The following is a 56,035-nucleotide window of genomic DNA, read 5'->3' as shown; positions in this document are numbered from 1 at the left end:
TGGTGGCGCAGCGGGCGCCACCTGCGCCGATCAGCCCTCCCCGACACTCCACTTCCATAGGAGCCGGCTTGCCGGCGAAGAGGCCCTGCGGCCCTGCGCCAGAGGTGGTGCCGCCTTCGCTGGCAAGCCAGCACCCAATCAGCGCCTACAAGGAGGCGATGGGCTGGGCGTCGCGGGCCACTACCACCTTGCCCGGCAGGCCGCCCTGCTCCACGCGCTCATGGGCCCGGCGCAGGCTGTCGGCGTTGAACGGGCTGAAGACTTCATTCAGGGTGCAGCGGATCAATCCCTGGTCCAGCAGTTGCGCCAGCCGGTTGAGGATGTGGTGCTGCTCGATCATGTCCGGGGTCTTAAACAGGGCGCGGGTGAACACCATCTCCCAGTGCAGGGATACGCTCTTGGCCTTGAGTGGCACCGCATCGAAGAAGTCGTGATCGTCGATCAGCGCGATATGGCCATGGGGCACGATGATCCGGGCCAGGTCGGCATAGTGCCGCTGGGTATGGGTCAGGGCGGCAATATGGGTCACGGGTGGCAGGTCCAGGGCCGCCAGTTGCTCCACCAGCGAACGGGAATGGTCCAGCACCTGATGGGCCCCCAGGTCCAGGCACCACTGGCGGCTGTCCGGCCGCGAAGCCGTGGCGATGACGGTCATCGCGGTCAGCCGGCGCGCCAGCTGGATCAGCACCGACCCCACGCCACCGGCACCGCCGACAATCAGCAGCGTGCCCTGTTCAGCGAGGTCACCGGGCACCCGGCCCAGGCGCTCGAAGAGCAATTGCCAGGCGGTCAGCGAGGTCAGCGGCATGGCGGCCGCCTGGGCGAAGGACAGGCTGGCCGGCTTGTGCCCCACCAGGCGCTCGTCCACCCGGTGCAGCTCGGCATTGGCGCCATCGCGGGTGAAGGTGCCGGCATAGAACACCGCGTCCCCAGGGGCGAACAGGGTCACCGCGCTACCCACCGCGCGGACCACGCCACTGGCGTCCCAGCCCAGGGTCCGCACCTCGTCGGGCACCGCCACCTGGCCGGCGCGGACCTTGGTATCCAGGGGGTTGACCGACACTGCCTCGACCGCCACCAGCAGGTCGTGGGGTTCCAGTGGCGGCGGGTCCAGTTGCACCTCGCAGAACGCGTGGGGGTCAGACAGGTGCGAGCCTTTGAGGTAGGCGATGGCCTTCATTGCAGAGCTTCCTTGGCGATTGAAAGCGCACACTTAAATCCCTCATGCCCTGCCCGCACAAGTAGGGTACTTTTGCGTACCAGCTACGCAAAAGGGTCGTCAGGCAATGAAAAACAAACACTATCAGGACATTCCAGGCTGCCCGGTGGAGGTCACCCTGGACCTGATCGACGGCCGCTGGAAAGGCGTGGTCCTGCACCAGTTGCTGGCCAACGAGTTCCTGCGTTTCAACGAACTGCAACGGCGCCTGCCGGGGATCTCCCAACGTCTTTTGACCAAGCAGTTGCGGGACCTGGAAGCCGCCGGCCTGGTGTCGCGCACGGTGTACGCCGAGGTGCCGCCGCGGGTGGAATACCGCCTGACCGACGAGGGGCAATCGCTGCAGCCGGTGATCGAGGCGCTGTCGGCCTGGGGCCGCGGGCGCATCAGCCGGCAACAGCAGGAAAGCACCCTCACCTGATCCCTCACCAGAGCCCCCCCCATGCCCACCCACCCGGATGCTCCAGCAAGGTTCAGGGTCTACCAGGGCTCGACCCTGCTCGGTTGGTCGGCCCTGGAGTCGGCCGACCCGCCCATGGGTGTGGCCTTCGGCCAATTCATCGTCGCCCCGGCCTATGCCGGCCTCCAGCAGCAGGTTCGCGCACTGGCAGGAGCGAGCCAGAGCGGGCTGCACCTGGTAGTACACCACCTCGACCAACCCGTGCCTGCCCTGGGCGTGAGCATTCAGGACTACTCCGCCGAATGTGGCGCCGATGCCATCGAGATTACCGTGCTGGGCATCGCCTACCCCCTCTACGAACAGCTGTTCCCGCAAGCCGTGGCCGCCTACCAGCAGGCCATGGGCTAACCCGCGCACAGCCGGCGAACATCCGCACGTTTTACCCCTACTTGTTCACAATTCGTTAAGACTTGCCTACGTATACTTTCGGGCTTGCCCGCGGCCTTCCGGCTGCGCCCCTCGATCTGTCGGCGCACAACTCATGTCACGACCCGCTCCGCTACTGTTTCTGCTGGCCTGCCTGCTGTTCTTCTTCGCCCTGGGCAACCACCAGTTGCAAGGTTCCACCGAAGCCCGGGTGGCCGGGATCGCCATGGAAATGCACCTGGACGATGACTGGGTCACACCGCGCCTGTTCGGCACGCCATTCCTGGAAAAACCGCCGCTGAGCCTGTGGCTCGATGCCGGGGCCATCCGCGCCTTCGGCGGCACGCCCCTGGCGGTGCGCCTGGCCTCGGCCTTCGCCGGGCTGTTCAGCGTGATGCTGCTGTACGCCATGCTGCGCCGCTTTGGCCGGCCGGCAGCCCTGGCGGCCATGGCCGGGCTGATGCTGGCGACCATGGCCAGTTACTGGAGCAACGTGCGCGGCGTGGGCGAGGATGCCCTGCTCAGCCTCGGGGTAACCCTGGCCCTGCTGGCGTTTTTCCAGGCCCATCGACGCCAGGCCGCGCAGCAGCCGGCGCTGCTCTCCTGGCTGGCATTCGCCGGCGGGATCGCCATCGCCACCCTGAGCAAGGGCGTGCTCGGCCTGGCCATGCCCGGGGTGGTGATCTTCGCCTACCTGCTGGCCGACAGCCTGATCGACAAGCGCTTCACCTTCAGCCACTGGCTGCGCCCGGGCCTGCTGACCCTGCTGGGGCTGGTGCCGCTGATGATCTGGCTGTACATGCTCTACCAGCGCGGCGGCCTGCAGGCCCTGGGGGAAGTGCTGTGGACCAACAGCGTCGGGCGCTTCGACGGCTCCTTCGAGGAGGCCGGGCACTACGAGCCCTTCTATTACTACCTGGCCAAGCTGCCCCAGGCCTTCCTGCCGTGGAACATCCTGGTTTACCTGGGCCTGTGGCATTTCCGTAAAACCCTGGTGCAGAACCGCTACCTGCTGTTTTTCAGCCTCTGGTTGCTGGCGCAGTTCGCCCTGCTGTGCCTGGCTTCGAGCAAGCGCACGGTGTACCTGATGTCCCTGACCCCGGCCGCGGCGGTGCTGGCAGCGGAATATGGCGCAGTGCTCTACCAGCGCCTGGCCCGGCGGGCCCCGGGCACGGGTTTCTGGAGTGCCGTGGGGCGCCAGCGCAGAGGGTGGCTGATAGCGCTCATGGCCCTGGTGATCGGCGGCTATCTGGCCAACGCCCAATGGGCCGCGCCCAGGGCCGACCGCGAACTGTCGTTCGTTCCAGTTACCGACCGGATCATGGCGTTGCAGGGTAGCGGGCACCAGCTGGCGCTGTACCAGGCCAACGAGCGCATCGCCGGCGCCAGCGTGTTCTACACCCAGAGCCTGCTCAAGGACCTGCAGAACGAGGCGCAACTGCTGGCCTTCTTGCGCGAGTCGCCGCAGCACATGGCGGTACTGGGTGGCGCCGAGGCGCCCAAGCCGCCGCTGCAGATCCAGCAGACCCTCATGGTGGGCCGCCAGGCCTACTACTTCGTCAACCTGGCGCCGGCCGGCTGAACGCAAAAAAACGGCATCTGAATCAGGTGCCGTTTGCCCATCCCCGCCGCCCATGCCCCTTGAACCCTTTCCCGCTGATACCCGCCCGCCGCCCTTGAAACCATGACTCCTGCCCAACGACGGGCTTTCCCCGAAAAGGAGTCAGACATGAGCATCACCGTTATCAGTAGCCCCCTGAGCCGGGCCGTTGCCCAGAAGGCCGAGTTGCGCCAGCAACTGGCGGCGCAAAACATCCTTGGGGTGGAAAACATCAACGACAACGCCATCGAGAACACCGTGGCCAAGGAACTGATCGCCAAGAGCAGCAAGAAAGGCCTGCGTCGGGACTACCTCGACGCCCGCTGAGCCTTGCCCCCGGCGATACCCTTGTTGCCGGGATCTTCCCTATGTTCGTGTCAGGCCCTTGCGGCCTGGAAAAGGAGATACTCCCATGTTGATTCTGCGTTCACTGATCCTCGGCCTGAGCCTGTTGGCCAGCGCTGCCCACGCCCTGGAAACCACCAATCTCCCACCCGCCACCCTCAAGGCCTACGCCGCCACCCTGAGCACCGCCGCCGGCAACAGCCAGTGGCAGCAGTTGTGGAAACGCTCTCGGGACCAGGGCGCGTTCAGCCAACAGGGTGAACAACCGCGCTTCACCATCACCCAGGACAAACTGCCGGACATGGCTCGCAGCACCTTGATCAATGCCAGCAGCGTAACCCCGCAGAACACCACCCAGGCGCTGTACCGCTATGAGTTTTCCAACCCCATCGGCCAGGCCAAGGGCATTTCCCTCAAGGCCATGTGCCTGTTGGTGGACTGGCGCTCGCTGCCCAGCGGCACACAACCCGACGACACCAGCCTCATGGGCAACGCCAGCCTGCTGCAAACCTACCCCTGCCCTTGAAACCGGCAAGCCGCCCAGGCCTTGAGCCTGGGCGGCGAGCACTTACGAGGTTAGCTGCGAGCCCAGCAGATCAGCCTCCTTGCGCCGGCGAGTGCCGTAGCTGTCGCCAAAGTTGCGCAGGTTGGCCAGGGCACTCTTCCAGTCGCGGGCCACCACCTGGGCCCAGAAGTTCGGTGTGCGACTGGCCAGGTTGCCGTACTGAAAGGCCACCGAGGCGATAACGGTCTGCATCGGTGCCGGCAGTTGGGCAAAGTCCACTCCGCTGGCCTGGGTGTAGTTCGCTGCCAGAAGATCGACGAAGGGCGCCTTGAATGCCTCGTCCACCAAAAGCGCCTCGTCACTGCTGATGTTCAAGGGCTGGCCGTCGAGAAACGCCTTGGCCTTGAGCCCCTTCAGCCCCAGGTAGGGGGTCAGTCGCCGGATCAGGTCCGCCGGCAGATTGAGCGCCTGCAGGTCCTCTACGTTCCGTTGCCCCAGATCGAAGCCTGTGCCCACCGTGACGCCACTCTTGCTCTTGTCCGGATCGGGCACATAACCGCGGGTAATGGCAGCTCCCTCCAGAGCGGCGATAAAGCTGAAATCAATCGCGTAGCGTGACATGGATTTTTCCTCATCCAGTTTAGGAAAATCCAGTGCACCACCAGCGACCGATACAACATCAGAATGTAATAGTTCCCCTTAATAGGGGGGAAATTTCCCACTGAACAGAGGACGAGACACCTCCTTAGGATCAAACCAGCCTTATCCATAATTCCAAGGAGGTACCAAATGGACGTGAAAGACCTCGTACTCATCGATGTTCGCCAGCTCCCTCACTCGCTCCAGGCCCTCATCGACTGCATCGGACTGGAAAATGCCTACCGCCTGACCCGTGAATACGGCGGCCGCCCCAAGTACATCCCCAAGCACGCCGAACGTACCTCCCTGGCTTTGATCCTGCCGCCCGACGCCCTCAACGCGCTGATCGAGCGTTTCGCCGGCCTGGCCCTGGAGATCCCCAAGGCCGACCACTTCTGCCGGCAGATCCGCAACCAGCACATTCAACTGGAAAGCCTGGGCGGTATTTCCCGCAGTGTGCTGGCGGACAAGTACGGCCTGAGCCTGCGGCAGATCGGCAACATCCGCCGCCTGGATGCCAACACTCACCGGTAATCGATTCCTGCTGAATCGGCCTTCACGGCTTTCTTAACCTGCAAGGGCGCATTTCGCGCAACAAAGAACAAGGAGCTAGACCATGGCAGATATCGATAAGGGCCTGATTGGCGGCGTGATCGCCGCCCTGCCCCTGGACAAGATGATCACCGGTCCACTGATGGCGATGATTCAGGCGCAGGTCGCCGCGAGCAAAGCCTATGCGGACTTCCTGATGGGCGTGTGCATTCAGAACGGCCAGGCGGTTTCGGTGCAGTTCGACTATGACGAAACCCTGGTGGATGAGCAGGGGGTGTACAAGGGCACCGTGAAGAAGTCGATGCGCATCCCGTTGCTGGCGGCTATCAGTCACCCCAACATCACCATCGAGGAAGGCTCCATCGAGTTCGAGCTGACCATCAGCCAGATGGCCGAGGACACCAGCAGCACCGAAGCCTCCGGCAGTTTCGAGGCGAAGATGGGCTGGGGCCCGTTCAGCGTTTCGGTCAAGGGCGCGGCGAGCCACAAATCGACCCAGACCCGCAAGACCGACACCCGCGCCCGCTACGCCATCAGCACCAAGATCGTCCGCCAGGACCCACCGGAAGCCCTGATGCGGGTCATCGACTTCCTCACCGACGCAGCCACCAAGCCTGTGCGGCTGCCTAGCACTCAACCGACCGACACCGACAAGCTGCCGACCGCCAACGCGCTGAAAATGCCCGATGCCGCGGACGAGAAGAAAACCGGCACCGGCGGTTGATCCACATCGCGCCTTCGCCCCAGTAACCCGCCCCGCCTTCATGGCGGGGCACTTCAGCCACCGAACAAGGAGCGTGATCCATGGCGTTTTTTTCCCGCAGCAAGGAGCCCATGTCCGCCAGCGACCTGAGCCATATCACCCGCGGCATGCATCAGGCAGCAGCCGCCACCCACAACCTGATCGCCCAGCAGTACATCAAGTTGTTCGACCAGTTCTTCGACTACAACGTCGACGACCTGGGCACGCCGATGAAGGCCAAGATGGTCGAGGTGGCGCTCAACGAAGACCACATCATCAATGTGCCGCTGATTGCCCTGGTCTCGCCCAAGGGCCTGGCCCTGCACAAGATGACTGTCGACCTGTCGGTGCGCATGCAGGCCACCGAGCTGCAGAAGGCCAGCCACGATCTGGAGAACGGCGAGCTGCAGAGCGAGAAGTTTTTCGTCACCTTCGGCAGCGGCAAGCGTGACGGCCAGGAACGCGACCCGGACGAGGTACAGATCAGCATGGAGTTTCGCGACTGCCAGCCGCCGGAAGCGATCCAGCGCCTGATCGAGGAGTTCACCAACCTGATCAGCCCGCAGCGCATCAACGACGGCCCGGCAGCCACCCCGCCAGCGGCTGGCACGCCACCGGCCGAGCCGGACCTGCTGGCACCTTGAGCCGCTTCCTATGCCCCTGAAGGCCAGCTACACGGAGCGGCCGCCTGAGGTCAGGGCTTGAGGTTCACCGAGCGCCAGTCACTGGCCTCGATCAGGCCGAGCATCTTCGGCGCGCCATTGAGGGTATCGGTGGAGACGAACAGGGAAGCGCCGTACCCCAGGGTCGGGGTCGCCCGTTTCAGGTCCTGCTCCATCTGCGCCATGCATTCGCTGTGGGTCACCAGCACCAGGTTGCGCCCGGCGACCTTGTGCGCCATGACATCGCGCAACATGGTGTTCTTGCAGTTGAACAGCCAGCCATCGCCACTGCTGACCTTGCTGAACATGTAGCTCGCGGTCTGCGCGGTGCGCGTCAACGGGCTGTTGTAGATATCGGTACGCTCCAGGCCCAGGTGCTCGAACTGCGCGCCGAGCCCCACCGCCACCTCGCGGGCCCGGTCGGTAATGCCATCGGCCGGGCCCAGGCACGCGGCATTGGAGCGGTCGCAGCGCTCCATGTGGCGCACCAGCACAATCATTTCGCCCTTGTCCCAGGCGGCCGTCAGGGCCTGGAGCCCGGCCCCGTTGCCGTGGCTCAGGTCGGGCACCGAGGCCGGCCGGAGCAGGAACAGCCCCAGGGGAATCACCAGGCAGGCGCCCAGCAGCAGCGCCAGCAGGTTCTTGTAACGGACCAGGACGCGCCCCAGGAAGGGCCGCTTGCTCGCCGGCAACACCAGTCTTGTAGTCAATTCCCAGCCGCCCTTACGAGAATGTTCCGATGTGTTGAGCAGCGCACAGCAAGGCTACGAAAGCCTGATGACAATTGAACGCTGGCCGATGCCCGTGGCATCGACCGCCCAGACTCTAGGGCGCCGGGCGTGGGACCCGAGTGAAATCAATGTGAAAAAAAGCTCAACGGACCGGCGGCACATCCCGCAAAATAGCCGTCCATCGCCTAAAACATTGTCTTGGGACAATGCCGACGAAATCGTTTCAGCTATGGCACATCCCGCCGATACACCCCCTACAAAACACCTTGCTGGTCACCAACAACAACAATCTTCCAGCCAACTCAAGATCAAGAAGAGCTACGTTCCTGGAGGAATTCAATGAGTAGTTGGTTTGCCAACATCAGCGTCAACCTTAAGCTGGGCCTGGGTTTCGGCCTGGTCCTGGCCCTGACCACCGTCCTTGCACTGACCGGCTGGACCAGCCTGGGCAGCCTGATCGACCGCAGCAACTGGATGAGCGACATCACCCAGCTCAACAGCGGCCTGACCAAGCTGCGGGTCACCCGCCTGCAGTACATGCTGGCCAACGGCGACGAAACCGCCGCCCAAGGCGTGCAGAACACCCTGGACGATTTCAGCGCCCAGCAGAAAAAACTCCTGGCCTCGTTCCAGAGCCCGGAAAACATCAAGCTCCTGCAAGGCCTGGGCGCAACCATCAGTGCCTATCAGGACTCGCTGAACAAGATGCGCAACGCCTACCGCAGCGGCGACGCCGCACGCCTGGCGATGAACCAGAACGCCGAACGCGCCAATGACCTGATCAACGGGATCAACTCCTGGGTCAAGCAGTTGCCCCTGAGCGACGAGCGCTTTACGCAGTTCCAGGCCATCACCCAGGCCAAGGAAGCCTTCCAGCTGGCGCGCTATGAAGTGCGCGGCTACGTCACCACCAACAACCCGGACACCGAACAGAAAGCCGTCACCCAGCTCAACGCTGCGATTGCCGAAATGGATCAGCTCAAGTCCCATTTCAGCAGCACCCAGCGCGATGCCCTACAACAGCTCGAAACCGCCCTGAGCGGCTACCGCAGCTCGCTGCAGGCCTTCAAGGTCGCCTTCACCAACGCCGTAGAGGCGCGCAAGGAAATGACCGACCAGGGCGCCGACATCGTCAGCCGCAGTGACGCCCTGTACCAGATCCAGCTGGACCGCCGCGACATCGAGAGCGCCCAGGCCCGCAGCCTGCAGTTGATCAGCACCCTGCTGGCGCTGCTGGTCGGTGTACTGGCCGCCGTGATCATCACCCGGCAGATCACCCGCCCGCTGCAGGAAACCCTGGCCGTGGTCGAGCGCATCGCCTCCGGCGACCTGACCGAGAACCTGCGGGTCACCCGCCGCGACGAACTGGGCGTGCTGCAACAAGGCATCGTGCGCATGGGCGTGACCCTGCGCGAGCTGATCAGCGGCATCCGCGACGGCGTGACCCAGATCGCCAGCGCCGCCGAAGAACTGTCCGCGGTGACCGAAGAAACCAGCGCCGGGGTCAACAGCCAGAAAGTCGAGACCGACCAGGTGGCCACCGCCATGCACGAGATGACCGCCACCGTGCAGGAAGTCGCGCGCAATGCCGAAGAAGCCTCCCAGGCCGCGGCCGCCGCCGACGGCGAAGCCCGCCAGGGCGACAAGGTGGTGGCCCAGGCCATCGAGCAGATCGAGCGCCTGGCCAGCGAAGTGGTGCGCTCCACCGACGCCATGACCGTGCTGCAACAGGAAAGCGACAAGATCGGCAGCGTCATGGACGTGATCAAGGCCGTGGCCGAGCAGACCAACCTGCTGGCACTGAACGCCGCCATCGAAGCCGCCCGCGCCGGTGAAGCCGGCCGTGGTTTCGCCGTGGTCGCCGACGAAGTGCGGGCCCTGGCCCAGCGCACCCAGAAGTCCACCGAAGAGATCGAGGAACTGGTGGCCGGCCTGCAGAACGGCACCCAGCAAGTGGCTACCGTGATGAACAACAGCCGCAGCCTGACCGACAGCAGTGTCGAACTGACCCGCAAGGCCGGCGCCTCGCTGGAAAGCATCACCCGCACCGTGTCCAACATCCAGTCGATGAACCAGCAGATCGCCGCCGCTGCCGAGCAACAGAGCGCCGTGGCCGAAGAGATCAGCCGCAGCATCATCAACGTGCGCGACGTGTCCGAACAGACCGCCGCCGCCAGCGATGAAACCGCAGCCGCAAGCGTTGAACTGGCGCGCCTGGGCGGCCAGTTGCAGATGATGGTCAGCCACTTCCGCGTCTGATTTGCGCAGGCCCCTTCGCCGGCAAGCCGGCTCCTACACCCTCCGTAGGAGCTGGCTTGTCGGCGAAAGGCGCCAATCCCCGGACCCGAGCATTTACACCCATCAGGGTTTGCCCTACCTTTCCCGGTCTTCGTCCTGCTGTCCTAGGGATTAGTCACCAGGAACCCGTTCATGCCCAGCCTCGGTTTTACTTCGGTCCCGCCCCTGCTGAAATACCTGCTCTATGCGGAGCAATTGGGTATTGCCACCGAGCCGGCGCTGGCGGCGGCCGGGCTTAGCGCCGCGCAGTTGAACGACACCAGCCTGCGCCTGCCGATGGAGGTGCATGAGCGGTTGCTGGACTACTTCTGCCAGCACTCCGGCGATCCGCTGTTCGGGCTCAATTCGGCGCGCTTCGTCAAACCCAGCTCGTGGAATGTGCTGGGCTACATCACCATGAACTGCGCGACCCTCGGCGAAGCCATGGGCCGCATCATGCCGTTCGAAAAACTGGTGGGGGACATGGGCACCAGCCGCGCCGAAGTCGCTGGCAACCAGGTGCGGCTGATCTGGAGTTGCCGCCATCAGCGCCCGGACATCCGCCGGCACCTGGTGGAAAACGTCCTGGCGTCCTGGCTGTTGTATGCGCGCTGGATCGCCGATTCGCAGTTGTCGCCCAGCGCGGTGTGGTTCGAACACGCCCTGCCGGAACCCGTCGAGGCGGCGCAGTACGAGGCGTTGTTCGGCTGCCCGGTGCTGTTCCAGCAACCCTGCTCGGCGCTGGTGGCGCCGCTGGAGTACCTGCAGATGCCCCTGCGCCAGGCCGACGCGCGCCTGCTCAAGACCCTGGAAGAACATGCCCAGGCGATGATGGCTTCCCTGGGCGATGCGCCCCTGGCCTTGCAGGTGCACAACGTGCTGCGCCAGTTGCTCAAGGACGGCCTGCCGCGCAAGGAGCAGGTGGCGCAGCACCTGCACCTGTCGGTACGCACCCTGCAGCGCCAACTGCAACAGGCTGGCACTTCATACCAGCAGATTCTCGACGACCTGCGCCAGGAGCTGGCCGAGCACTATCTGCGCCACAGCGAGCTGTCGATCCAGGGCATCTCCGATTGCCTGGGGTTCACCGAACCGCGCTCGTTCCACCGCAGTTTCAAGACCCGCACCGGGCTGACCCCGGGGCAGTTCCGCCTGAGCGCGCAGAGCTCCGGCAAGGCCTGAAACCCGTTACACGCTGATGGCGTTGGTGAACACCAGGCGATTGCCGAACGGGTCGCTGATGGTCATGTCCTGGCTGCCCCAGGGCATGGCCTGGATCTGCGGATGGGAGAAGCGGTAGTGCTTGGCCAGCAACTGCTGCTGGAAGGTTTCCAGTTCATCGGTCTCGATCCGCAGGGCCGCACCCGGCGAGCAGTCGCCATGGTGCTCGGTAAGGTGCAGCACGCACTCGCCCCGCGAGACCTGCATATACAGCGGAAAATCGGCTTCGAAGCGGTGTTCCCAATCCAGGGAGAAACCCAGGAAATCGAGGTAAAACTCCCGGGCCTTGGCTTCATCGAAGATCCGCAGGATGGGGGTGGTTTTGCCAAAGCTCATTGCGCGACTCCCTGACTGAAATGAGCCGACTATACAGACGGCGATTATCAGCAGTTCGGCGCCGCTCGGGGATTCTTTAATAGCACAGCGCCATCATTGTGATGGAGGTCAACAAATCAGCCAGCGGATGCAAATCCCGGGCGCAGGTCACCTTCCCGGGGCAGGAAGCGCCCCTGGCGTTCACCGTTGGCCCGGCCCTGGGCAAAACTGCACACGCCATTGACCCAGACCCCATCGATGCCTTGCGCGGCGCGCTGCGGCTCCTTGAAATCCGCCACGTCGCGCACCCGCGCCGGGTCGAACAGCACCAGGTCGGCCCAGTGCCCTTCGCGGATCTCGCCACGCTGGTGCAGGCCGAAGCGCGCCGCGGACAGCCCGGTCATCTTGTGCACCGCAGTGTGCAGCGGGAACAGGCCCAGGTCGCGGCTGAAGTGCCCCAGTACCCGGGGGAAGGCGCCCCACAACCTTGGATGGGGGAAAGGATCTTCCGGCAGGCCATCGGAGCCGATCATCGACAGCGGATGGGCGAGGATGCGCCGCACATCGTTTTCATCCATGCCGTAGTACACCGCCCCCGCCGGTTGCAGGCGCTCGGCGGCGGCCAGCAGGCTGACGCCCCAGTCGGCGGCGATCTCGCTCAAGTCGCGACCGCCCTGCTCGGGGTGCGGTGTGGACCAGGTGATGGTGATGCGGTAGGCATCGGTGACCTGCTTGAGGTCCAGGGTCGAGGAGCTGGCGGCGTAGGGATAGCAGTCGCAGCCCACCGGGTGTTCCCGGGCGGCGTTTTCCAGGGCCGCCAGCAGTTGCGGGCTGCGCCCCCAGTTGCCGGCGCCGGCGCACTTGAGGTGCGAGACGATCACCGGTGCCCGGGCCGCGCGACCAATCAGAAAAGCTTCGTCCATGGCCTCCAGCACCGGCTCGAACTCGCTGCGCAAATGGGTGGTGTACACCGCGCCGAACGCCGTCAATTCCTGGGCCAGTTGCAGCACTTCATCGGTCTCGGCGCAAAACGCGCTGGCGTAGGCCAGCCCGCTGGACAGGCCGAGGGCGCCGTCCTCCAGGCTTTCGCGCAGTTGCCCGCGCATGGCGCTGATTTCATCGGCCGTGGCCGTGCGAAACAGGTCCGGCAGATGGTTGCTGCGCAGCGCGGTGTGCCCAACCAGCGCCGCCACGTTGATCGCCGGGCGCGCGGCATCCACCGCCGCGCGGTAGTCACAAAAACGCGGGTAGACGAACATCGAGCGCTCGCCCAGCAGGTTCATCGGGTCCGGCGGGTCGCCCTTGAGGGTCACCGGCGCGGCGCTGATCCCGCAGTTGCCGACGATCACCGTGGTCACCCCCTGGCTGAGCTTGGGCAGCATCTGCGGCTGGCGGATCACCACCGTGTCGTCATGGGTGTGCACATCGATGAAACCCGGGGCCAGCACCCGCCCGGCGGCGTCGATCTCTTGCTCGGCGCTGGCCGCGGACAGATCGCCGATGCGCGCGATGCGCCCGTCGAGGATGGCCAGGTCGGCGGGGTAACCGGGACGGTCGCTGCCGTCGATGATCAGGGCGTTGCGGATCAGCGTGTGGTAGCGCATGTCAGTCTCCCAGGGGCAGGCAATCGTCGCCGCCACGGTAATGGTCCAGGGCCAGCTTGATCCGTCGCAGGCGTTCCTGGTTGTCATCGGGCAGGGCCAGGGCCAGCTCGGTGGCCAGCACATCAATGGCCAACAGCATGCCGTAGCGGGCCGCGGTGGGTTTGTAGATGAACGAGGTCTCGGCGCTGTGCAGCGGCAGCAGCACATCCGCCAATTGCGCCAGGGGCGAGTCGGGCAAGGTAATGGCCAGGATCCCGGCGCCGTAGGTACGGGCCAGGGCCACCGCCTCCAGCAGCTCGGGGGTGATGCCGGTCAGCGAACAGGCGATCACCGCGTGCTGCGGCCCCAGGGCGGCGGCGGTGACGCGCATCATCACCGGGTCGTGGCAGGCGGCAATGGGATAGCCCAGGCGTACCAGGCGCACTTGCAACTCGCTGCTGCACAGGGTCGAGCAGCCGCCCATGCCGAAGGCGTGGATCATCCGCGCGCGCCCCAGCAGGCGCACCGCATCGGCGAATTGGGCCTCCTCGAAACCGGCCAGATGCTGGTGCAGCGCAGCTTCGATATCGCCAACGATCTGCCGGTAGAACCCGGACTGTTCCGGGGTGCCGGCAGGGTCCAGGAAGCGGCTGCCCACCCCACTGGCCTGGGCCAGCTGCAGGCGCAACTGGCGCAAGTCGCGGCAGCCGACGCTGCGGGCAAAGCGCGACAGGGTGGCGGCGCTGACTTCAGCGCGGCGGGCCAGTTCGTCGAGGCTGGCAGAGGCGGCAAAGCCCACATCGTCGAGCATCAGCCGGGCGATCCGCCCTTCCCCGGCGCTGAGAAAATCCAGGCGCGAGCGGATCTGGTAAAGGATGTCCATCTACAAAAACTCCGCGAGGACCAGGGTCAGGCCGAAGGCGATAACCGAGATCAGGGTCTCCAGCACGGTCCAGGTCTTGAAGGTCTGGATGACGGTCATATTGAAGTATTCCTTCACCAGCCAGAAGCCGCCGTCGTTGACGTGGGAAAGAATCACCGAGCCGGCGCCGGTGGCGATCACCAGCAGTTCCGGGTGCGGGTAGCCCAGGCCGACGGCCACCGGCGCCACCACCCCGGAAGCGGTGGTCAGGGCCACGGTGGCCGAACCGGTGGCGACCCGCATCAGCACCGCGAACAGCCAGCCCATCCACAGCGGCGAGAGCTGGAACTCATGGGCCAGGCCGACGATCTGCTCGGTCACCCCGGAGTCGATGAGAATGCGGTTGAGGCCGCCGCCGGCCCCCACCAACAGGGTGATGCTGGCGGTGGGCGCCAGGCATTCGTTGGTGAACTTGAGGATCGATTCGCGGTTCATGCCCTGGGCCAGCCCCAGGGTCCAGAAACTCACCAGGGTGGCCACCAGCAGGGCGATCACCGAGTTGCCGATAAACAGCAGGAACTGGTTGAGGCCGGTGCCGGGCTCGGCCAGCAGGTTGGCCCAGCCGCCGAGAAGCATCAGCACCACCGGCAGCAGGATGGTGGCCAAGGTCAGGCGGAAACTCGGCAGGCGCAGGCGCGGCTCGCGGGCGATGAACTGGCGTTCCAGGGGGTTCTGCGCCGGCAGGTGGATGTGCGGCACGATGAACCGCGCGTACAGCGGCCCGGCGATGATCGCCGTGGGCACACCGATCAGCAGCGCATACACCAGGGTCTGCCCCACCGACGCCTGATAGGCCTGCACCGCCAGCATCGCTCCCGGGTGCGGCGGCACCAGGGCGTGCACCACCGAGAGCCCGGCGACCATCGGCAAGCCCACCATCAGCAGCGACACCCCGACCCGCCGCGCCACGGTGAAGGCAATTGGCACCAGCAGTACGAAGCCCACTTCGAAGAACAGCGGCAGCCCCACCAGAAAGGCGATGCAGACCATGGCCCAGTGGGCGTTGCGTTCGCCGAAGCGGTCGATCAGGGTGCGCGCCACCTGCTCGGCACCACCGGATTCGGCCATCAGCTTGCCGAGCATGGTGCCCAGTGCCACCACCAGGGCGATATGCCCCAGGGTCTTGCCAACCCCGGCCTCGTAGGCACTCACCACTCCGGAAGGCGGCATGCCGGCCATCAGCGCCAGGCCCACCGACACCAGGGTGATGACGATAAAGGGGTTGAGTCGGTAGCGGGCGATCAACACGATCAGCGCAATGATGGCGACTGCGGCGTAGCCCAGCAGCCAAGAACCCGTAGCGGGAGCCATGGCGTCCTCCTTGAAAACAGCGTCACTTTCGAATGGTTGTGAAATTCATTAATCACTTAGGAAAGTGAACTTCAAACCGAGTGAAACTTATTTTCGTAAAGAGGCAGGCTTTGTCGCGAACAGCTAAGTGAAAGGCCGGCTTATGAAAATCGGCAGTGGGTATTTTCATCCACTGCCGCGGTGGCCGATCTCAGTCGTGATGCTCTCGGGCACGCTTGAGCAGCTTCTTGCAGCGCTCGGACAGGTGCAGCACCCGCAACTGCTTGCCGGCCTTGGCATAACGCTCGCGCAGGGTTTTCAGCGCGGCGATGGCCGAGTAGTCGACAAAACTCAGGTGGCGACAGTCGACAGTCACGTGCCGAGGATCGCCCGCCGGATCGAACTGGTTGAGAAACGGCGTGGTGGAGGCGAAGAACAGGGTGCCATGCAGTTGGTAGTGCTTGCTGCCGTCGGCTTCCAGGTGGCTGTCGGCGTACAGCTCGCGGGCCTGCTGCCAAGCGAAATTGAGGGCGGCAATGACGATGCCGCAGAACACCGCCATGGCCAGGTCGGTGAACACGGTGATCACGGTCACCGCGAGGATCACCAGCACATCGTTGAGCGGCACCTTGTTGATCACCCGCAGGGACGCCCAGGCGAAGGTCTGCTGCGATACCACGAACATCACCCCCACCAGCGCCGCCAGAGGGATGCGCTCGATCAGCGGTGAGAGAAACAGCACGAACAGCAGGATCAGAGCGCCCGCCACCACGCCCGACAAACGCCCGCGGCCACCGGAGCTGAGGTTGATCACGGTCTGGCCGATCATCGCGCAGCCACCCATGCCGCCGAACATTCCCGAGACCACATTGGCCGCGCCCAGGGCCACGCATTCACGGTCCGGGTAGCCGCGGCTTTCGGTGATTTCGTCGGTGAGGTTGAGGGTCAGCAGGGTTTCCAGCAGGCCGACCATGGCCATCAGGAACGCATAGGGCGCGATGATGCCCAGGGTTTCAAGGTTCCACGGCACCTGGGGCAGCGCCAGGCTCGGCAGGCCGCCGGCGATGTGGGCCATGTCCCCCAGGGTGCGGGTCGGCAGGCCCAGCAGGTAGACCAGCGCGCCGACCCCGAGGATCGCCACCAGGGCCGGTGGCACCGCCCGGGTCAGGCGCGGCAGCAGATAGACGATGGCCATGGTCAATGCCACCAGCCCGGCCATCAGGTACAGCGGCTGGCCGCTGAGCCAGTGTTCGCCGCTCTTGAAATGTTCCAGCTGGGCCAGGGCGATGACGATCGCCAGGCCGTTGACGAAGCCCAGCATCACCGGGTGCGGCACCATGCGCACCAGCTTGCCCAGGCGCAGCAGGCCGAAGGCGACCATCACCAGCCCGCCCAGCAGCACCGTGGCCAACAGGTACTGCACACCGTGCTGCACGACGAGAGCAACGATCACCACCGCCATGGAGCCGGCCGCGCCGGAGACCATGCCCGGCCGGCCGCCGAACAGCGCGGTCAGGGTGCAGATGAAGAACGCGCCATACAGGCCCATCAACGGGTTGAGGTGGGCCACCAGGGCGAAGGCGATGCATTCGGGCAGCAAGGCAAAGGAGGTGGTGAGTCCGGCCAGGACATCGGCACGCAGACGTTTTGCTTTCATGATTGACCTGATAGACGGACCGGCAGGCGCGGCCCTGGGAAGTGCGGAAAGAAGGCGGGGAATGTTACGGAATTGAGCCGCCTCCGACCAGCCGGCCGTCGGCGCCTGCACAACGAAGGTAGGAGCTGGCTTGCCAGCGAAGAGGCCGCTCGACCTGGCGCCAGGCTTGCGGGCCCTTTCGCCGGCAAGCGGAACGCCGCCCGGCCAGCTCCTACAGGGGTTCAGCGGTTATTTGACGACCTTGCCGACACCGCGGCCACGTGGGTCGGAAGCGGTTTCAAGCGCGTTGCCATTGACCCGGATGGCCTGAATATCGCCCATCTCCCAGCCCTGGTCTTCCAGGGTGTAGCCCATGGCCTTGAGCTCATCGGCCACCTTGCCGGTGAGCGGCGCATAGGCGTCGTAGTAGATCGTGTCCTTGGGCAGCAGTTGGTGATGCACGCGCTGCGCGGCCACGGCCTTTTCCAGGGGCAGGTGGTAGTCATAGAGGTTGTTCAGCACCTGGAAGATCGAGGTGAAGATCCGCGAACCACCGGGTGTGCCCAGCACCAGGGTGACCTTGCCGTCGCGGGTCACCAGGCTCGGGCTCATGGAGGACAGCATGCGCTTGCCCGGGGCGATGGCGTTGGCATCGCCACCCACCACGCCAAAGGCGTTGGCTACGCCTGGCTTGGCGCTGAAGTCGTCCATTTCGTCGTTGAGCAAAAAGCCCGCGCCCTTGACCACCACGCCGCTGCCATAGTCCCAGTTCAGGGTGTAGGTGTTGCTCACCGCGTTGCCCTGGGCATCGACAATGGAGAAGTGGGTGGTCTGGTGCGGCTCAAGCCCGGGGCGCACTTTCTCGGTAGCCGAGATGGCGTTGGGGTTGATCTCGGCGGCGCGTTTTTTCAGATACGCCGGGTCGGTCAGTTGCTTGACCGGAACATCGGAAAACGCCGGGTCGCCCAGGTAGTCGGCGCGGTCGGCGAACACCCGCTTTTCGATTTCCGCCAGCAGGTGAATGTATTTGGCCGAATTGAGCTCCACACCCTTGAAGTCCGCCGCGCGCTCTTCCTTGATGCTGATCAGCTGCGCCAGGGCCACCCCGCCAGAGCTGGGCGGCGGCGCGGTGTACAGGATGTTGCCACGGAAGGTCACCTGCAGCGGCTGGCGCCACTGGACCTTGTAGTCCTGCAGGTCCTGCTTGGTGATCAGGCCCTTGTCGGCCTGCATCTGCGCCACCAGCAAGTCGGCGGTCTTGCCGCTGTAGAACTCCTTGGCGCCCTGGTCGGCGATGCGCTCCAGGGTCGCGGCCAGCTCCGGCTGGCGGAAGGTCTCGCCCGGTTTCATGCTGCCGAAGTAGTCGCCGAAGTTGGTGGTGCCGTTGAACAGCTTCAACGCATCCTCGCGGTACTGGTACTGCTTGTCGGCCACCTTGAAGCCGTTCTTCGCATAACCCACGGCCGGGGTGATCAGCTCGCTCCACGGCAGCTTGCCGAACTTCTGGTGCGCCTCCCACAGGCCCATCACCGTACCCGGCACCCCGGCGGCGCGGGCGCCCACCAGGCTCAGGTTCTCGATCACCTCGCCCTTTTCATTCAGGTACATGTTCCGGGTCGCGGCCTTGGGCGCGGTTTCCCGGTAGTCGAGGAAGTACGGCTTGCCGTCGATGTACATCGTCATGAACCCGCCGCCACCGATGTTGCCGGCCTCGGGGTAGGTCACGGCCAGGGCGAAGGCCGTGGCCACCGCGGCATCCACCGCGTTGCCGCCCTTCTTGAGGATTTGCGCCGCGACATCGGCGCCGTACTGGTTGGGCGCGGCCACCGCGCCGCCTTCCAGGGTCACGGCGAAGGCCGAGCTGCTGGCGGCGATGGCGGCCGTCAGGGCCAGGGTCTTGAACAACAGAATGCGCATAGGTCCTTCCTTTTCTTGTTATTGAACGGCAAGAACCTTAGGCCCGAGACGGGGGGTTGAGCAATCGCCAATCGTGGCACGAACGTCCCAAGCCTCAGCCATGGATAACCGTAGAAGCTGGCTTGCCAGCGAATGCAACTTCAAGAGTTGCGCAAAACCCGGGGGCCCCTTCGCCGGCAAGCCGGCTCCTACGGGGGATAGGCGGGGAATGGGGGGAGCCTTCAGCCCTGGAACTCGGGGTTGGCGTAATCGGCCAGTTTGCCCTGGATGAAATCCAGGAAGCACTGGATGCGCAGGGCCAGTTGCGAGTTGCGGTAGTACACGGCGTTGATCGGCTGGCGATAGCCGCTGTTGAACGAGGCCAGCACCGGTTGCAGGCGCCCGGCGCGGATGTCGTCGATGGTCATGAAGTGCGACAGGCAGGCAATGCCCTGCCCTTCCAGCGCCAGGTGGCGCAGGGTCTCGCCACTGGAGGCGCTGATGCCCGGCTGGATCTGCCAGCGATCGCCATGCACATGGCGCAGCGGCCAGTGGTTGAGGGTCTCGGTCTGGGTGAAGCCCAGCAGGGTGTGCCCGGCCAGTTCGGCCACGCTCTGCGGCGTACCGTGGCGGGCCAGGTAGTCAGGGCTGGCGAGGATGTGCAGCGGGCTGCAGCCCAGGGAGCGGGCATGCAGGGTGGAATCCGCCAGCACGCCGATGCGGATGGCGATGTCGGTGCTCTGTTCCAGCAGGTCGATGATCAGGTCGTTGCTGTTGAGCTCCAGCTGGATATCCGGGTACAGGCTGCGGAACTCAGCCACATAGGGAACGATGGCGTGCAGCATGAAGGGCGATGCGGCGTTGATCCGCAGGCGCCCGGACGGATTGCGCTGGCGCGAGGACAGGCGCTCTTCGAGCTCGTCCATCTGATCGAGGATCAGCTTGGCCTGTTCGAAGAAGTAGCGCCCTTCCTCGGTCAGGTCCATGCGTCGCGTGGTGCGGTTGATCAGCGTGGTATCGAGCTTGGCCTCCAGCCGCGACAAGCTGCGGCTGACCGCCGAAGGGGTCTGGGCCAACTGCTCGGCGGCGGCGGAAATCGAGCCGCACTCGATGACACAGACGAAGACTTGCAACTCGTCGGATCGGGCTTTCACATGAGTCCTCTGGCGGCAGCGGGGCGAGATCGCCCCTGAATTTCAAGGCACTCAATAGTAGCCGGATTCAGCCCGGCAGATTGAACACTGCCTTGAGGTGTTCCTCGTAACGCTGCACATCGCCTTCGATGTTCGGGCGTTTCATCACGTCCACGCAGAGGAAAGTCGGCAGGGCGCTCATGCCCAGGAACTGGTTGGCCTTGTGGAACGGGAAGTAGACCGCGTCCACGCCCTTGGCCTCGAAGAAGTCGGTGGGATCGTCGAAGGCTTGCTGCGGGGCGTTCCAGGTCAGCGAAAGCATGTACTGCTTGCCCTGGATCAGGCCGCCGCTACCGTACTTCTGCGAAGCATCGGAGCGGGTCCGGCCGTCGCTGGCGTAGAGGCTGCCGTGGCCTTCGGTGAAGACTTCGTCGATGTACTTCTTGACGATCCACGGCGCGCCCATCCACCAGCCGGGCATCTGATAGACGATCACGTCAGCCCAGAGAAACTTCGCCACTTCTTCTTGGATGTCGTAGCCCTCGTCGATATGGGTGACCTTGACCTCCAGGCCGCCACGATCCAGTACCGCCAGGGCGGTGTCGTGCAGGGTGGCGTTGTAGCGGCCATCGGAGTGGGCGAATTGCTTGGCGCCATTGAGCAGCAGTACTTTTTTCATGATCCAGCCTCATCGGGAACAACCCGTTGCGCATCGGTAGCGGCGGGCTGTGAAGATTGAAAACGATGGCGGCAGGTTAATCAGGCCAGGGCCGGAGAATAAGCCCGGGTTGTTCAAAATACATTTGACTCAAACGCACGAATCAATGGTTGATTGTTGCCTTAGAATTTTTGCCGACCTCCCCATCAGCAAGAGTGCTCCTTATGCCCACACCCCAGGCCTTCATCCTTCACGCCAAGACCCGCCCGGAACGGGCTGATGCCTTCGAGGCGTTCTTTCTCGGCCATGTAGCCGCCAGCCGCGCTGAAGCCGGCTGCATCGAATACCACATGCTGCGGGACCGACAGGACCCGAGCCTGTTCATTTTCTATGAGGTCTGGGCTTCCCAGGAGGCGCTGGATAGCCACTCCAGCCTGCCGCACATGCAGCAGTTTCTCGACGCGCGCATGGACTACCTGGAGCAGGACTTCCAGATCCGCGCCATCGACATGCTCAGCCCGGCCGCGGCTGGCCGCTGAGCAAAAGCTAGCCGCTGATCAGCAAGTGCCCGCCCAAGAGGCCCATGCCGACAAAGAACACCCGCTTGAACAACTGGGCGCTGATGCGCTGGCGCAACCACTGCCCCAGCCACATGCCCAGCAGCGCCGGGGCCAGGGTCAGCAGCGAGGCCCCCAGCTCGGCGCCGCCCAGGGCGCCGCGCCACAGCAGGCCGCCGGCCAGGGCCAGGGTCGAGACGGTGAACGACAGGCCCAGGGCCTGCACCAGCTGATCCTTGTTCAGCCCCAGGGCTTGCAGGTAGGGCACCGCCGGAATCACGAACACCCCGGTGGCCGAGGTGATGACCCCGGTGACCAGCCCGCACAGCGGCCCCAGCCAGCGCTCCTGGGCCGCCGACACTCGCAGGGTCGGCAACAGCAAGCCGCTCAGGGCATATAGCAGTAGCGCCGCCCCCAAGCCCCGCACCACCCAATGCCCGGCGTCGATTCCCAGCCACAGGGAGCCGGCGGCGGTGCCGGCAAAGATCGCCAGCAGCATCGGCCACAGGCGCTTGAGCAAGGCCGGCAGATGCCCGCCCAAGGCCAGTTGCCAGAGATTGGTCAGGGTCGCCGGGATAATCAGCAGGGCCGCAGCCTGCGCCGGTGCCATAGCCAACCCCAAGAGGCCCATGGCAACGGTGGGCAGGCCAAGACCGATCACCCCCTTGACCATGCCGGCCAGCACAAAAGTGCCGATCACCAACAGGGAAAGGGCCATTCCGAGATTCTGATAAAACGCGAGCGAGCTATTCATGGGCCTATCCTGCGCCCTGCTCGCCCTGCTGAAAATCTGCCATATACTGAGCCAGCCTCTTGCCCGGCAATAGGCATATACAAAAACCTATTGCCCGTACCGCCCTAGGAGCTGGCTTGCCAGCGAAAGCGATTTCGAGATTTGCGCAAAACCCAGCGGCCTCTTCGCCGGCAAGCCGGCTCCTGCAAAAATGACGCTCCCCGAGAGATGCCCCATGCACTTCGACCTGATCGACCTGCGCCTGTACCTGAACATTCTGGAGGCCGGCAACATCACCGCCGGTGCCGCTCGCAGCCACTTGTCGCTGGCCGCCGCCAGCGCTCGAATCCGCGCCATGGAGGCCTCGCTGGGCATCGAGTTTCTCGAACGCGGGCGTCGTGGCATCCGCCCGACAGCCGCCGGCAAGGCCCTGGCCCAGCATGCACGAACGCTGCTGCTGTACGCCGAGCACCTGCAGCAGGACCTTGGCGAATACGCCAGGGGGGTCAAGGGCCAGGTGCGCCTGCTGTGCAACACCACCGCACTCAGCGAGTACCTGCCAGAGCTGCTGGCAGACTTCCTGCACAGCCAGCCCCATGTCGATATCGAGCTGCAGGAGCTGCCCAGCCAGCGCATCACCCACGCCCTGCGCCAGGGCGCGGCGGACCTGGGGATCGTCTCCGATGCGGTGGACACTCAGGGCCTGATGACCCGGGCCTTTCGCGACGACCCCCTGGTGCTGGTGATGCCCCCGGACCACCCCTTGGGTGCCCTGGCGGCCCCCAGCTTCAGCGACAGCCTGGCCCACGACTATGTCGGCCTGGCCAGCCACAGCGCCCTGGCGGTGTACCTGGAGGAACAGGCCCTGCACCTGGGCCGGCGCATGCAGTTGCGCATCCGCGCCGAAGGCTTCGACGCCGTGCTGCGCATGGTGGCCCGCGGCGCCGGGCTGGCCCTGGTGCCCCTGGCGGCCCTGCAACGCAACCTGCACCTGGCTCTGCAAAGCCGCCCCTTGAACGAGGCCTGGGCACGCCGCCGCTTGCTGCTGTGCGCCCGCGACTTCAACGCCCTGCCCCTGTATGCCCAGGGCTTGTGCCGTGCGCTGCTGGAGCCTTGACTCTCCCCTTAGGGGCAGACTTTAGCCTTGGGGTTTATTCCTCAAGGACCACGGCAATGAGCAAACGCATCCTGGTGATTCTCGGCCACCCTTCGCGCCACAGCCTGTGCGCGGCATTGAGCGAGCGCTACGTGAAAGCGGCGCAGGAAGCCGGCCATGAAGTGCGCCAGCTCAAGCTCGGCGACCTGCATTTCGACCCGGTGCTGCGCGAAGGTTATCGCCAGATCCAGCCCCTGGAAGAAGACCTGCAGCAGGCCCAGGCCGACATCCTCTGGGCCGAGCACCTGACCTGGGTCTTCCCCATCTGGTGGGGCGGCATTCCGGCACTGATGAAGGGCTTTCTCGATCGCGTGCTGCTGCCGGGCTTCGCCTTCAAGTACCGCCCCGGCAAAGCCTTTCCGGAGCAGCTGCTAAAGGGCCGCAGCGCCCACCTGCTGGTGACCATGGATACACCGCCCTGGTACTTCCGCTGGTTCTACCGCATGCCCGGCTTGCAGCAGATGCGCCGCACCACCCTGGCCTTCTGCGGCATCAAGCCCTTGCGCACCCTGACCTTCGGCCCGGTGCTGGACGCCAGCCAGGAACGCCGGGCCGACTGGCTGCTGCAAGTGGAGCAGCTTGCCAGGCAGTGAAAGCGCCGGATAATGCGCAACGCCGTCCACCGCCCGACGACCCGGTACTGGAAAAGGAGCCTTCATGTACATCGGCCAAGCCGCGCAACTGTCCGGAACCACGGTCAAGAGCATCCGTCATTACGAGGCCATCGGCCTCTTGCCCGAAGCGCCACGCCAGGGTCGCTACCGCCTGTATGACGCGCAGAGCGTCGAGCAACTGATATTCATCAAGTGCGCCCAGCAGTTGGGCTTCAAGCTCAAGGAACTGCAGCAGGTGTTCGCCACCCACCAGGGGCAGGCCTTCCCCTGGGACCGGGCCCAGGCGGCCCTGGCGCAGAAAAAGCGCGAGCTGCAACAGCAGATCGAGGATTTGCAGCAGTTGCAGGGCCGGCTCGAGCTGTTCGAGACCAGCCTGCAACAGGCGCGAGAGGAATGCCCCCTGGGCAGCCGCTAGGACCGCCCGGGCGGCCTTGCTTCAGACCTCCGACAAGCCGGCGACCACCCGCGGCTTACGAAAGCACAGGTAATAGACCAGGGTCAGCAACAGCAGGAACGGCACCCCGAACACCAGGGTCATCTTGAACGCCTCGGTGAAGAAGGTGGTGATCATCACCGCCCCCATCAGCACCAGCCCCAGCAGGGTGCTGTAGGGAAACAGGCGCATGCGGAACGACAACTGCTGCTCGCCGTGGCGCTGGTGATAGCGGCGGAAGCAGTAGTGGGTGAGGAAGATCATGAACCAGGTGAAGATCGCGCCGAACATCGAGATCGCCATCATCAGGGTGAACGAACTCTCGGGGTACAGCACGTTGACCAGGGTCGCCAGGGCGATGCCGGAGCTGGACAGCAGCAGGGCATTGAGCGGAATCCCGTTCTTGCTCAGGGCCCCCATGGACTTGGGCGCATAGCCGGCGCGGGACAGGCTGAACATCATCCGTGTGGTGATGTAGAGCTGGCTGTTCATCGCCGATAGCGCGGCGATCAGGATCACGAAATTCATCACCCCGGTGGCCCCGGGAATACCGATGGTCTGCATCACCGTGACGAACGGGCTCTGGGCCTTGCCGGCCTGGGCCCAGGGCACGATGGCCAGCATCAGCGCCAGGGTCAGCAGATAGAACACCACCAGGCGCACGATAGTGGCGCGAAAGGCCTGTTTCACCGCGCGTTGCGGGTCCTTGGCCTCCCCCGCCGCCACCGCGATCATCTCCACGCTCAGGTAGCTGAAGATCGACACGATCACGGCAATCCACATGCCTTCGAAACCGTTGGGAAAGAAGCCGCCGTGAGCACTGTAGTTGTGCAGCCCGTAGTCGGGGTTGCCAGAGCCGAACACCACGTACACCGCCAGGATGATGAAGCCGACGATGGCGGCGATCTTGATGGTGGAAAACCAGTATTCGAAGTTGCCGAAGGTCTTCACGCTGATGCCGTTGAGCACGATCAGCACGCTGGAGAAGGAGATGATCCACACCCACTCCGGAACGTTGGCGAACCAGTACTTCATGTACATGGCGATGGCCGTGACTTCGGCCCCCACCGCCAGCACGATGGCCGCCCAGTAGGCATAGCGCACCAGGAAGCCGGCCAGCGGGCTGACGTAGAACTCGGCGTAGGCACCGAAGGAGCCGGAGGTGGAATGGGCCACGGTCATTTCCGCCAGGCAGCCCATCAGGATCAGGGTGATCAACGCGCCGATGGCGTAGCTCAGCAGCACGCTGGGGCCGGCATAACCGATGGCGTAGGCGCTGCCCATGAAGAGCCCGGTGCCAATGGCCCCGCCGATGGCGATCATGCTCATCTGGCCGGCGGTCAACTGCCGCCTGAGGCCGTGCTCGCGATTGGATATCGCTTCGAAACCCTTGTTGGAGGTGGTCACTTTGAGTGCCTCTTTATTGTTGTGTGCACGTATAAATCGTTGTGACGGCCCGTCCTTGTGCCGCTGGCCTGGTCGCCGCACAGGGCGGCAACCAGGGGGTGAAACACGTCTCAGGTCACGCTGTGGCGCACCTGGAATTGCGCCTGGGCCCAGGTTTTCTGGTCGAGGATTTCACCGAGGATCTGCACCGCGTCCCACACCTCGCTGAAGCGGGTGTACAGCGGAGTGAAGCCGAAACGCATGATCCGCGGCTCGCGGTAATCGCCGATCACGCCCCGGGCGATCAGGGCCTGGATCACCGCGTAGCCTTCGGGGTGCTCGAAGCTCACGTGGCTGCCACGCTTGGCATGCTCACGCGGGGTCACCAGCTTCAGCTCGTGACCGGCGCAGCGCTGCTCCACCAGTTCGATGAACAGGTCGGTCAGCGCCAGGGACTTGCGCCGCAGGCTCTGCATGTCGGTCCGTTCGAAGACTTCCAGGCCGCATTCGACCATGGCCAGAGAGGTAATCGGCTGGGTGCCGCACAGGTAGCGGGCAATGCCGCTGGAAGGCTCGTAGCGGGTAGCCATGTCGAACTGCCGGGCATGGCCGAACCAGCCGGACAGCGGCTGGGTAACCAGGTCGCAGAGCGCCGGAGCGACCCAGGCGAAGGCCTGGGAGCCGGGGCCGCCATTGAGGTACTTGTAGGTGCAGCCGATGGCGTAGTCGGCGCCGCTGCGGCCCAGGTCCACCGGCACCGCACCGGCCGAGTGGGCCAGGTCCCAGATGCTCAGGGCGCCCGCCTCGTGGATCAGCCCGGTGGTCGCCTGCATGTCGTGCATGTAGCCGGTCTTGTAGTTGACGTGGGTCAGCAGCACCACCGCGGTGTCCTGGCCGATGGCCGCCGGCAGTTGTTCCGGGCTGTCCACCAGGCGCAGGGAGTACCCCTGCTGCAGCAGCTGCGTCAGGCCTTCGACTATGTACAGGTCGGTAGGAAAGTTGCTGCTTTCGGAGACGATCACCCGCCGCAGGGGCGCACGTCCGGCCTGGACCTGCAGGGCGGCGCTGAGGACCTTGAACAGGTTGATGGAAGTGGTATCGGTGATGACCACCTCACCAGCACCCGCACCGATCAGCGGCGCCAGCCGATCCCCCAGGCGCTGGGACAGGTCACGCCAGCCGGCCGTGTTCCAGCTGCGGATCAGGCCCTCGCCCCACTCTTGCTCGATCACCTGCCGGGCCCGCTCGGCAGCCGCCACGGGGCGGGCACCAAGGGAGTTGCCATCGAGGTAGATCACCCCTTCGGGCAGGCTGAACTGTTGGCGCAGCGGCGCCAGGGGGTCCTGTTCATCGAGACGCAGGCAGTGGTTTTTATCGATCATTGGCAGTCCTGTCTTGGTCAATGTCATGCCCACCGGAAGGGGCCGGGCACGGGGTCCTGGAAACCCGAAAACTTGAGAAATAATGGACGAAGGCCGGGAGAATTTTCGTGCAAAGTGCAGCGCGCTGTCGTACTAATCTCGAATAAAATTCTAATCCTCCAATAAAAAACGCGGATTTATGCCAACCATGACCCTCGACTCCACGGACCTGCGCATCCTCTACTTCCTGCAACAGGACGGGCGTATCAGCAATCAGGAACTGGCGGAGAAAGTCGCCCTCTCGCCCTCGGCCTGCCTGCGCCGCCTGCGCCTGCTGGAAACGGAGGGGATCATCAGCGGCTATCGCGCCCAGCTCAATGCCGAGCGCCTGGGCATCGAGCTGGAGGCGATCGTCCACGTGTCCCTGCGCCAGGACGTGGAAGGCTGGCACGAGACCTTTATCGGCAAGGTCCAGCAGTGGCCGGAAGTGGTGGCCGCCTACGTGATCACCGGCGCCAGCAACTACGTGCTGCGCATCCAGGCGCGCAACCTCAAGCACTTCTCGGATTTCATCGTCAACCATCTGAACCGGGCCTCGGGCGTGACCGACATCCGCTCGGAAATCGTCCTGCAGAAGATCAAGGAACAGAACAGCCTGCTGGACCTGGTGCAGCGCAAGTAAGCCGTCCTAGAACCCGGCCGGTCGCCGCGCGGGGTGACGCTGGGCAGTGACGCTCGGGGTTTCGTCGAACAGCTTGCGGTACTCGGCGGAGAACCGCCCCAGGTGGGTGAAGCCCCAGCCCAGGGCAATCTCCGAGATGTTGCGCGCCGAGCCGTGCTCGAGAATTTCCTGGCGCACGCCATTGAGCCGGTGGCGCTTGAGGTAGGCCATGGGCGACAGGGCGAAGTACTTGCGAAAGGCCTCGAACAGCTTGAAGCGCGAGACGCCGGCGGCGGCCTCCAGGTCTTCCAGGTGCACGGTCTCGCGGGCATGTTCATGCAAGTGCTGGCGGGCCCGTACCAGATAGTGGGGCAGCTTGACCCCGAGCATCGCCCGCAACTCGCTGGAGTAGTTGTTGGGCTGGGCCAGGATCAGGCCCTTGATCAATGAGCTTTCGATTTCCCGGGTGAAGGCCAGCTGTTCATAGAGCTCGTTGCCCTGGGCCAGTTCGCCGATGAAATGCTGCGCCATGCGCCACCAGGCCGCGGCGGCACCGTGCAGCGCATCCATGCCGGGCTCAAAACGCAGCGGCTCCAGCACCGGGCGCTGCAACAGGCCCTCCAGGGCCTCGCTCATGGCCGGCCGGGAAATCACCACCTGCAGCTTGCGACAGTCTCCGGAGATGGCCAGCACCTGGCTTTCGTTGGGGGCGATGATCACCCCCTGGCCGCGGTCCGAGCGCAAGAGGCGCCCGTCCTTGCTCAGTTCCTGCTCGCCGCACAGCGGCAGGCTCAGGCTGTAGCTGCTGAAGCGCTCGGTGTCCTGGATATCCACCACCACATCGGTGCCGTATTCGATGATGCCCAGGGTCGTGGAACGGGACCTGAGCACGTTGGCACTGTGGTGGAAACGAATGCGTTCGGGGTTGGCGGTTTCCAGGCGGTGAGGCCCACAGATTCCCGCCATCCAGTTCCTGGCCCCTTCAAGGTCAAAGCGATCGATACGAATCTCGCGAAACTGCCCATCAGCCTTGCTATTCATCACGGCGCACCCACGGCAATTTTTATTCAGCGCGCTCTGACGGCGCGTCTTGTATGACAGGGCAAGTTTTGCGCCAGCCGACGGCGCTGCCAACCCAGTGGATAGCAATCGTCGACTAAGTGGATAACCGGGCCCCATCACTCTCATTGGCTGCGCTCACAGTAGCCGATCAGCGCACCAACAGGCAGCCATCCATCGCTTGCCTGCACGATGCTGGGTAGATGCTACCCAGGGGCCCGCTGCTCCATGCCTTGCCGGGAACGGGCAATTTTGTGGATGACCTTGGCCGACTAAGCGGATAGCCGCAGGCCCCCTCCCCTCTCTCTAATGACTGCACCCGATTGGCCTGAATAAAAAAGGTACCGACTCATGAGTGGTGCAAGAAACGTCGAGCAGTGGCAAGACTTCATCGGCAGCTGCCTGGATTTTCGTCCCGCGGACGGGGTGTTCCGTATCGCCCGGGACATGTTCACCGAACCCGAGCTGTTCGACCTGGAGATGGAGCTGATCTTCGAGAAGAACTGGATCTACGCCTGTCACGAAAGCGAGCTGCCCAACAACCACGACTTCATCACGATGCGCGCCGGGCGCCAGCCGATGATCATCACCCGCGACGGCGAGGGCCGGCTCAATGCCCTGGTCAACGCCTGTCAGCACCGCGGCACCACCCTGACCCGGGTTGGCAAGGGCAACCAGTCCACCTTCACCTGCCCCTTCCATGCCTGGTGCTACAAGAGCGACGGGCGCCTGGTGAAGGTCAAGGCGCCAGGGGAATACGACGAGGGCTTCGACAAGGCCACCCGCGGCCTGAAGAAGGCCCGCATCGAGAGCTACAAGGGCTTCGTCTTCATCAGCCTGGACGTGGCCGCCGACAATTCCCTGGAAGACTTCCTCGGCGACGCCAGGATCTTCTTCGACATGATGGTCGCCCAGTCCCCCGACGGTGAGCTGGAGGTGCTGCCGGGCAAGTCCGCCTACACCTACGACGGCAACTGGAAGCTGCAGAACGAGAACGGCCTGGACGGTTATCACGTCAGCACCGTGCACTACAACTACGTGGCCACGGTGCAGCACCGCCAGCAGGTCAACGCCGACAGCGGCGCCGGCAGCAGCGCCACCCTGGACTACAGCAAGCTCGGCGCCGGCGACGCCAGCACCGACGATGGCTGGTTCGCCTTCGAGAACGGCCACAGCGTGCTGTTCAGCGAAATGCCCAACCCGGCGGTGCGCTCCGGCTACGCCAGCATCATGCCGCGCCTGGTGGCCGAGCACGGCCAGGCCAAGGCCGAGTGGATGATGCACCGCCTGCGCAACCTGAACATCTACCCCAGCCTGTTCTTCCTCGACCAGATCAGTTCCCAGTTGCGGATCATCCGCCCCATTGCCTGGAACAAGACCGAGATCATCAGCCAGTGCATCGGGGTCAAGGGCGAGAGCGACGCCGACCGGGAAAACCGCATCCGCCAGTTCGAGGATTTCTTCAACGTCTCGGGCATGGGCACGCCGGACGACCTGGTGGAGTTCCGCGAGGCCCAGCGCGGCTTCCAGGGGCGCCTGGAGCGCTGGAGCGACATCTCCCGCGGGCGCCAGCATTGGGTCAGCGGGCCCACCGCCAACAGCGAGAACCTGGGCATCCAGCCGGCCATGACCGGCACCGAGATCACCCATGAGGGGCTGTACGTCAACCAGCACCGCAACTGGCAGAAATTCCTCCTCGACGGCCTGCAGCGCCGGCCCCTGAAACTGCGTGAGGTGTGATCATGAATGCGCAACTGCAGTACCAGATCGAGCAATTCTTCTACCGCAAGTCCGAGCTTTGCGATGCCCAGGACTGGGACGCCTACCTGCAACTGTTTGCCGTGGACAGCGAGTTCCACCTGCCCCAGTGGGACTCGGAACACGTCTACACCCGGGACCCGAAACGCGAGATGTCGCTGATCTACTACGCCAACCGTTCGGGGCTGGAGGACCGGGTGTTCCGCCTGCGCACCGGCAAGGCGGCCTCGACCATCCCTATGCCGCGCACCCTGCACATGGTCAGCAACCTGCGCATTGCCGAGGGCGACAACGGCCTGCTGCGGGTACGCCTGAACTGGCACACGCTGTTCTATCGCCTGGCCACTTCCGAGGAGTTCTACGGCCACGCCACCTACGACCTCAAGCCCCAGGGCGACAGTTGGCTGATCCAGCGCAAGCACGTGCTGCTGCTCAACGACACGATCAACTCGGTGCTCGATTTCTATCACCTCTGACCCACGGAAGTTCTCCCATGACGCACAAGGTCGCGTTCAGCTTTGCCGACGGCAAGACCCTGTTCTTCCCGGTCAAGGCCAATGAAATCCTGCTCGACGCCGCCCTGCGCAACGGCATCAAGATCCCCCTGGACTGCCGCGAAGGGGTGTGCGGCACCTGCCAGGGCCGTTGCGAGTCCGGCCAGTACAGCCAGGACTATGTGGACGAGGAAGCGCTCTCGCCCCAGGACCTGGAGCAACGCAAGATGCTCACCTGCCAGACCCGGGTGCAGTCCGACGCAGCGTTCTATTTCGATTTCGACTCCAGCCTGTGCCACAGCGCCGACCCGGTGCAGTTGCAGGGCTCGGTGATCGACGTGCGCCAGGTGTCCGAAAGCACCGCCATCCTCCACCTGGACCTGGGCGGCCATCAGGCGCCACTGGATTTCCTCCCGGGCCAGTACGCCCGCCTGAGCATCCCCGGTACCGGCACTAGCCGGGCCTACTCCTTCGCCAACCGGCCGGCGGCGGACAACCAGTTGCAGTTCCTGATCCGCCTGCTGCCCGACGGGGTGATGAGCAATTACATCCGCGAGCGCTGCCTGGTGGGCGACACCCTCCAGCTGGAGGCGCCGCTGGGGGCCTTCTACCTGCGCCAGATCAGCCGTCCGCTGATCCTGGTGGCCGGTGGCACCGGGCTCTCGGCCCTGCTGGCGATGCTCGAACAGATCGTCGAGCAGGGCTGCCAGCAGCCGGTGCACCTGTACTACGGCGTGCGCCACAGCCGCGACCTGTGCGAGCTGGAGCGGATCCAGGCCCATGGCGAACGCCTGGCGGACTTTCGCTTCACCCCGGTGATCAGCGACGCCGACCCGGATTGGCCGGGCAAGCGCGGCTACATCAGCAAACACTTTGACAGCAGCGAACTGCGGGACCAGGACACCGACATGTATGTGTGCGGGCCGCCGCCAATGGTCGATTCGATCCGGATCTGGCTGCAAGAACAGCAACTTAACCGCGTTCAGCTGTATTACGAGCGGTTCACCGAGAGTAATATCTGATCCCGTCAGCATTCGCCGTGATCGACCCCGATCGATCCTGATAACAACTAGAAGAGAGCGCACATTAGTGGATCAAACCTTGAAGCAGGGTGAACTCAAGCGTGGCTTGAAGAACCGCCATATTCAGCTGATCGCCCTGGGCGGGGCGATCGGCACCGGACTGTTCCTCGGCTCGGCCGGGGTTCTCAAATCCGCCGGACCTTCGATGATCCTGGGCTACGCGATTGCCGGGTTCATTGCCTTCCTGATCATGCGCCAACTGGGGGAAATGATTGTCGAGGAGCCGGTGGCCGGTTCCTTCAGCCACTTCGCGCACAAGTACTGGGGCGGCTATTTCGGCTTTCTCGCGGGCTGGAACTACTGGGTGCTGTATGTCCTGGTGGGCATGGCCGAGCTCACTGCGGTGGGCAAGTACGTGCAGTTCTGGTGGCCGGAGATCCCCACTTGGGTCAGCGCCGCGGTGTTCTTCGTGCTGGTCAACCTGATCAACATGATGAACGTGAAGTTCTTCGGCGAGGCCGAGTTCTGGTTCGCCATTATCAAGGTAGTGGCCATCGTCGGCATGATCGTCCTCGGCTGCTACATGCTGTTCAGCGGCAGCGGCGGCAGCCAGGCCTCGGTGAGCAACCTGTGGTCACACGGCGGCTTCTTCCCCAACGGCGGCACCGGCCTGCTGATGGCCATGGCCTTCATCATGTTCTCCTTCGGCGGCCTGGAACTGGTGGGCATCACTGCCGCCGAAGCCGCCGAACCGCGCAAGGTCATTCCCAAGGCCATCAACCAGGTGGTCTACCGGGTGCTGATCTTCTACGTCGGCGCCCTGGCGGTGCTGCTGTCGCTGTACCCGTGGGACGAACTGCTGGTGAGCCTCAACGCTGGCGGCGACGCCTACAGCAGCAGCCCGTTCGTGAAGATCTTCTCGCTGATCGGCAGTGATGCCGCAGCGCAGATCCTCAACTTCGTGGTCCTGACTGCGGCGCTGTCGGTGTACAACAGCGGCGTGTACTGCAACAGCCGCATGCTCTATGGCCTGGCCGAACAGGGTGACGCACCCAAGGCGCTGATGAAGCTCAACAAGCAGGGCGTGCCGATCCTGGCCCTGGGCATTTCCGCGCTGATCACCCTGCTCTGCGTGCTGGTCAACTACCTGGCGCCCCATGAAGCGCTGGAGTTGCTGTTCGCCCTGGTGGTGGCCGCATTGATGATCAACTGGGCGCTGATCAGCCTGACCCACCTGCGCTTTCGCAAGGCCATGGCCGAGCAGGGCGTGGTGCCTTCGTTCAAGGCCTTCTGGTCGCCGCTGAGCAACTACCTGTGCCTGGCCTTCATGGTGATGATCGTCGGCGTGATGTGGATGATCCCCGGCATCCGTGCCTCGGTGTACGCGATCCCGGTGTGGGTCTTGGTGATCTGGGGCTTCTACCTCCTGAGCCGGGCGAAGAAAGCTTCGCAACCCGCCCTGCGCTAAGCCCACAGGTTCACGCCACACCCCCGAGCCCGGCCTTATCCAAGGCCGGGCTTTTTTGTCGGCGCCGCCAAAGTGGTCTGCCAGCAAACAAGAATGTGGCTCGAAACGATAGTCCATCCGTTACCTAGAATCGGGCCTCTCCCGGCGTTTGGGCCAGGGAGCCTGTTCCTTGACGGAGAGTGGCTTATGAACAGAACCGCGACAGGCCTTAGACCGGCCGATATCTTCTCTCCCACCGTGGCAGCACTGATCTCAGTGCTGGTGAACTATGGCGGGACCTTCATCCTGGTGTTCCAGGCCGCTGAACTGGCCCGGCTGACACCCGCCCAGACCACCTCCTGGGTCTGGGCCGTGTCCCTGGGCGTGGGCCTGAGCGGCATATGGCTGAGCCTGCGCTACAGGGCGCCGATCATTACCGCCTGGTCTACCCCCGGGGCGGCCTTCTTGGCCACGGTGATGCCCTTCACGCCCTATGCCGAGGTGATCGGCGCCTACCTGGTTTGCGCCCTGGGGTTCATCGTCCTGGGCGGGTCCGGGGCTTTCGACAAGCTGGTGCGCCTGATTCCCAAGGGCATCGCGGCTGGCTTGCTGGCAGGCATCCTGCTGCAGTTCGGGATCAACGCCTTTGGCGGCGCGAGTGCCGATCCACTGCTGGTGATCGTGCTGGTACTGTCCTATGCGGTGCTGCGGCGCTTCACTTCACGCTTTGCCGTGGTGGGCATCCTGTTCATCGGCCTGGCGTTGCTGATCGTCCAGGAGCGGGTCGACTTCGCCAGCGTGCACCTGAGCTTCGCCGCTCCCCTGTTCACTGCGCCACAGTTCTCCGTGTCGGCCTTGCTCGGCGTGGCCCTGCCACTGTTCGTCATCACCCTGACCGGCCAGTACATGCCGGGCATGCTGGTGTTGCGCAATGACGGCTTCCAGACCAGCGCCAACCCGCTGCTCACGGTCACCGGTTTGGGCTCGCTGATCATGGCGCCGTTCGGCGCTCACGCATTCAACGTGGCGGCGATCACCGCGGCGATCTGTACCGGCGAGGATGCCCACCCGGACCCGGGCAAACGCTATATCGCCGGTATCGCCTGCGGCGTTTTCTACATCCTGGTGGGGACCTTCGGGGTCACCCTGGCGACCCTGTTCATGGTCTTGCCCAAGGCCTTTATCACCACCCTGGCCGGCCTGGCATTGCTGGGGGCAATCGGCGGCAGCCTGGCCAACGCCATGGCCGATACGGCCACTCGGGAAACCGCGCTGATCACCTTCCTTGCCACTGCCGCCAACGTCACTCTGCTGGGGATCGGTGGTGCCTTCTGGGGGCTGGTTGCCGGGCTGACCGTGCACCTGTTGATCCTGGGCCCGCGCAGCGCCCTGGCACTGGAACGCGCCAAGCCCTGACCGCCGGCGCTGGAAAAAGGCCGCTGGCTAGGCCTTTCCCAGGGCCTGGGCCAGACGCGCCATCGCCGCCTCGATCTCATGGGCGCTCAGGGACGCATAGCCCAATAGCCAGCCCTGCTGCTTCTGCTCGCCCGCATAAAGCCGGCTGAGCCCCGGCAACTGGATGCCAGCCCTGGCCGCGCGTTGCTGGGTCAGCTCCTCGCTCCAGCCGGGCTCCAGAAGACACGGGACCTGCAACCCGCCGGGTGGCGGCAAGGCCCTGGCAATGCCCGGCAAATGCCGGCCTATGGCCTCGAGCATGGCCTGCCGGCGCCCGGCGTAGAGCTTGCGCATGGCCCGTACATGGGCGTTGTAGTGCCCCTCCTCCATGAACCGCGCCAGGGTCAGCTGGAGGATCTGCGGCGTGTGCCCGTCCATGATGCTGCGGGCACTGCTGAAGGCCCCCACCAGTTCGGCGGGCAGGATCATGTAGCCCATGCGCAAGCCCGGATAGAGAGTCTTGCTGAAGGTGCCGATGTACAGGGTGCGCCGAAACGGGTCCAGGCCCTGGACGCAGGCGGTGGGCAGGCCCTCGTAGTGGAACTCGCTGTCGTAGTCGTCCTCGATGATCCATCGGTCGTGCTCGGCGGCCCAGCGGGTCAGCTCCAGGCGGCGCTCCAGGGACAGGGTGGCACCCGTGGGGTACTGGTGCGAGGGCGTCACATAGACACAGCGGGCGCCGCTGCGGTCGGCTCGCAACAGGTCGGTGCGGATGCCCTGGCCATCCACATCAATGGGCACGATCCGCGCCTCGGCCGCCTCGAAGGCCTTGCGCGCGCCGAAGTAGCCTGGGTTCTCCATCAGGATCGGCTTGCCGGCGTCCACCAGCAGTTGCGCGCACAGGAACAGCGCCTGGCGAGTGCTGCTCAGCACCAGGATCTGCTCGGGCTGCACCTTGGCCCCGCGTTCCAGGTTGAGGTAGGCGGCAATCGCCTTGCGCAGGGGCAGCGCGCCCTGGGGATCGCCATGCAGCAGCACGCTGGCACGGTAATCCTTCAATGCCTGGCGTTGCAGGCGCTCCCAGACCTCCAGCGGGAAGCTGCGGGTTTCCGGCAAACCGGTAGCGAAGGCCGTGACCGCCTGCTGATCGCTGACCCCACCCCGCGCCAACAGTGCCGCGCCGCGCCGGCTCAGGCCCGCTCCCGGTTCCGGGCTGTGGGCCGGCAACCCCTGCTGGAGCTGGCGCCGGCGGGACGGGCCACGCAATTGGGCACCGATGGTTTCGCAGACATAGCTCCCCGAGCCTTTGCGCCGCAGGACAAAACCGTCGCGCTGCAACTGCACATAGGCGTTTTCCACGGTGTCGCGCGATACCGCCAGCGACTTGGCCAGGGCCCGGGTCGCCGGCAGCTTCACGCCGGGGCCCAGGGCGCCGTCGAGGATCAGCCCGCGCAAGGCGCGCTGGATGCGCTGGTGCAGGTCCAGAGGGCGGAACTCAGGATCGCTGAGCCGCATCTTGAGGGTTTCAAGCTCGAAGGTCCGGGACATGTGGTCTGCCTTAGAGAGTAAAAATGGTGCACCGAAGGCGGCCACCTTATCCCCAGAGCGCAACTGCCGCTAGCGCCCGCTGCTCTCTAACGACCTCTGTAGCCGCTGCCGCAGGCTGCGATAAGGTCCGGAGGACCTTCCAGACCTCAAGAACGCGTCTGCTGCGCTGCCGATCGCAGTCTGCGGCAGCGGCCGCACCAGGGTCTCAGGGAGTCAGACGCCGGCAGGCACATGAAAACGCCCCGGCAGGCGGGGCGTTTTCGGGTCAGAGCGAGGAGCGCACTCGCCACAGTTCGGGAAACAGCACGGTGTCGAGCATCTTGCGCAGGTAGCCCACGCCCTCGGTACCACCGGTACCGGGCTGGAAGCCGATGATGCGCTCCACCGTAGTCACATGGCGAAAGCGCCACTGGCGGAAGGAGTCTTCCAGGTCGATGAACTTCTCCGCCAACTGGTACAGGTCCCAATAGGCCGAAGGGTTGGCGTAGACCTCGCGCCAGGCCGCTTCCACCGACGGGTCATGCTGAGTCGTGGTGGTGCTGTCCAGTGCCAGGCGCGCAGGGTCGATGCTCAAGCCGCTGCGGGCCATCAGGGCAATCGCCTCGTCATACATGGACGGGGTGGCAATCGACGCTTCCAGCGATTGCAACAGTTCGGGACGATGGGCATGGGGCCGCAGCAGGGCCGCGCTCTTGTTGCCGAGGATGAATTCGATCTCCCGATACTGGAACGACTGGAAGCCCGAGGACTGGCCCAGGTAAGGCCGGATCGACTTGTACTCGGACGGCGTCATGGTGGCCAGCACCGCCCAGGCGTGCACCAGTTGATCGAAAATCCGCGAAACCCGCGCCAGCATCTTGAACGCCGGCGGCAACTGGCCCTGGCGCACATGCTCGCGGGCCGCCTTGAGCTCGTGCAGCATCAGCTTCATCCATAGCTCCGAGGTCTGGTGCTGGATGATGAAGAGCATCTCGTTGTGGTCCGGCGACAGGGGATGCTGGGCGCTGAGGATGCGCCCCAGGTCCAGGTAGTCGCCGTAGCTCATGGAGTCGGAAAAATTCAGCTCGGCGTTATGCCACTCAGCCGGCGGATTGCTTGAAAAGGGACATTGGCTCATCGCGTGGGCTCCTCGCCTCAGGCAGCGGTTGCCCATCGCTGGCTGCGCAGCCCGGATCGGGATGCACAACGGCGCGAAGGGCCAGCTGTGTATTTATTGTAGGAATGAATCGGCCAGGGGGCGCAGGATCGCCCGCACCGGACTGGCGTCCAGGTGAGCGAAGCGCAGTGGCAGGGCAATCAGTTCGTAGTCGCCTTCGGCAACCTCATCGAGAACCACGCCTTCGAGGATCGCCATGCCATGGCGGGCCACGGTGTTGTGGGCGTCCATGGTCTTGGACTGCTGGGGGTCGAGGGACGGGGTGTCGATGCCGATCAGGCGCACGCCGAGGCTGGCCAGCAGCTCGACAGTGGCTGGAGCAACGGCAGTAAAGTCCGGGTCCCAGGCACTCAGCGGAGCCTGTGGATAAGTACGCAGCAACACTCGCGCAGGCAAGTTTTCGAGGCGCCCGAGCAACGCCTCGGGCTGCACCAGAGCACCGCTGTCCAGGCAGTGCAGGACCCGGCACGGGCCCATGTAGACATCCAGCGATACTTCACCGATGGGCAGGCCGTCCGGCCGGTAATGCAGGGGCGCATCGACATGGGCACCGGTGTGGGGCGACAGGGTCACCCGCCCGACATTCACCGGGCACTCGGGGCCGAACTGCCAGACGCGCTCCTCCTGGAACGGCGTATCTCCCGGCCAGGTCGGGGTTGCGGTACTCAACGGCGGGCTGATATCCCACCAGCGTGGTGTATTTTCCATTCGTGCGGCTCTTAGGTCACTCCGAGCTGAATGATACGAGCGAAACCGGTAAAGATTCTTGCGAAATAACTCGGGCAGTCGCGGATATTTCGCAATTACTGCTAACAAAGCCCTGTTTGCCGAATGAATCTTGCAACCGCCACGCCTCTTCCCGGCCCTGCGCCCAGCCACCTCGACTCGGGGCCGGCGCTGCGCTTCTGGATACCCCGAGGTCGAGTACAGACAACCCCCTGCCCGCCAGGCGCTATAGGGTGCGGCTTCAGTTCTCTGCCTGCTAGGAGCACAGCATGTCCCAACCCATCACCGTTCTTCGCGACACTCATCCGCTGCCGGTGCTCGACGCCTGCAAGTGGGAAAAACTCCAGGGCGATCCGCACACCGTCAACCTCAACGCCTACACCAGCGAGGATGGCAGCAAGATCATGGGCACCTGGATCTGCACCCCGGGCAAATGGCGGGTGGCCTATGAAAAGTGGGAGTACTGCCATTTCCAGGAAGGCTATTGCGTGATCACCCCGGACGGCCGCGACCCCATCCACCTGCGCGCCGGCGATATCTTCGTGGTGGAGCCCGGGATGAAAGGCACCTGGGAAGTGGTGGAAACCGTGCGCAAGTACTTCGTCTTCGCCTGAGCCCTCCCTCGATACCGGGAGCCCGCGCCAGCCGGGCTCCCCTGGCCGTGTTGCGATTCAAGCCAGCGCCTTTTGCCAAATGTCTATATAATCACTGCCAAATGGCAAAAGGCAGGAGCAGCACTCATGGTCGCGCTGACAGGCACCGGCCTCGTTCCCAAGCGGCGAGGCAAACTGGTATTGAAAGAGCAGTCCTCGGACATCCTTCTGGGTGGCCGGGCACGCTTTGACGATCGTATCTCGATCTATCGCCTGACCGAGGAGGGCATCCCGCTGACGGCGATCATCAAGTTCGTCTCCTCGGTGCCCATGCTCAAGGACGAACAGATCCTGGCCAAGATCATCGGCCTTTCCGAACGCACCCTGCACCGGCGCCTGAAAACCCCGGACGAGCCGCTGAACCCGGAACAGAGCGCCCGTGCGGTGCGCTTCGCCCAGGTGCTGGCCAAGGCCGAGGACATCTTCGGCAGCAGTGAAGAGGCCCAGGAGTGGATGGCCAAGCCGGTGATGGGCCTGGACGGCCACAAACCGGTGGACCTGCTGACCAACCCCATCGGTTTCGAACTGGTGGACGAGTTCCTCACCCGCCTGGAATACGGGGTCTATCAGTGATCAGTGTGCCGGGCAGCAGCACCCTTCACTTCTGGCGGCTGGACGCCGCCCGGCACGCCGACAGCTGGGACAGCGGCATTGGCGCCGAGCTGTGTGGCGGCCGCTGGAACTCCAAGGGCGTGAAGGCGGTGTACGCCAGCGCCGACCCGGCCACGGCGATTCTGGAAGTGGCGGTGCACAAGGGTTTTGCCGCCCTGGACAGCGTGCCCCATGTACTCACCGGCGCCCTGATCCAGGACCCGACCGCCATCTACCGGGTCGATGAAAACCGTATTCCCAACCCCAACTGGCTGGTGCCGGGGATTCCCAGCGCCGGCCAGCAGAAGTTCGCCGATCAGTTGCTGGCGGACCACCCTTTCGTGCTGGTGCCCTCGTCGGTTTCCCGGCACAGCTGGAATATCCTGATCAATCCGCTGCTGGCCAAGGGGCTGTACCAGGTGGTGATCCAGGAACGCTTCGGCCTCGACACCCGCCTCAACCCTCCCTCCGGCACCGTTGCCAGCCGGCCGAACTGAGCCGGGCAAAAAAAAGCGGGAACCTGCCCGACGCAGGTTCCCGCAAATGCCCCGGCTGAAGGGGCTGCATTCAATGACGCGTGGAGCCGCTGCTGAGCCCGCGAAGCTGCGAAAAGGACCGAAGGGCCTTGCCTGGCGATACCCAGACAAACCTCTGCCGGGTTTGAGACCGCTGCGTCTCCTGCGGAGCCGTTCGCAGCCTGCGGCAGCGGCTACATCGCCCCTTGTAGCCGCTGCTGAGCCGCAGGGCCTTGTTTGACGATACCCAGAGAGACCACTGGCGGCGTTGAGATTGCCGCACAAACCCGCCAGCGCCCCCTCCCTACAAGCGACGCCTTACTGCGGCTTGCGGTAGCTGTTGACGATGGCCGAGAAGTCCTTGCCACCTTCCCCACGCTGGCTCATGGCCTGGTACAGCTGCTGTGCCACGGCACCGAGCACCACCGGCTGGTGGGCCTGGCGCGCGGCTTCGGTGGCCAGCCCCAGGTCCTTGAGCATCAGCTCGGCACCAAAGCCTCCGGTGTAGCCGCGGGACGCCGGGGCGGTCTCAATCACGCCCGGCCACGGGTTGTAGGTGTCGGAACTCCAGCACCGGCCGGTGGAGCTGTTGATGATCCCCGCCAGCACTTGGGTGTCGATGCCCAGGGCATCCCCCAGGGCCATGGCTTCGCTGACGCCGATCATCGAGATCCCCAGCAGCAGGTTGTTGCAGATCTTGGCGATCTGCCCGGTGCCCACTTCACCGCAGTGCACGATGTTGCGGCCCATCTGCGCCAGCACCGGTTGCAGGGTGGCGAACAGTTCGGCGCTGGCGCCGACCATGAAGGTCAGGGTCCCGGCCTGGGCACCGCCGGTGCCACCGGATACCGGAGCATCGGCCATGGCCACGCCCTGCTTGGCGGCGGCTGCGGCCACTTCACGGGCGGTCTGTGGGTCGATGGTGCTGCAATCCACCGCCGGAACCCCGCGGCCAATACCCGCCAGCACCCCATCCTCGCCCAGCCAGACGCTGCGCACATGGGCCGCAGCGGGGAGCATGGTGATCACCAGTTCGGCGCCTTCGGCGGCGGCCTTGGGCGAAGCACTGATACGCCCGCCCAGTTGCGCCAGCTCGGCCAGCACGCTCTGGTTGAGATCGAACAGGTTCAACTGATGGCCAGCCTTGATCAGGTTGCGGGCCATGGGCGCGCCCATGTTGCCCAGGCCGATAAATGCAATGTTCATGTCAGGCTCCTCAACGCAGGCTGATGGTGGTGTTCACACCGTCATTGACGCTGTCATCGTCGAACCAGCGGCTGGTGACGGTCTTGGTCTGAGTGTAGAACTGCACCACTTGCTTGCCGTAGGGGCCCAGGTCGCCAAGCTTGGAACCGCGGGAGCCGGTAAAGCTGAAGAATGGAACCGGCACCGGAATCGGGATGTTGATGCCCACCTGGCCGACGTCGATTTCGCTCTGGAACTTGCGCGCCGCCGCACCGCTCTGGGTGAACAGGCCGGTGCCGTTGCCGAAGGGGTTGGCGTTGACCAGGGCGATGGCCTGGTCCAGGGTATCCACCTCCAGCACCACCAGCACCGGGCCGAAGATTTCCTGGGTGTAGATCTGCATGTCGGTGGTCACCCCGGAGAACAGGGTCGGGCCGATGAAGTTGCCCTGCTCGTAGCCCGGAACCTTGATGTCGCGGCCATCGAGCTCCAGCTTGGCGCCTTCTTTCACGCCGCTTTCGATCAGCTCCAGAATCCGCGCCTTGGCACGCTTGGAGACCACCGGGCCGACATCGGTGCCCGGCTCGCTGCCGGCGTTGACCTTGAGTTTCTGCGCCAGGGCCTTGAGATCCGGCAACCATTGTTTCGCCGCCCCCACCAGCACCACCACCGAGGTGGCCATGCAACGCTGACCGGCAGCGCCGAAGCCGGCGCCCACCAGGGCATTGAGGGTCTGTTCGCGGTTGGCGTCGGGCAGCACCACGGCGTGGTTCTTCGCGCCCATCATCGATTGCACGCGCTTGCCGTGCTTGCCCGCCAGGTCATAGACGTGGGTGCCGACCGCAGTCGAACCGACGAAGGATACCGCCTTGATGTCCTTGTGGGTGCACAGCGCATCCACCACGTCCTTGCCGCCGTGCACTACGTTGAGCACACCGGCCGGCACCCCGGCCTCCACCGCCAGCTCCACCAGCAGCATGGTGGACAGCGGGTCCTGCTCGGAAGGCTTGAGGACGAAAGTGTTGCCGCAGGCGATGGCCATCGGGAACATCCACAGCGGAATCATTGCCGGGAAATTGAACGGGGTGATCCCGGCGCACACGCCGATCGGCTGGCGCAGGGTGTAAGTGTCCACGCCGCCAGCGACGTTTTCGGCGAATTCGCCCATCTGCAGAGTGCCGATGGAGCAGGCATGCTCCACCACTTCCAGGCCGCGGAAGATGTCACCCTCGGCGTCGGCGATGGTCTTGCCCTGCTCGGCGCTGAGGACCACGGCAATGCGTTTGGAGTGCTCGCGGATCAGGGCCTGGAGCTTGAGCATGATGCGCATCCGCGCGCCGATCGGGGTCAGTTTCCAGGTCTGGAAGGCGCGCTGGGCCGCAGCGATCGCGGCGTCGACTTCAGCGGCAGTGGCAAAGGGCACCTTGGCCAGCACTTCCTGGGTCGCCGGGTTGACGATGTCGTGCCATTCCTGGCTCTGGGACTGGACCCATTCACCGTCGATCAGCAGTTTGACCTGTTGCAGGGTGGTGCCGTCGGGCTTGAGGGATGCGTTCATGGGGTCTCCTGACTTCTTGAGTTCTTATGCAGGGAAACCAAGGCGGGCAAGCGCCTTGAAAGAGGGGCTGTCGCGAGTTGGTATCGGACGGTTTTTGGAGTATAGATGTGCAAACTTCTAATAAGAACGCACATAAAATCCGGTCCATCATGCAAAAAAACATCACCTCGCTAAGCACCCTGAACTGGGACGACCTGAAGTTTTTCCTCGAAGTGGCGCGCACTCGCAAGGCCAGCAGCGCGGCCAAGCGCCTGGCGGTGGACTACACCACGGTGTCGCGGCGCATCGGGTCCCTGGAAACCGCCCTGGGCACCTTGCTGTTCGAAAAATCCCGCACCAACGGCTTTGTCCTCACCGCCGAGGGCCAGCGCCTGCTGGGTTATGCGGAGTCCATCGAAAGCACCCTGCACATGGCGTGCGAGCAGGTCTCGGGCTCCGGAGTGGCGTTGTCCGGCCATGTGCGCATGGGCTGCACCGAGGGCTTCGGCACCTTCTTCATCACCCCGCAACTCAGCCACTTCCTCGACGCCTACCCGGCAATCTCGGTGGATATCCTGCCGCTGCCGCACTTCATCAGCCTGTCCAAGCGCGAGGCGGATATCGTCATCGCCCTGGAACGCCCGGAGCACGGACCCTATGTGTGCTGCAAGCTGTGCGACTACCGCCTGCAGCTGTACGCCACCCAGGAATACCTCGATCGCCACCCGCCGATCCGCCGCCCCGGCGACCTGAGCAAGCATCAATTCATCAGCTATGTGGATGACCTGGCCTTCAGTTCCGAGCTGCTGTACCTGGCCAATGTGGTGCCCGGGGCCAGCGCCAACCTGCGCAGCACCAGCGTGATTGCCCAGTACGTGGCAGCGCAGCAGGGCCGCTCGCTGGCGATCCTGCCGTGCTTCCTGGCGGCCCAGGACCCGCGCCTGCTGCCAGTGCTGCCCAAGGAAATCAACCTGACCCGGCAATTCTGGATGTACTGCCGGGAGGATCTCAGGAAGTTGAAGCGCATCACCCTGTTATGGGATTACATCCGCGAGGTGACCGAGCAGAATCGGCCGCTGCTCATGGGCGAGAGTCGCAGCATGCGCTTCGCCGCCCCCTGACCCTTAGCGGCCGCAAGGCTGCAGCCGCAACCCGGCAGGTCGTCGATCAGTCGGCGATCACCACGATCGACACCCGACGGTTCTCGGTACGCCCGGCCACGGTGCTGTTGGAGGCCACCGGCTCGCTGCTGCCCAGGCCGCGCAGCTGGATGTTTTCTTCACGCATGCCAACCTGGGTCAACACCTTGACCACGCTCTTGGCCCGGCGCACGGACAGTTGCACGTTGTAGGCCTCCTTGCCCGACGCGTCGGTGTGACCGTCGACCCGGACCTTCTGGATATCGACGCTGAGCAGCGCCTTGCCGATGCGCTGGACGATCTCGGTGCTGGCCTGGTTCAGGGTTTCCACATCGCTGCCAAACAGCACCTTGCCCGACAGGCCAAAGGCCCAGCCTTCATCCGTCAGTTCGAAGCCCTCCTGTTTCAGTACCGCGATCTGTTTCGGGGTCAGACCTTTGGGCGGCACGCTCTGACAGCCGGCCAGGGCCAGCAGGGCCATGAACACCAGAGTGCTGAACAGTCGAACCGAACGTTGCGTCATCGAGAACAAGGGAATTAGCTCCTGTTTTGAACCTGAACGATAGGGGGCTCCGCCCCCACTGTGTGTTGCCCGCCTCGCGAACCGCGCTTGGCTTGGTACATGGCCGCGTCGGCGGCATTCAACAGACTGCCCGGTGTCGCACCATGATCCGGGTACACGGCAATACCGATACTCAGCGATGTCAGGATCGACAGGCTGCCGGGCAGTTGAATCGGTACTTCCATGCTGCTGATGATCTTGTCGGCGATGCGCTGGGCATCCTCGACCCGGTGCAGCGGGGTCAGCAGCACGGCAAATTCGTCCCCGCCCAGGCGCGCCACCAGGTCGTCCTCGCGCAACTGCGCGCGAATCCGCGTGGCCACAGCCACCAGCACCGCATCGCCGGCGGCGTGGCCGAAGTTATCGTTGATCTCCTTGAACCGGTCGCTGTCGAGAAACAGCACCGCCATGCGCTCGTTGAGCTTGTTGGCGCTGCGCAGGGCACGGATCAGCCGGCCTTCGAAGAACGCCCGGTTGGGCAGGCCGGTCAGGCTGTCGTGGCTGGCCTGGTGGGCCAGGGTTTCATTCTCGCTTTGCAGATGGGTCTGCCAGGCTTCCAGCTCATCGAGCAGGGCGTTGAAGTCGTTGCCCAGGTTGTCCAGTTCGGCGATTTCCGCAGGCGGCACCCGCTGATCGAAGGCCCGTTCGCGCCGGGCCGCGTGCGCCACATCGGCGAGGCTGCGCAACGGCCCGGTGATGCCCCGCAGCTGGCGGCGCGCCAGGTACAGCGCCAACCAGGCGCTGAGGGCGATGCACAGCACGATGCCCACCAGGCCACTGAGGAGAAACCGCAACAGGCTGCCGCCATGGCCGGTGACATTGATGGTGCCGATTTCCCGCCCCTGGTGCAGGATCGGCAGGCTGATGGGCTTTTCCAGAAAGGCGCTGGCGACATGCATTTCCAGATTGGTCAGAAAGCCGCTTTCCGGGCGCTGCCAGCTGGCCAGCAACTGGCCCTGGCTGTCATACACCTTGGCGTCGGCCACCTCTTCGGTGGAGGCGATCAGGGCCAGGGCCTCGGTGGCCACCACACTGTCGTTGAACACCACTGCAGCTTCCACGGTGTAGCTGATGGAGCGGGCGATCAGGTGCAGGTTGTGATCGGCGTACACGCGCAGGGCCAACACCCCGAGAAAGGTCAGGGACAGGCTGGCCATGGAGATCGCCAGCAGAGCGACGATCAGGTGGCCGCGACCGATGACCGACCGCAGTGTAGGGCGGGCGTTGGGCTTGAACAGTTTCATGGGGCCGCCGGACGACGACGGGAAAGCTGCAGCACGCTGGGATGAATCTTCACCCCACTGCGCGCCACGGAATCCAGGTTGACCTCGAACGACACCTGGCTGTCGCCGACCCGCAGGCAGAACAGGCTGCCCACGGTGCACTGGTCGCCCCCCTCGCTGATGCTCAGCACCGGTTGCCCGATCAGCGAGTTGAACAGGCGGGTACGCTCATCATTGGACAATTTGCCGACATAGACCGAATCGCACTCACTGGCCAACGACGGGTTGTTGGCCAGCAGACGCCGCACCAGCACCGGGCGGCCGGTGGCCTGGGTCGCGCCCTTGAGCAGGTCATCGGTGTATTCGGTGGGGCCAACCACGCACAGACGCAGTTGCGCAGGCTCCACGGGCCAGCGAGCGTAGCTGAGAATGCCCAGCACCACTTGGGTTACAGCCTTGGCCCGTTGCTCGGCCAGGCTCGCGGACGCCGGTGGCTCCGACTGCGCGATGGCCAACAGGCTGAACAGGCAGAGAATGGTCGACAGCACACACTGTCTCCACCCCAAAATGCGCTCTGTCCTCAAGACAGCCACGTCCATGCAGGGATTCTCTTTGATTTTCACGGAAATGATGCCGCAACGATAGCACAGCCCGGGAAAATGCAGCGAGACCAGCGCCCGAGCACGATGCCTGAGAAAAGCCGGAAACATGGGCGTCAGTCCAACTCCAGCATCAACCCGCTCAGACGCTTGACCTTGCGCCGAACAGCCTCTTCGAACACTCCGGCACGGGGCTCGATCAGGCTGAACCAGTCCTTGGCCCGGGTGATACCGGTGTAGATCAGCTCCTTGGTCAGCACCGGGTTCAAAGCGTCGGGCAGGATCAACGCGGTGTGGGCGAACTCCGAGCCCTGGGACTTATGCACAGTCATGGCGTAAACGGTTTCCACGTCATTGAGCCGGCTTGGCAGCACCAACCGCACCCCGCCCTGGCCATCGTTGCGCGGAAAGGCGACGCGCAGCACCTGACGCCCCGCCTCCGAGCCTTCCTGCTCCGGCAGTTTCAGGGCGATGCCGATATCACCGTTCATCAGGCCCAGGCCGTAATCGTTGCGGGTCATCAGCACCGGGCGGCCCTCGTACCATTGCTGGTCGCTGTCGATCAGCCGGGCCTTGAACAGCGCCTGGGTGATCCGCAGGTTCAGGCCTTCGACACCCCAGGGGCCCTTGCGCACCGCGCACAGCAATTGGAAGCGATCAAAGGCCTGCAGAACATGGCGCGCCCAGTCGGTCCAGCGCCGATCCTCCAGAGGCGTACCCGGCGGCGGGCGCTGGCTGCGCAGTACATTCAGGTAGTGGCGGTAGCCTTGCGGCCCCTCGCCATGGCCCTCCAGCAGCAGCCGCTCCAGGGCCCGATCCTGCTCGCCCTTGAGGCTCAGGCCATACAGGTCGGCATGGCTGCGAGCCGCCAGCAGGCGCCGGGCCTCATCGGCCTGCTGCTGGTTGACCCAACGCGCCAGCTGGCCGATGCCGCTGCCTTCGCCGAAACGCCGGGAATGGCGCAGCATCACCACCTGCTGCGCCAGGGGATGCTGGTGGGCGCTGTCTTCCTGCAGGCCGCTGGTTCCCAGGTTCTCGCCACTGACCGCCTCCAGCCAGGCCCGGGTCTGCGGGTTGTACCAACCGGCCTCGGCGTCACGGCACAGGTCGCCGAGCACGGCGCCGGCTTCCACCGAGGCCAGTTGGTCCTTGTCCCCCAGCAACACCAGGCGTGCATGGATGGGCAAGGCGTCCAGCAGGTTGGCCATCATTTCCAGGTCGATCATCGAGGCTTCGTCCACCACCAGGACATCCAGGGGCAACCGGTTGCCGGCGTGATGGCGGAAATGCCGGGTGCCCGGGCGATTGCCCAGCAAGCGGTGCACGGTGGTCACCTCGCTGGGGATCATTTCCCGCACCTCATCGGGCACCGCCAGGGAACGCACCTGCAAGCTGATGGACTCGGTCAGGCGCGCCGCGGCCTTGCCGGTAGGCGCCGCCAGGCGAATGCGCAGCGGCTTGCGTGCTTCCACCGCCGGGCCCTGGAGCAAGGCCAGCAGGCGCACCACGGTGGTGGTCTTGCCGGTGCCGGGGCCGCCGGTGATGATGCTGAAGGCGCCCCGGGTGGCCAGGGCACAGGCGAGTTTCTGCCAGTCGACGGGCCCCGCCGCCTTGGCCGGGCCGAACAGCCCGTCGAGGCGCGTCGCGAGGTTTTCCGGCGTGGCCTCGGCCAAGGCCAGGCGCTGGCGCAAGGCGTTGTCGATACGCCGCTCATAGGCCCAGTAGCGGCGCAGATACAGGCGCTTGCCGGACAGCACCAGCGGCCGCTGCCGGGAAGACTCGGCATGATCCGCCGCCAGGGCCACCAGGCGGCTGCCGGCCAGGACCTTGCACCAGTGCGCCCCTTCAAGCCCCATCAACACCTGGGACGGCAGCGCCGGTGCGCCGTTTTGTGCGTCGCCTTCGGGCGGCAGCGACAGGGCGAAGTCCGGCTCCTTGAGGGTTTCGAACAGGTCCAGGCAGACATGCCCGTGCCCCAGCTGATGGCTGGTCAGGGCCGCGGCCATCAGTACCAGCGGATCACAGCCCGGGTCCAGCTCATGCAGGAAGCCGACAAAGGCCCGGTCCAGGGAACGCAGCCAGCCGCGTTCGACCCAGCGCTCAAGCAACAGCAGCAAGTCCTCGGCGCGGCTCAGGGGCACCAGGTCGAAGGCCGGTTGCGGCGCCTGGTCCAGTGCATCGAACAGGTCCTGAGTCATAGCAGCACTCCCTGCTCCCAGGCGGGCTCGGCCTTGGGTGGCTCGGGCTGGCCCTGGAACATGCGGTCCAGTTGCTCGATCAACTGTCGAGGCGGCCGGGCGAAGTAGGCCCCCTGGCTGGCGGCACGGGTGCCCCGCAGGAACAGGTACAGGGCGCCGCCCACATGGCGATCGTAGTCGTAGTCCGCCAGCCGGGCCTTCAATTGCCGGTGCAGGGCCAGCAGGTACAGCACGTATTGCAGGTCGTAACGGTTGTCGAGAATCGATTGTTCCATGGCCTGCTCGGTGTAGGCCGCGTCGTCCGCGCCCAGCCAGTTGGATTTGTAGTCGGCCACGTAATAGCGGCCCTGGTGTTCGAAGGTCAGGTCGATAAAGCCCTTGAACATGCCGTTGAGCAATACCGGCTCGGCAGTGACTCGGGGCGCGCCCTGATGGGTTTGCTGGCGTACCCGCTCATCGAGCTTGAGCACATCGACCTTGTGGCTGGCGAACCAGAACTCCATCTCGACCCGGTACTGGGTCAACTGCCCGAGCACCACCGGTGCCTGGCCCTCGCCCAGGGGCAAGGGCGCTTGCAGCAGGTGCTGCAGCCAGTCGCTCAGGGTCGGGATCCAGCCTTGCCAGCCGCGGCGATTGCAGCGCCGGGCCACGGCGTCCTCGATCGCCTCGGGGGCAGCGGCAAAACCCTCCTCCCCGGCCCACTCCAGCAGGCCATGAAGGAAGGTCCCGGGGTTCGGGCCGCGGGGGAAGCGGTGGATATCGCCGCCGCTGGCCAGGGTTTCCCGAGGAGCTTCGGGGTCCAGGCGTTCGTCGTCGAAGAGTTTCTGCGCCTGGGGGTTTTCCGGCGCCTCGGTGCTGCCCGCCCCCAGGATGTCGCTGATGCGCAAGGCACTGTAGGAGGCAATCCACCAGTTTTCCGCGGCGCGGCGGCTGGGCGTCAGCGGCGCCAGCAGAGTGGCCTCGTTGCGCGGTGGCTGATAGCGCTGGTCATCGACGACGGGCAGCTCGGACACGCCAATCGCAGCGCAGCCCTGCTGCAGGTCCAGCAGCCAGCGCAACAAGGCACTGGATTCGCCCAGGACATCGCCGCCGCCCAGCAGGTAACCCAGGGCCGAAAGGTGCAATACCGAGCTGCTGTGATTGCCCCGCTTGAGATCGGCCATCCCCAGCCAGCAGGCATGCTGGGCCCGGGTCAGGGCCACATAGAGCAGCCGCAGGTCTTCCGCCAGGCGCTCTTCATCGGCCAGGGCAATCAGCTCCGGGGTGGGCCGCAGGCTGACCTGGGGCTTGCCGGCAGCATCGTGGTAATGCAGCGGCAAGCGGCTGCCATCCACCGGCTTGGTGGAACAGATGAAGGGCAGGAACACCAAGGGGTATTCCAGGCCCTTGGACTTGTGGATGGTCACCACCTTGACCAGTTGCTCATCGCTTTCCAGGCGCAGGATCTGCTCCTCCCCCGCCTGCCCGGACAGCGCCAGGTGCTCGGCCAGATGGCGGATCAGGGCCTGCTCGCCGTCGAGTTCGGCGGCGCTTTGTTGCAGCAGCTCGGACAAGTGCAGAAGGTTGGTCAGCACCCGCTCGCCATCACTGCGGGCCATCAGCGCCTGGGGCAGCTGGAAGTCATGCAGCAGGCGCCGCAGCATCGGCAGCACGCCCTGGCTGCGCCAGATCGCCCGGTAGCCACGGAACTGCATGACCCGCGCTTCCCAGGCCAGTTCATCCTGGTTGAGCCGCTCCAGCTCCAGCAGCGGCAGGTTCAGGGTCAGGGACGCCAGGGCCGCGCGCAGCGGCCGCTCCACGTCCGGCTCGGCGCAAGCCTTGAGCCACACCAGCACATCCCGGGCTTCCTGGGCGGCGAACACCGAGTCCTTGTCCGACAGGTACACGCTACGCACCCCGCGGGCCGCCAGCTCGCCGCGCACGGCCTGGGCCTCCTTGCCATCGCGCACCAGGATCGCGATATCCGCCGGCAGCAAGCCTTTCAGCGCTTGCTGCTCACGGACAAACCCACTGCGCCCCTGCTGGCCGCCATTGAGCAGGCCGACAATCGCCGTGGCGCAAGCCGCCGCCTGATGCTGGCGATACTGGGCCCCGGACAGCGGCTGTTCCGAAGGCAATTGCCAGAAGTTAAGTGCCGGCACCGGCTGGCCGTCGACCAGCAATTGCTCCTTGCGCCCCTGGGCGGCCACCGCCAGGAATGGCACCGGGTTCTCGCCATCCGCTTCGCGAAACAGGAAGGCCCCCTGTCCCTGCGGCCGCTGTTCGGCTTGCAGGAACACATGGTTGACCGCGCTGACCATGGCCTGGCTGGAACGGAAGTTGGTGCCCAGGGTGTGCAGGCGCCCGCTGGTGGCCTGGCGTGCCCGCAGGTAGGTGTAGATATCGGCGCCACGGAAGGCGTAGATCGCCTGCTTGGGATCGCCGATCAGGAACAGGCCGGTCTCGGGGTCGTTGGCCTCGATCCGGTAGATGCTTTCGAAGATCCGGTACTGCACCGGGTCGGTGTCCTGGAATTCGTCGATCAGGGCCACCGGGAACTGCTCGCGGATCAGGGTCGCCAGGCGCTCGCCGCCATCGCTCTGCAGGGCGCTGTCCAGGCGCAGCAGCATGTCGTCGAAGCCCATCTCGGCGCGCCGCCGCTTCTCTTCTTCGAAACGTGCCCCCACCCATTGCGCGGCGTGTTGCAGGACCGCCGCATCCGGGCTGGGCAAGGCATCGAGGCTGGCCTTGAGCCCGGCCATGGCGTCGAGCCCGGGGTGATCGGGGGCCGCGCCTTTCCAGGCCTCGCTCATACCTTCGGGGGTCAGGCGGGTGAAGCCGGTGCCGATGTCCAGTTGCTCGACGGATTCGTCCTCGGCCCAGGCACTGATCTTTTCGAACCAGGGCTCGAAGAACCGGGCCTGCATCTTGCGCCCGTCGACGCTCTTGCTGGCCACGCCTTGCAGGCAGATCTCCCGCAGTTGCGCGGCCCACTCGCGCCAGGGCGCCTTGATCTGCACCAGGGCTTCACGACGTTCTTGCAGGCAGGCTTCGATCAACTCGCTCGGCGTCTGCTCGGGTGGGTCCCGACGCTCGTTGCCGAACATTGCCCGCACCCGGGGCATGAGTTCGGCCGGCCCGACCCAATGGCTGCGCACCCAGTTCAGGGCATCACCCTGCATCGGGTAGCAGAACAGCCGCCAGTAATCGCGCAGAACCTGGCCCAGCAGGTCGCTGTGGTCGGTTTCCAGGGTCTGGGTGAACAGGCTGCCGCTGTCGAACGCATGTTCGCGCAACATGCGCTGGCACCAACTGTGGATGGTCGAGACCGCGGCCTCATCCATCCATTGCGCGGCGATGTCCAGGCGATTGGCACAGGCGGCCCACTGCTCGACGGGGTATTGCTCACGCAACTCGACGATCAGGCCATCAGGGGCGCTGGTTTCATCGCGAAAGAAGCGCGCGGCTTCCGCCAGGCGCGTGCGAATGCGCTCGCGCAATTCCTTGGTGGCGGCATCGGTAAAGGTCACCACCAGTATCTGCGGCGGCAGCAATTCACGCCCGAAACCCGCCGCCTCGCCGCCATGGCCCAGCACCAGGCGCAAGTAGAGCGCGGAGATGGTGAAAGTCTTGCCGGTACCGGCACTGGCCTCGATCAACTGGCTGCCGCGCAGAGGAAATGCCAGGGCCAGGGGAGCTTGTGCAGTCATGCGCCTGCCTCCTCGCCTAGCGCCGAACGCCAGGGAGCATTCAACAGGGGTCGATAAAGGGTCTCGGCCCAACCGCTGAAGGTTTCATCGGCGATCAGTGCGTTGTAGTCGGCGAATTGACGGGCCAGGGCCGGGCTTTGCCGGCGTTCGCCCTCGCTGTTCTGGCCGTCGCCATCGTAGGTCTTGCGTGCAGCGGCCGCGGCTTTGTCCGGGTCGCTCTGGCCCAGCCAGGCGAAGGCGGTCTTGATCGCCACCGGCAGCGGCTGGCGCATGCCGGCCTGCCAGGCCTGCAGCAGGTTACCGAGAATCTGCCGGGCCACCTCCTGCTCCAGCGGCGGCAACAACAGGCTGTCATCGCTGGCCACCAGCGCGGTGGTCAAGGAGTAGCCACTGGCGCAGGCCAGCAGATGATTGACCCAAGGCTTGATCAGCCGATGCCATTTACGGGTCTTGGTCGAGCCGATGCCGTTGGGGATGGCGCTCACAGCCAACAACCCGCCATCAGCTCGCTGGTGCAGGCTGCTGAGCCAACCTTCCAGGCGCACGCCTTGCAGTTCCAGGCTCACCGGCAACGCACTGGTTACCGGGGTCGGCCACAGGTCGAGCAGTTGCCGATAACGCTGCAACAGGTCCGGCAGGGGCTCCAGCAGTTCGCGCTGCAGGCATTCGCCAAAACCGGCCATGGGCAACAGGCCACTGGCTTGCAGCCTCTGGGCCTGGGCCTGCAAGGCTTGCTCGGGCTGCCCAGCGTCGCCCAGCGCCGCTTCCAGCAGGCTGTCGCTGAGGCTGTAGCGCTGCAGGGCATCGAGCACGAAGGGCTCTTCATCGGCCAGCGGTGCTTCCATGGCTTCAAAGAACACCTTGAGCCTTTGGCTGAAGAAATGCCGCACCGGATTGCGCAGGAAATCCTGCAACTGGGCAAGGCTCAGGGGCTCGTCCTGGACATAGGGTTCCAGGCGTTCGACTGCGCCCAGTTCCTCTCGGACCTGATGCAGCACTTGCCACTCCCGGGCGTAGCTGAAGAGCGTGTCGCTGTCGTGGAAATAGCGGGCACTGAAGGGTTGCAGGGGATGCTCCTGGGTCAGGGCCTCCAGCAGGGAGTCCTGCTCATCGGGCAGTCGCCAGCCGCTAGCCAGGTGATCGCGCAACTGGCCGATCAGGACCGAGGCCGGGCGCTCGCTGTTGTCGCGAATGCTGCGGCCAACCCAACTGACATAAAGTTGGTCACGAGCCGAGAGCAGGGCTTCAAGCAGTAGGTAACGGTCGTCTTCGCGCCGTGATCGGTCGCCGGGGCGATAGTCGCTACCCATCAGGTCGAAGTCCAGAGGCGGCTGCGCCCTGGGGTAATCGCCATCGTTCATGCCCAGCAGGCACACCAGCTTGAAGGGAATGGCGCGCATCGGCATCAGGGTGCAGAAGTTCACCGCTCCGGCGAGGAAACGCTGGGACAGGCGCCCCTGGTCCAGGCCAGCCAGCCAGGCTTCGCGGACCACCGTCAGCGGCAACTGATCTTGCAGGCCCACAGACTCGCAGGTTTCCAGCCAGTTTTCCCGCAGGTCGTCGAGCTGTCCCAGCAGGTAATCATCGTGCTCGTTGCTGGCAAGGAAGAACTGTTCCAGCAGGTTGTGCAGGCGCTCGCCCCACTCCGCCGGAACCGCCGGCTGGGTGAGTTGCTGGTAGGCGAACTGCAGGGCGTCAAGAAGGGCGACCAGGGGACCGATCAGCGCCGCATCCAGGCCACCAATCTCGTCATAAGGCTCGATACCGTCACAGGCGTCGGAGCGGCCGACGGCATAACCCAGGAGCATGCGCCGCAAGCCGAAACGCCAGCTGTTCTGCTCCAGTTCCGGGGGCAGCCCCAGTTCTGCGCGCTGCTCGGCATTCATTCCCCAACGGATGCCGGCACCTTCAATCCAGCGGTGCAGGGTCGGCAGGTCGGCTTCGTCGACGCCAAAACGCGCACGCAGGGCTGGAACGTCCAGCAGGTCGAGAATCTCACTGACCGGAAAACGACTGTCCGGCAGCTTCAATAGATGTTCGACGGCGATCAGCAGCGGGTCACGGCCACGCTGGCCCTGGTCAGTGAGGGTAAAGGGAATGAAGCGCCGGTCATCCCGCTCCAGCTGGCCGAACACGGCGCGGATATGCGGGGCGTAGCTGTCGATGTCCGGAACCATGACGATCACATCCCGGGGCCGCAGATCGGGCTCTGCACTGAAGCGCGCCAGGAGCTGGTCGTGAAGGATTTCCACTTCTCGCTGGGCGCTGTGGGCAATGTGAAAGCGGATCGATTGATCGTGCTGGATATCGACCTGCGGCCACAACTCACGTGTTTCGTTCAGCGGGCGCAGTTCGAGAATGTCGTCCTGCAATTGCTGGAGCATGCTGGCCGGCTGGCTGTCACTGAACAGATCGATCCGGCCCTCGCGAAAAGCGCTGCGATAGCTGTTGGGATCGTCATAGCTGTCCAGCAGGTTGATGTAGTCACGGCCTTGCTTGCCCCAGGCGGCCAGCAGCGGGTGGGCGTGCTGGTGCAGGGTTTGCGGATCCAGGGCCTGAGGCATGCCGGCCTTGCGCGCCTGGCGTTTGTATTGGTGGCGCAGCAGGTCCTTGTCGGCAACGATATCGGCCCAGTGATGGCGACAAGGGTTGTGCACACACAGCAGCACCTGACTGAAGCGGGCCAACCCGGCCAGTGCCTCCAGGGCCTGGGCCGGCAGCGAAGAGATACCGAAAACGATCACTCGGGACGGCAAGCCCCTGGGCGCCACCTCCAGTTGGTTGATCCGCTCGATAAAGCGCTGGTGAACGCCTGCGCGACTCTGGGCCATCCCCTCGGTGCCGACATCCAACAGCAGCGCGCGCCATAGCTCGGCCTGCCAGCAGTTGGCAGGCGTCAGGGCCTTGGTTTCACCACGACCATTGCGCAGTTGGTGGCGGCCGACGGCCCAATCCTCCAGCCAGTCGGCTCGATATACCTGGTATTGGTCGAACAGATCGGCCAGACGCTCGGCCAATTGATAGCGCTTGCGCAGGTCACTGTCGTGGGTCAGGAAGCGTTGCAGGGGTTCGAAATGCGGCTCATCGATCAACTCCGGCAACAGGCGCATCAGCCGCCAGGTCAGGGGAGCTTTATCCAGCAGGGATTTGGGCGGGATTTCGTCTCGCCCCAGGACCAGGCGGTACAACTGCCACATGAAACTGCCCGGCAATTGCACATCAATGGCAGCGGCAATACCGCAGCCACCGCCGTCATCCACTTCGGGGTCTTCGGCCAGGGCCAGTTTCAGCCATTGGGCGATACCGTTGCTCTGTACCAGGGCAATTTCATTTTCCAGGGGCGCCAGGGGATAACGCCGCATCCAGCTGACCACCAGGCTGCGCAACTCGTCCAGGCGGTTACCGTGAACCACCATGAAACCAGGGTTGAGGGACGAGGCGTCCGGCATAAAGGCTTCCTTGGAGAATGCAAAAAGCTAGGGCGGAACCTTAGCACTGTCACCAGGCAGTGGCAGCCAGGTCGAGCAAACAGTGACAGAGAAAGCGCCGGGCTTTTGTGTCGCGCAAAAACAAAACCCCAACTGCATGTGCAGTTGGGGTTTCGGAATTTAATCTTGACGATGACCTACTCTCACATGGGGAAACCCCACACTACCATCGGCGATGCATCGTTTCACTTCTGAGTTCGGGATGGGATCAGGTGGTTCCAACGCTCTATGGTCGTCAAGAAATTCGGTAGCCAGTCCGTTGCTTATGCAACGTGCCAGCGAATGGGTATGTAATAGGTTTGTGTGTTTGCAAACTTTCGGTTTGTATCGTCTTCACACACCGCAACTCGCTTCTTAAGCAAATTGCTTGGGTGTTATATGGTCAAGCCTCACGGGCA

52 protein-coding genes and 1 rRNA gene (1 of these 53 cut by a window edge) are annotated in these 56,035 nt (G+C 64.6%); 26 read left to right on the top strand and 27 right to left on the bottom strand.

All coding sequences use genetic code 11. The features are described 5' to 3' along the window. On the top strand, positions 1 to 60 hold the end of the coding sequence (locus BM382_RS12245) for a hypothetical protein (protein ID WP_036995595.1). Its footprint begins 459 nt before the window's first position; 60 of the gene's 519 nt are visible here — the last part of the coding sequence; the start codon falls outside the window, past its left edge; the stop codon is at positions 58 to 60. A gap of 85 nt (positions 61 to 145) precedes the next feature. On the opposite strand, the gene BM382_RS12240 is transcribed toward BM382_RS12245, so the two are convergent. Next, positions 146 to 1,180, bottom strand: coding sequence for a zinc-binding alcohol dehydrogenase family protein (locus tag BM382_RS12240; RefSeq protein ID WP_011059152.1), 1,035 nt, complete (start codon positions 1,178 to 1,180; stop codon positions 146 to 148). Between the two features lie 106 nt (positions 1,181 to 1,286). On the opposite strand from BM382_RS12240, the gene BM382_RS12235 reads away from it, so the two are divergent. The 5 genes from BM382_RS12235 to BM382_RS12215 all read left to right on the top strand — a co-directional run bounded on the left by BM382_RS12235 (position 1,287) and on the right by BM382_RS12215 (position 4,516). Beyond that, positions 1,287 to 1,640, top strand: coding sequence for a winged helix-turn-helix transcriptional regulator (locus tag BM382_RS12235; RefSeq protein ID WP_011059151.1), 354 nt, complete (start codon positions 1,287 to 1,289; stop codon positions 1,638 to 1,640). 21 nt (positions 1,641 to 1,661) lie between these two features. Next, positions 1,662 to 2,027 (top strand): hypothetical protein, encoded by a 366-nt coding sequence (locus BM382_RS12230; protein WP_170866325.1) that lies wholly within the window; start codon positions 1,662 to 1,664, stop codon positions 2,025 to 2,027. 133 nt (positions 2,028 to 2,160) lie between these two features. Beyond that, a complete protein-coding gene (locus tag BM382_RS12225; RefSeq protein ID WP_019092810.1) occupies positions 2,161 to 3,627 on the top strand; it encodes an ArnT family glycosyltransferase in 1,467 nt (488 codons plus the stop codon). A 147-nt stretch (positions 3,628 to 3,774) separates the two neighbouring features. Next, positions 3,775 to 3,972, top strand: a complete 198-nt coding sequence (locus BM382_RS12220; RefSeq protein WP_072442963.1) for a hypothetical protein — start codon at positions 3,775 to 3,777, stop codon at positions 3,970 to 3,972. 85 nt (positions 3,973 to 4,057) lie between these two features. Further along, the gene (locus BM382_RS12215; RefSeq protein WP_011059148.1) at positions 4,058 to 4,516 is read left to right on the top strand and encodes a hypothetical protein; all 459 of its coding nucleotides are present in this window, start codon (positions 4,058 to 4,060) and stop codon (positions 4,514 to 4,516) included. A gap of 42 nt (positions 4,517 to 4,558) precedes the next feature. On the opposite strand, the gene BM382_RS12210 is transcribed toward BM382_RS12215, so the two are convergent. After that, entirely contained in the window at positions 4,559 to 5,116 is a 558-nt protein-coding gene (locus BM382_RS12210) for a pesticin C-terminus-like muramidase (protein WP_011059147.1), read from the bottom strand. Between the two features lie 168 nt (positions 5,117 to 5,284). Here BM382_RS12210 and BM382_RS12205 point away from each other — a divergent pair, with 168 nt between their 5' ends. From BM382_RS12205 to BM382_RS12195, 3 genes are all read left to right on the top strand, one after another. Next, positions 5,285 to 5,668 (top strand): hypothetical protein, encoded by a 384-nt coding sequence (locus BM382_RS12205; RefSeq protein WP_011059146.1) that lies wholly within the window; start codon positions 5,285 to 5,287, stop codon positions 5,666 to 5,668. Between the two features lie 82 nt (positions 5,669 to 5,750). Continuing rightward, the gene (locus tag BM382_RS12200) at positions 5,751 to 6,410 is read left to right on the top strand and encodes a DUF2589 domain-containing protein (protein ID WP_011059145.1); all 660 of its coding nucleotides are present in this window, start codon (positions 5,751 to 5,753) and stop codon (positions 6,408 to 6,410) included. A gap of 80 nt (positions 6,411 to 6,490) precedes the next feature. Next, complete coding sequence (locus BM382_RS12195) at positions 6,491 to 7,072, top strand: DUF2589 domain-containing protein (RefSeq protein ID WP_053148965.1); 582 nt, start codon at positions 6,491 to 6,493, stop codon at positions 7,070 to 7,072. Positions 7,073 to 7,122: 50 nt separating this feature from the next. Here BM382_RS12195 and BM382_RS12190 read toward each other — a convergent pair whose 3' ends face one another. Next, positions 7,123 to 7,800 (bottom strand): lipopolysaccharide core heptose(II)-phosphate phosphatase PmrG, encoded by a 678-nt coding sequence (locus tag BM382_RS12190; protein ID WP_011059143.1) that lies wholly within the window; start codon positions 7,798 to 7,800, stop codon positions 7,123 to 7,125. A 67-nt stretch (positions 7,801 to 7,867) separates the two neighbouring features. Here BM382_RS12190 and BM382_RS31595 point away from each other — a divergent pair, with 67 nt between their 5' ends. The 3 genes from BM382_RS31595 to BM382_RS12180 all read left to right on the top strand — a co-directional run bounded on the left by BM382_RS31595 (position 7,868) and on the right by BM382_RS12180 (position 11,280). Then, on the top strand, positions 7,868 to 8,164 hold the full coding sequence (locus BM382_RS31595; protein WP_138641097.1) for a hypothetical protein: 297 nt from the start codon (positions 7,868 to 7,870) through the stop codon (positions 8,162 to 8,164). Then, on the top strand, positions 8,161 to 10,080 hold the full coding sequence (locus BM382_RS12185; protein ID WP_011059142.1) for a HAMP domain-containing methyl-accepting chemotaxis protein: 1,920 nt from the start codon (positions 8,161 to 8,163) through the stop codon (positions 10,078 to 10,080). Before BM382_RS31595 ends, BM382_RS12185 begins: the two co-directional genes overlap by 4 nt. Positions 10,081 to 10,251: 171 nt before the next feature. Next, positions 10,252 to 11,280, top strand: coding sequence for an AraC family transcriptional regulator GliR (locus BM382_RS12180; protein WP_053156284.1), 1,029 nt, complete (start codon positions 10,252 to 10,254; stop codon positions 11,278 to 11,280). Between the two features lie 6 nt (positions 11,281 to 11,286). Here BM382_RS12180 and BM382_RS12175 read toward each other — a convergent pair whose 3' ends face one another. From BM382_RS12175 to BM382_RS12140, 8 genes are all read right to left on the bottom strand, one after another. After that, a complete protein-coding gene (locus tag BM382_RS12175) occupies positions 11,287 to 11,655 on the bottom strand; it encodes a glyoxalase superfamily protein (protein WP_019095177.1) in 369 nt (122 codons plus the stop codon). Between the two features lie 116 nt (positions 11,656 to 11,771). After that, positions 11,772 to 13,238, bottom strand: coding sequence for an N-acyl-D-amino-acid deacylase family protein (locus BM382_RS12170; RefSeq protein WP_072442962.1), 1,467 nt, complete (start codon positions 13,236 to 13,238; stop codon positions 11,772 to 11,774). Between the two features lies 1 nt (position 13,239). Then, entirely contained in the window at positions 13,240 to 14,100 is an 861-nt protein-coding gene (locus BM382_RS12165) for a MurR/RpiR family transcriptional regulator (protein ID WP_011059138.1), read from the bottom strand. Beyond that, the gene (locus tag BM382_RS12160; RefSeq protein WP_011059137.1) at positions 14,101 to 15,450 is read right to left on the bottom strand and encodes a GntT/GntP/DsdX family permease; all 1,350 of its coding nucleotides are present in this window, start codon (positions 15,448 to 15,450) and stop codon (positions 14,101 to 14,103) included. A 190-nt stretch (positions 15,451 to 15,640) separates the two neighbouring features. After that, positions 15,641 to 17,086: a SulP family inorganic anion transporter gene (locus tag BM382_RS12155; RefSeq protein WP_011059136.1), complete on the bottom strand. Its 1,446-nt coding sequence runs from the start codon at positions 17,084 to 17,086 to the stop codon at positions 15,641 to 15,643. 228 nt (positions 17,087 to 17,314) lie between these two features. Continuing rightward, positions 17,315 to 18,982 carry a gamma-glutamyltransferase gene (ggt, locus tag BM382_RS12150; RefSeq protein WP_072442961.1) on the bottom strand — a complete coding sequence of 556 codons (1,668 nt, stop codon included), beginning with the start codon at positions 18,980 to 18,982 and terminating at the stop codon, positions 17,315 to 17,317. Between the two features lie 221 nt (positions 18,983 to 19,203). After that, on the bottom strand, positions 19,204 to 20,115 hold the full coding sequence (locus BM382_RS12145; RefSeq protein WP_011059134.1) for a LysR family transcriptional regulator: 912 nt from the start codon (positions 20,113 to 20,115) through the stop codon (positions 19,204 to 19,206). A gap of 67 nt (positions 20,116 to 20,182) precedes the next feature. Beyond that, a complete protein-coding gene (locus BM382_RS12140) occupies positions 20,183 to 20,773 on the bottom strand; it encodes an NADPH:quinone oxidoreductase MdaB (protein WP_015634065.1) in 591 nt (196 codons plus the stop codon). 203 nt (positions 20,774 to 20,976) lie between these two features. On the opposite strand from BM382_RS12140, the gene BM382_RS12135 reads away from it, so the two are divergent. Continuing rightward, a complete protein-coding gene (locus BM382_RS12135; RefSeq protein WP_019095171.1) occupies positions 20,977 to 21,291 on the top strand; it encodes a putative quinol monooxygenase in 315 nt (104 codons plus the stop codon). A gap of 7 nt (positions 21,292 to 21,298) precedes the next feature. Here BM382_RS12135 and BM382_RS12130 read toward each other — a convergent pair whose 3' ends face one another. After that, entirely contained in the window at positions 21,299 to 22,063 is a 765-nt protein-coding gene (locus BM382_RS12130) for a sulfite exporter TauE/SafE family protein (protein WP_019095170.1), read from the bottom strand. 214 nt (positions 22,064 to 22,277) lie between these two features. Between BM382_RS12130 and BM382_RS12125 the strand changes: the two genes are divergently transcribed. From BM382_RS12125 to BM382_RS12115, 3 genes are all read left to right on the top strand, one after another. After that, positions 22,278 to 23,159, top strand: a complete 882-nt coding sequence (locus BM382_RS12125) for a LysR family transcriptional regulator (RefSeq protein WP_072442959.1) — start codon at positions 22,278 to 22,280, stop codon at positions 23,157 to 23,159. Between the two features lie 56 nt (positions 23,160 to 23,215). Next, positions 23,216 to 23,791: an NAD(P)H-dependent oxidoreductase gene (locus BM382_RS12120; protein ID WP_019095168.1), complete on the top strand. Its 576-nt coding sequence runs from the start codon at positions 23,216 to 23,218 to the stop codon at positions 23,789 to 23,791. Positions 23,792 to 23,855: 64 nt separating this feature from the next. Continuing rightward, positions 23,856 to 24,227 (top strand): MerR family transcriptional regulator, encoded by a 372-nt coding sequence (locus BM382_RS12115; RefSeq protein WP_019095167.1) that lies wholly within the window; start codon positions 23,856 to 23,858, stop codon positions 24,225 to 24,227. Between the two features lie 21 nt (positions 24,228 to 24,248). On the opposite strand, the gene BM382_RS12110 is transcribed toward BM382_RS12115, so the two are convergent. After that, positions 24,249 to 25,652 (bottom strand): amino acid permease, encoded by a 1,404-nt coding sequence (locus BM382_RS12110; protein WP_011059127.1) that lies wholly within the window; start codon positions 25,650 to 25,652, stop codon positions 24,249 to 24,251. Positions 25,653 to 25,762: 110 nt separating this feature from the next. Beyond that, a complete protein-coding gene (gene kynU, locus BM382_RS12105) occupies positions 25,763 to 27,013 on the bottom strand; it encodes a kynureninase (RefSeq protein ID WP_072442957.1) in 1,251 nt (416 codons plus the stop codon). Positions 27,014 to 27,200: 187 nt separating this feature from the next. Here kynU and BM382_RS12100 point away from each other — a divergent pair, with 187 nt between their 5' ends. Then, positions 27,201 to 27,674, top strand: a complete 474-nt coding sequence (locus tag BM382_RS12100) for an Lrp/AsnC family transcriptional regulator (protein ID WP_011059125.1) — start codon at positions 27,201 to 27,203, stop codon at positions 27,672 to 27,674. Between the two features lie 6 nt (positions 27,675 to 27,680). Here the strand turns inward: BM382_RS12100 and BM382_RS12095 are convergent, their stop codons facing one another. Next, a complete protein-coding gene (locus BM382_RS12095) occupies positions 27,681 to 28,694 on the bottom strand; it encodes an AraC family transcriptional regulator (protein WP_011059124.1) in 1,014 nt (337 codons plus the stop codon). A gap of 369 nt (positions 28,695 to 29,063) precedes the next feature. Between BM382_RS12095 and antA the strand changes: the two genes are divergently transcribed. The 5 genes from antA (at position 29,064) to BM382_RS12070 (ending at position 34,849) form a co-directional block, all read left to right on the top strand. Next, entirely contained in the window at positions 29,064 to 30,452 is a 1,389-nt protein-coding gene (gene antA, locus BM382_RS12090; RefSeq protein ID WP_011059123.1) for an anthranilate 1,2-dioxygenase large subunit, read from the top strand. A gap of 2 nt (positions 30,453 to 30,454) precedes the next feature. Beyond that, complete coding sequence (gene antB, locus BM382_RS12085) at positions 30,455 to 30,946, top strand: anthranilate 1,2-dioxygenase small subunit (RefSeq protein ID WP_011059122.1); 492 nt, start codon at positions 30,455 to 30,457, stop codon at positions 30,944 to 30,946. 17 nt (positions 30,947 to 30,963) lie between these two features. After that, positions 30,964 to 31,986, top strand: a complete 1,023-nt coding sequence (antC, locus tag BM382_RS12080; protein ID WP_019095164.1) for an anthranilate 1,2-dioxygenase electron transfer component AntC — start codon at positions 30,964 to 30,966, stop codon at positions 31,984 to 31,986. A gap of 67 nt (positions 31,987 to 32,053) precedes the next feature. Beyond that, complete coding sequence (locus BM382_RS12075) at positions 32,054 to 33,454, top strand: amino acid permease (protein WP_011059120.1); 1,401 nt, start codon at positions 32,054 to 32,056, stop codon at positions 33,452 to 33,454. A gap of 186 nt (positions 33,455 to 33,640) precedes the next feature. Continuing rightward, positions 33,641 to 34,849, top strand: coding sequence for a benzoate/H(+) symporter BenE family transporter (locus BM382_RS12070; RefSeq protein ID WP_011059119.1), 1,209 nt, complete (start codon positions 33,641 to 33,643; stop codon positions 34,847 to 34,849). A gap of 27 nt (positions 34,850 to 34,876) precedes the next feature. Here the strand turns inward: BM382_RS12070 and BM382_RS12065 are convergent, their stop codons facing one another. From BM382_RS12065 to kynB, 3 genes are all read right to left on the bottom strand, one after another. Further along, positions 34,877 to 36,376, bottom strand: a complete 1,500-nt coding sequence (locus BM382_RS12065; RefSeq protein ID WP_011059118.1) for a MocR-like pyridoxine biosynthesis transcription factor PdxR — start codon at positions 36,374 to 36,376, stop codon at positions 34,877 to 34,879. Positions 36,377 to 36,641: 265 nt separating this feature from the next. After that, a complete protein-coding gene (kynA, locus tag BM382_RS12060; protein WP_011059117.1) occupies positions 36,642 to 37,493 on the bottom strand; it encodes a tryptophan 2,3-dioxygenase in 852 nt (283 codons plus the stop codon). 93 nt (positions 37,494 to 37,586) lie between these two features. Then, positions 37,587 to 38,240, bottom strand: coding sequence for an arylformamidase (gene kynB / locus BM382_RS12055; RefSeq protein WP_011059116.1), 654 nt, complete (start codon positions 38,238 to 38,240; stop codon positions 37,587 to 37,589). A gap of 287 nt (positions 38,241 to 38,527) precedes the next feature. Here kynB and BM382_RS12050 point away from each other — a divergent pair, with 287 nt between their 5' ends. From BM382_RS12050 to BM382_RS12040, 3 genes are all read left to right on the top strand, one after another. After that, positions 38,528 to 38,872: a cupin domain-containing protein gene (locus BM382_RS12050; protein WP_011059115.1), complete on the top strand. Its 345-nt coding sequence runs from the start codon at positions 38,528 to 38,530 to the stop codon at positions 38,870 to 38,872. Positions 38,873 to 38,998: 126 nt separating this feature from the next. After that, the gene (locus BM382_RS12045; RefSeq protein WP_072442953.1) at positions 38,999 to 39,484 is read left to right on the top strand and encodes a type II RES/Xre toxin-antitoxin system antitoxin; all 486 of its coding nucleotides are present in this window, start codon (positions 38,999 to 39,001) and stop codon (positions 39,482 to 39,484) included. Then, positions 39,481 to 39,999: an RES family NAD+ phosphorylase gene (locus tag BM382_RS12040; protein WP_011059113.1), complete on the top strand. Its 519-nt coding sequence runs from the start codon at positions 39,481 to 39,483 to the stop codon at positions 39,997 to 39,999. The genes BM382_RS12045 and BM382_RS12040 overlap by 4 nt, the downstream gene beginning before the upstream one ends. A gap of 336 nt (positions 40,000 to 40,335) precedes the next feature. On the opposite strand, the gene mmsB is transcribed toward BM382_RS12040, so the two are convergent. Together mmsB and BM382_RS12030 are read right to left on the bottom strand one after the other, a co-directional pair. Next, positions 40,336 to 41,223, bottom strand: a complete 888-nt coding sequence (gene mmsB / locus BM382_RS12035; protein ID WP_053156260.1) for a 3-hydroxyisobutyrate dehydrogenase — start codon at positions 41,221 to 41,223, stop codon at positions 40,336 to 40,338. Positions 41,224 to 41,233: 10 nt separating this feature from the next. Further along, the gene (locus BM382_RS12030; RefSeq protein WP_019096001.1) at positions 41,234 to 42,760 is read right to left on the bottom strand and encodes a CoA-acylating methylmalonate-semialdehyde dehydrogenase; all 1,527 of its coding nucleotides are present in this window, start codon (positions 42,758 to 42,760) and stop codon (positions 41,234 to 41,236) included. Positions 42,761 to 42,909: 149 nt separating this feature from the next. On the opposite strand from BM382_RS12030, the gene BM382_RS12025 reads away from it, so the two are divergent. After that, complete coding sequence (locus BM382_RS12025) at positions 42,910 to 43,860, top strand: LysR family transcriptional regulator (protein ID WP_072442951.1); 951 nt, start codon at positions 42,910 to 42,912, stop codon at positions 43,858 to 43,860. A 46-nt stretch (positions 43,861 to 43,906) separates the two neighbouring features. Here the strand turns inward: BM382_RS12025 and BM382_RS12020 are convergent, their stop codons facing one another. From BM382_RS12020 to rrf, 7 genes are all read right to left on the bottom strand, one after another. Continuing rightward, positions 43,907 to 44,401 (bottom strand): outer membrane lipoprotein YfiB, encoded by a 495-nt coding sequence (locus BM382_RS12020; RefSeq protein WP_015634043.1) that lies wholly within the window; start codon positions 44,399 to 44,401, stop codon positions 43,907 to 43,909. Positions 44,402 to 44,415: 14 nt separating this feature from the next. Further along, positions 44,416 to 45,684, bottom strand: coding sequence for a diguanylate cyclase DgcN/YfiN (locus tag BM382_RS12015; protein WP_011059108.1), 1,269 nt, complete (start codon positions 45,682 to 45,684; stop codon positions 44,416 to 44,418). Beyond that, positions 45,681 to 46,262, bottom strand: coding sequence for a regulatory sequestration protein YfiR (locus BM382_RS12010; protein WP_026020227.1), 582 nt, complete (start codon positions 46,260 to 46,262; stop codon positions 45,681 to 45,683). Before BM382_RS12010 ends, BM382_RS12015 begins: the two co-directional genes overlap by 4 nt. A 116-nt stretch (positions 46,263 to 46,378) precedes the next feature. Next, complete coding sequence (gene recD / locus BM382_RS12005; RefSeq protein WP_072442949.1) at positions 46,379 to 48,460, bottom strand: exodeoxyribonuclease V subunit alpha; 2,082 nt, start codon at positions 48,458 to 48,460, stop codon at positions 46,379 to 46,381. After that, a complete protein-coding gene (gene recB, locus BM382_RS12000; RefSeq protein WP_011059105.1) occupies positions 48,457 to 52,149 on the bottom strand; it encodes an exodeoxyribonuclease V subunit beta in 3,693 nt (1,230 codons plus the stop codon). Before recB ends, recD begins: the two co-directional genes overlap by 4 nt. Further along, positions 52,146 to 55,598, bottom strand: a complete 3,453-nt coding sequence (gene recC / locus BM382_RS11995; RefSeq protein ID WP_072442948.1) for an exodeoxyribonuclease V subunit gamma — start codon at positions 55,596 to 55,598, stop codon at positions 52,146 to 52,148. Before recC ends, recB begins: the two co-directional genes overlap by 4 nt. 163 nt (positions 55,599 to 55,761) lie before the next feature. Next, positions 55,762 to 55,877: ribosomal RNA gene (rrf, locus tag BM382_RS11990) — 5S ribosomal RNA — on the bottom strand. Between the last annotated feature and the right edge of the window lie 158 nt (positions 55,878 to 56,035).

The sequence above is a fragment of the Pseudomonas sp. NFPP25 genome (genome assembly GCF_900116505.1).
Taxonomy (GTDB): domain Bacteria; phylum Pseudomonadota; class Gammaproteobacteria; order Pseudomonadales; family Pseudomonadaceae; genus Aquipseudomonas; species Aquipseudomonas protegens.
This window is presented reverse-complemented; position numbering and strand designations above follow the sequence as displayed.

What these genes read in the sequence shown, in the direction of transcription:
- BM382_RS12160 (WP_011059137.1), bottom strand. Translation starts at nt 15,450, where the DNA reads ATGGCTCCCGCTACGGGTTCTTGGCTGCTGGGCTACGCCGCAGTCGCC.
- kynB (WP_011059116.1), bottom strand. Translation starts at nt 38,240, where the DNA reads ATGGAAAATACACCACGCTGGTGGGATATCAGCCCGCCGTTGAGTACC.
- recC (WP_072442948.1), bottom strand. Translation starts at nt 55,598, where the DNA reads ATGCCGGACGCCTCGTCCCTCAACCCTGGTTTCATGGTGGTTCACGGT.
- antB (WP_011059122.1), top strand. Translation starts at nt 30,455, where the DNA reads ATGAATGCGCAACTGCAGTACCAGATCGAGCAATTCTTCTACCGCAAG.
- BM382_RS12065 (WP_011059118.1), bottom strand. Translation starts at nt 36,376, where the DNA reads ATGTCCCGGACCTTCGAGCTTGAAACCCTCAAGATGCGGCTCAGCGAT.
- kynA (WP_011059117.1), bottom strand. Translation starts at nt 37,493, where the DNA reads ATGAGCCAATGTCCCTTTTCAAGCAATCCGCCGGCTGAGTGGCATAAC.
- BM382_RS12240 (WP_011059152.1), bottom strand. Translation starts at nt 1,180, where the DNA reads ATGAAGGCCATCGCCTACCTCAAAGGCTCGCACCTGTCTGACCCCCAC.
- BM382_RS31595 (WP_138641097.1), top strand. Translation starts at nt 7,868, where the DNA reads ATGACAATTGAACGCTGGCCGATGCCCGTGGCATCGACCGCCCAGACT.
- BM382_RS12045 (WP_072442953.1), top strand. Translation starts at nt 38,999, where the DNA reads ATGGTCGCGCTGACAGGCACCGGCCTCGTTCCCAAGCGGCGAGGCAAA.
- BM382_RS12225 (WP_019092810.1), top strand. Translation starts at nt 2,161, where the DNA reads ATGTCACGACCCGCTCCGCTACTGTTTCTGCTGGCCTGCCTGCTGTTC.
- BM382_RS12165 (WP_011059138.1), bottom strand. Translation starts at nt 14,100, where the DNA reads ATGGACATCCTTTACCAGATCCGCTCGCGCCTGGATTTTCTCAGCGCC.
- BM382_RS12210 (WP_011059147.1), bottom strand. Translation starts at nt 5,116, where the DNA reads ATGTCACGCTACGCGATTGATTTCAGCTTTATCGCCGCTCTGGAGGGA.
- BM382_RS12205 (WP_011059146.1), top strand. Translation starts at nt 5,285, where the DNA reads ATGGACGTGAAAGACCTCGTACTCATCGATGTTCGCCAGCTCCCTCAC.
- mmsB (WP_053156260.1), bottom strand. Translation starts at nt 41,223, where the DNA reads ATGAACATTGCATTTATCGGCCTGGGCAACATGGGCGCGCCCATGGCC.
- BM382_RS12025 (WP_072442951.1), top strand. Translation starts at nt 42,910, where the DNA reads ATGCAAAAAAACATCACCTCGCTAAGCACCCTGAACTGGGACGACCTG.
- BM382_RS12215 (WP_011059148.1), top strand. Translation starts at nt 4,058, where the DNA reads ATGTTGATTCTGCGTTCACTGATCCTCGGCCTGAGCCTGTTGGCCAGC.
- BM382_RS12220 (WP_072442963.1), top strand. Translation starts at nt 3,775, where the DNA reads ATGAGCATCACCGTTATCAGTAGCCCCCTGAGCCGGGCCGTTGCCCAG.
- BM382_RS12140 (WP_015634065.1), bottom strand. Translation starts at nt 20,773, where the DNA reads ATGAAAAAAGTACTGCTGCTCAATGGCGCCAAGCAATTCGCCCACTCC.
- BM382_RS12125 (WP_072442959.1), top strand. Translation starts at nt 22,278, where the DNA reads ATGCACTTCGACCTGATCGACCTGCGCCTGTACCTGAACATTCTGGAG.
- BM382_RS12180 (WP_053156284.1), top strand. Translation starts at nt 10,252, where the DNA reads ATGCCCAGCCTCGGTTTTACTTCGGTCCCGCCCCTGCTGAAATACCTG.
- antC (WP_019095164.1), top strand. Translation starts at nt 30,964, where the DNA reads ATGACGCACAAGGTCGCGTTCAGCTTTGCCGACGGCAAGACCCTGTTC.
- ggt (WP_072442961.1), bottom strand. Translation starts at nt 18,982, where the DNA reads ATGCGCATTCTGTTGTTCAAGACCCTGGCCCTGACGGCCGCCATCGCC.
- BM382_RS12185 (WP_011059142.1), top strand. Translation starts at nt 8,161, where the DNA reads ATGAGTAGTTGGTTTGCCAACATCAGCGTCAACCTTAAGCTGGGCCTG.
- antA (WP_011059123.1), top strand. Translation starts at nt 29,064, where the DNA reads ATGAGTGGTGCAAGAAACGTCGAGCAGTGGCAAGACTTCATCGGCAGC.
- BM382_RS12070 (WP_011059119.1), top strand. Translation starts at nt 33,641, where the DNA reads ATGAACAGAACCGCGACAGGCCTTAGACCGGCCGATATCTTCTCTCCC.
- recD (WP_072442949.1), bottom strand. Translation starts at nt 48,460, where the DNA reads ATGACTCAGGACCTGTTCGATGCACTGGACCAGGCGCCGCAACCGGCC.
- recB (WP_011059105.1), bottom strand. Translation starts at nt 52,149, where the DNA reads ATGACTGCACAAGCTCCCCTGGCCCTGGCATTTCCTCTGCGCGGCAGC.
- BM382_RS12175 (WP_019095177.1), bottom strand. Translation starts at nt 11,655, where the DNA reads ATGAGCTTTGGCAAAACCACCCCCATCCTGCGGATCTTCGATGAAGCC.
- BM382_RS12115 (WP_019095167.1), top strand. Translation starts at nt 23,856, where the DNA reads ATGTACATCGGCCAAGCCGCGCAACTGTCCGGAACCACGGTCAAGAGC.
- BM382_RS12135 (WP_019095171.1), top strand. Translation starts at nt 20,977, where the DNA reads ATGCCCACACCCCAGGCCTTCATCCTTCACGCCAAGACCCGCCCGGAA.
- BM382_RS12195 (WP_053148965.1), top strand. Translation starts at nt 6,491, where the DNA reads ATGGCGTTTTTTTCCCGCAGCAAGGAGCCCATGTCCGCCAGCGACCTG.
- BM382_RS12095 (WP_011059124.1), bottom strand. Translation starts at nt 28,694, where the DNA reads ATGAATAGCAAGGCTGATGGGCAGTTTCGCGAGATTCGTATCGATCGC.
- kynU (WP_072442957.1), bottom strand. Translation starts at nt 27,013, where the DNA reads ATGATCGATAAAAACCACTGCCTGCGTCTCGATGAACAGGACCCCCTG.
- BM382_RS12170 (WP_072442962.1), bottom strand. Translation starts at nt 13,238, where the DNA reads ATGCGCTACCACACGCTGATCCGCAACGCCCTGATCATCGACGGCAGC.
- BM382_RS12030 (WP_019096001.1), bottom strand. Translation starts at nt 42,760, where the DNA reads ATGAACGCATCCCTCAAGCCCGACGGCACCACCCTGCAACAGGTCAAA.
- BM382_RS12100 (WP_011059125.1), top strand. Translation starts at nt 27,201, where the DNA reads ATGACCCTCGACTCCACGGACCTGCGCATCCTCTACTTCCTGCAACAG.
- BM382_RS12200 (WP_011059145.1), top strand. Translation starts at nt 5,751, where the DNA reads ATGGCAGATATCGATAAGGGCCTGATTGGCGGCGTGATCGCCGCCCTG.
- BM382_RS12230 (WP_170866325.1), top strand. Translation starts at nt 1,662, where the DNA reads ATGCCCACCCACCCGGATGCTCCAGCAAGGTTCAGGGTCTACCAGGGC.
- BM382_RS12155 (WP_011059136.1), bottom strand. Translation starts at nt 17,086, where the DNA reads ATGAAAGCAAAACGTCTGCGTGCCGATGTCCTGGCCGGACTCACCACC.
- BM382_RS12020 (WP_015634043.1), bottom strand. Translation starts at nt 44,401, where the DNA reads ATGACGCAACGTTCGGTTCGACTGTTCAGCACTCTGGTGTTCATGGCC.
- BM382_RS12010 (WP_026020227.1), bottom strand. Translation starts at nt 46,262, where the DNA reads ATGGACGTGGCTGTCTTGAGGACAGAGCGCATTTTGGGGTGGAGACAG.
- BM382_RS12015 (WP_011059108.1), bottom strand. Translation starts at nt 45,684, where the DNA reads ATGAAACTGTTCAAGCCCAACGCCCGCCCTACACTGCGGTCGGTCATC.
- BM382_RS12050 (WP_011059115.1), top strand. Translation starts at nt 38,528, where the DNA reads ATGTCCCAACCCATCACCGTTCTTCGCGACACTCATCCGCTGCCGGTG.
- BM382_RS12120 (WP_019095168.1), top strand. Translation starts at nt 23,216, where the DNA reads ATGAGCAAACGCATCCTGGTGATTCTCGGCCACCCTTCGCGCCACAGC.
- BM382_RS12130 (WP_019095170.1), bottom strand. Translation starts at nt 22,063, where the DNA reads ATGAATAGCTCGCTCGCGTTTTATCAGAATCTCGGAATGGCCCTTTCC.
- BM382_RS12235 (WP_011059151.1), top strand. Translation starts at nt 1,287, where the DNA reads ATGAAAAACAAACACTATCAGGACATTCCAGGCTGCCCGGTGGAGGTC.